Source organism: Hyphomicrobium sp. GJ21, assembly GCF_001006785.1.
Classification (GTDB): Bacteria; Pseudomonadota; Alphaproteobacteria; order Rhizobiales; family Hyphomicrobiaceae; genus Hyphomicrobium_B.
Map to the genome: position 1 here is coordinate 1245111 of NZ_CDHO01000003.1, position 56107 is coordinate 1301217.

The 56107-nt window shown below is 60.4% G+C and carries 56 protein-coding genes and 1 riboswitch (2 of these 57 only partly in view); of the genes, 41 read left to right on the forward strand and 15 right to left on the reverse strand.

Going from position 1 to position 56107, the window contains the following annotated elements:
- From HYPGJ_RS14215 to HYPGJ_RS14290, 16 genes are all read left to right on the forward strand, one after another.
- Positions 1-6, forward strand: the 3' portion of a protein-coding gene (locus HYPGJ_RS14215) for a transporter substrate-binding domain-containing protein (protein ID WP_244466162.1). It extends 1212 nt beyond the left edge of the window; 6 of the gene's 1218 nt are visible here — the last part of the coding sequence; its start codon lies off the left edge, out of view; the stop codon is at positions 4-6.
- Positions 7-57: 51 nt separating this feature from the next.
- The gene (urtB, locus tag HYPGJ_RS14220) at positions 58-948 is read left to right on the forward strand and encodes an urea ABC transporter permease subunit UrtB (protein ID WP_046847724.1); all 891 of its coding nucleotides are present in this window, start codon (positions 58-60) and stop codon (positions 946-948) included.
- Between the two features lie 14 nt (positions 949-962).
- The gene (urtC, locus tag HYPGJ_RS14225; RefSeq protein ID WP_046847725.1) at positions 963-2054 is read left to right on the forward strand and encodes an urea ABC transporter permease subunit UrtC; all 1092 of its coding nucleotides are present in this window, start codon (positions 963-965) and stop codon (positions 2052-2054) included.
- Entirely contained in the window at positions 2051-2848 is a 798-nt protein-coding gene (gene urtD, locus HYPGJ_RS14230; protein WP_101536137.1) for an urea ABC transporter ATP-binding protein UrtD, read from the forward strand. Before urtC ends, urtD begins: the two co-directional genes overlap by 4 nt.
- Entirely contained in the window at positions 2841-3536 is a 696-nt protein-coding gene (gene urtE, locus HYPGJ_RS14235) for an urea ABC transporter ATP-binding subunit UrtE (RefSeq protein WP_046847726.1), read from the forward strand. Before urtD ends, urtE begins: the two co-directional genes overlap by 8 nt.
- A gap of 5 nt (positions 3537-3541) precedes the next feature.
- On the forward strand, positions 3542-3994 hold the full coding sequence (ureE, locus tag HYPGJ_RS14240; protein WP_046848431.1) for an urease accessory protein UreE: 453 nt from the start codon (positions 3542-3544) through the stop codon (positions 3992-3994).
- The gene (locus HYPGJ_RS14245) at positions 3991-4671 is read left to right on the forward strand and encodes an urease accessory UreF family protein (protein ID WP_046847727.1); all 681 of its coding nucleotides are present in this window, start codon (positions 3991-3993) and stop codon (positions 4669-4671) included. Before ureE ends, HYPGJ_RS14245 begins: the two co-directional genes overlap by 4 nt.
- Positions 4672-4695: 24 nt before the next feature.
- Positions 4696-5394, forward strand: a complete 699-nt coding sequence (locus HYPGJ_RS14250) for an urease subunit gamma (RefSeq protein WP_046847728.1) — start codon at positions 4696-4698, stop codon at positions 5392-5394.
- 15 nt (positions 5395-5409) lie between these two features.
- Positions 5410-7122: an urease subunit alpha gene (ureC, locus tag HYPGJ_RS14255; protein ID WP_083984138.1), complete on the forward strand. Its 1713-nt coding sequence runs from the start codon at positions 5410-5412 to the stop codon at positions 7120-7122.
- Positions 7123-7161: 39 nt separating this feature from the next.
- Positions 7162-7773, forward strand: coding sequence for an urease accessory protein UreG (gene ureG / locus HYPGJ_RS14260; RefSeq protein WP_046847730.1), 612 nt, complete (start codon positions 7162-7164; stop codon positions 7771-7773).
- Entirely contained in the window at positions 7770-8642 is an 873-nt protein-coding gene (locus tag HYPGJ_RS14265; protein ID WP_052750913.1) for an urease accessory protein UreD, read from the forward strand. Before ureG ends, HYPGJ_RS14265 begins: the two co-directional genes overlap by 4 nt.
- A 22-nt stretch (positions 8643-8664) precedes the next feature.
- Positions 8665-9264, forward strand: coding sequence for a HupE/UreJ family protein (locus HYPGJ_RS14270; protein WP_046847731.1), 600 nt, complete (start codon positions 8665-8667; stop codon positions 9262-9264).
- A gap of 96 nt (positions 9265-9360) precedes the next feature.
- A complete protein-coding gene (locus HYPGJ_RS14275) occupies positions 9361-10422 on the forward strand; it encodes a porin (protein WP_052750914.1) in 1062 nt (353 codons plus the stop codon).
- Positions 10422-11081 (forward strand): isochorismatase family protein, encoded by a 660-nt coding sequence (locus HYPGJ_RS14280; RefSeq protein WP_083984139.1) that lies wholly within the window; start codon positions 10422-10424, stop codon positions 11079-11081. Before HYPGJ_RS14275 ends, HYPGJ_RS14280 begins: the two co-directional genes overlap by 1 nt.
- Before the next feature lie 357 nt (positions 11082-11438).
- Entirely contained in the window at positions 11439-12413 is a 975-nt protein-coding gene (locus HYPGJ_RS14285; protein ID WP_159108305.1) for a sugar-transfer associated ATP-grasp domain-containing protein, read from the forward strand.
- A 206-nt stretch (positions 12414-12619) separates the two neighbouring features.
- Positions 12620-13081, forward strand: a complete 462-nt coding sequence (locus tag HYPGJ_RS14290) for a hypothetical protein (RefSeq protein WP_143440532.1) — start codon at positions 12620-12622, stop codon at positions 13079-13081.
- 87 nt (positions 13082-13168) lie between these two features.
- Here the strand turns inward: HYPGJ_RS14290 and HYPGJ_RS14295 are convergent, their stop codons facing one another.
- Entirely contained in the window at positions 13169-13447 is a 279-nt protein-coding gene (locus HYPGJ_RS14295; protein WP_046847734.1) for a PepSY domain-containing protein, read from the reverse strand.
- 135 nt (positions 13448-13582) lie between these two features.
- Here HYPGJ_RS14295 and HYPGJ_RS14300 point away from each other — a divergent pair, with 135 nt between their 5' ends.
- From HYPGJ_RS14300 to HYPGJ_RS14315, 4 genes are all read left to right on the forward strand, one after another.
- The gene (locus tag HYPGJ_RS14300; protein ID WP_046847735.1) at positions 13583-13909 is read left to right on the forward strand and encodes a PepSY domain-containing protein; all 327 of its coding nucleotides are present in this window, start codon (positions 13583-13585) and stop codon (positions 13907-13909) included.
- On the forward strand, positions 13909-14574 hold the full coding sequence (locus HYPGJ_RS14305) for a response regulator transcription factor (protein WP_046847736.1): 666 nt from the start codon (positions 13909-13911) through the stop codon (positions 14572-14574). The genes HYPGJ_RS14300 and HYPGJ_RS14305 overlap by 1 nt, the downstream gene beginning before the upstream one ends.
- Positions 14571-15920, forward strand: a complete 1350-nt coding sequence (locus HYPGJ_RS14310; RefSeq protein ID WP_046847737.1) for a HAMP domain-containing sensor histidine kinase — start codon at positions 14571-14573, stop codon at positions 15918-15920. Before HYPGJ_RS14305 ends, HYPGJ_RS14310 begins: the two co-directional genes overlap by 4 nt.
- 297 nt (positions 15921-16217) lie before the next feature.
- Positions 16218-18584: a methyl-accepting chemotaxis protein gene (locus HYPGJ_RS14315; RefSeq protein ID WP_046848435.1), complete on the forward strand. Its 2367-nt coding sequence runs from the start codon at positions 16218-16220 to the stop codon at positions 18582-18584.
- Between the two features lie 153 nt (positions 18585-18737).
- Here the strand turns inward: HYPGJ_RS14315 and HYPGJ_RS14320 are convergent, their stop codons facing one another.
- Complete coding sequence (locus HYPGJ_RS14320) at positions 18738-19352, reverse strand: biliverdin-producing heme oxygenase (protein WP_046847738.1); 615 nt, start codon at positions 19350-19352, stop codon at positions 18738-18740.
- A 315-nt stretch (positions 19353-19667) separates the two neighbouring features.
- On the opposite strand from HYPGJ_RS14320, the gene HYPGJ_RS14325 reads away from it, so the two are divergent.
- The 4 genes from HYPGJ_RS14325 (at position 19668) to gcvP (ending at position 24798) form a co-directional block, all read left to right on the forward strand.
- Positions 19668-20054 carry an SET domain-containing protein-lysine N-methyltransferase gene (locus HYPGJ_RS14325; protein ID WP_244466166.1) on the forward strand — a complete coding sequence of 129 codons (387 nt, stop codon included), beginning with the start codon at positions 19668-19670 and terminating at the stop codon, positions 20052-20054.
- An 88-nt stretch (positions 20055-20142) separates the two neighbouring features.
- Positions 20143-20241: riboswitch (glycine riboswitch) on the forward strand.
- Positions 20242-20385: 144 nt separating this feature from the next.
- Entirely contained in the window at positions 20386-21537 is a 1152-nt protein-coding gene (gcvT, locus tag HYPGJ_RS14330; RefSeq protein WP_046847740.1) for a glycine cleavage system aminomethyltransferase GcvT, read from the forward strand.
- 35 nt (positions 21538-21572) lie between these two features.
- Positions 21573-21935: a glycine cleavage system protein GcvH gene (gene gcvH, locus HYPGJ_RS14335; RefSeq protein WP_046847741.1), complete on the forward strand. Its 363-nt coding sequence runs from the start codon at positions 21573-21575 to the stop codon at positions 21933-21935.
- 13 nt (positions 21936-21948) lie between these two features.
- Complete coding sequence (gcvP, locus tag HYPGJ_RS14340) at positions 21949-24798, forward strand: aminomethyl-transferring glycine dehydrogenase (protein ID WP_046847742.1); 2850 nt, start codon at positions 21949-21951, stop codon at positions 24796-24798.
- Between the two features lie 48 nt (positions 24799-24846).
- On the opposite strand, the gene HYPGJ_RS14345 is transcribed toward gcvP, so the two are convergent.
- Positions 24847-25620, reverse strand: coding sequence for an SDR family oxidoreductase (locus tag HYPGJ_RS14345; RefSeq protein WP_046847743.1), 774 nt, complete (start codon positions 25618-25620; stop codon positions 24847-24849).
- A 134-nt stretch (positions 25621-25754) separates the two neighbouring features.
- Here HYPGJ_RS14345 and HYPGJ_RS14350 point away from each other — a divergent pair, with 134 nt between their 5' ends.
- Positions 25755-26696, forward strand: a complete 942-nt coding sequence (locus HYPGJ_RS14350; protein ID WP_046848436.1) for a LysR family transcriptional regulator — start codon at positions 25755-25757, stop codon at positions 26694-26696.
- A 32-nt stretch (positions 26697-26728) separates the two neighbouring features.
- Here the strand turns inward: HYPGJ_RS14350 and HYPGJ_RS14355 are convergent, their stop codons facing one another.
- The 4 genes from HYPGJ_RS14355 to HYPGJ_RS19360 form a co-directional block, all read right to left on the reverse strand.
- The gene (locus HYPGJ_RS14355) at positions 26729-27082 is read right to left on the reverse strand and encodes a polymer-forming cytoskeletal protein (protein WP_013216744.1); all 354 of its coding nucleotides are present in this window, start codon (positions 27080-27082) and stop codon (positions 26729-26731) included.
- 105 nt (positions 27083-27187) lie between these two features.
- Positions 27188-27385 (reverse strand): hypothetical protein, encoded by a 198-nt coding sequence (locus HYPGJ_RS14360; RefSeq protein ID WP_046847744.1) that lies wholly within the window; start codon positions 27383-27385, stop codon positions 27188-27190.
- A 45-nt stretch (positions 27386-27430) separates the two neighbouring features.
- The gene (locus HYPGJ_RS14365; RefSeq protein ID WP_046848437.1) at positions 27431-28321 is read right to left on the reverse strand and encodes a dienelactone hydrolase family protein; all 891 of its coding nucleotides are present in this window, start codon (positions 28319-28321) and stop codon (positions 27431-27433) included.
- Between the two features lie 181 nt (positions 28322-28502).
- Positions 28503-28667, reverse strand: coding sequence for a hypothetical protein (locus HYPGJ_RS19360; protein WP_013216741.1), 165 nt, complete (start codon positions 28665-28667; stop codon positions 28503-28505).
- Between the two features lie 405 nt (positions 28668-29072).
- Here HYPGJ_RS19360 and HYPGJ_RS14370 point away from each other — a divergent pair, with 405 nt between their 5' ends.
- Entirely contained in the window at positions 29073-29921 is an 849-nt protein-coding gene (locus HYPGJ_RS14370) for a fumarylacetoacetate hydrolase family protein (protein ID WP_046847745.1), read from the forward strand.
- A gap of 13 nt (positions 29922-29934) precedes the next feature.
- Here HYPGJ_RS14370 and HYPGJ_RS14375 read toward each other — a convergent pair whose 3' ends face one another.
- Positions 29935-33270 carry a hypothetical protein gene (locus HYPGJ_RS14375; protein WP_046847746.1) on the reverse strand — a complete coding sequence of 1112 codons (3336 nt, stop codon included), beginning with the start codon at positions 33268-33270 and terminating at the stop codon, positions 29935-29937.
- A gap of 318 nt (positions 33271-33588) precedes the next feature.
- Here HYPGJ_RS14375 and HYPGJ_RS14380 point away from each other — a divergent pair, with 318 nt between their 5' ends.
- From HYPGJ_RS14380 to HYPGJ_RS14405, 6 genes are all read left to right on the forward strand, one after another.
- Positions 33589-34080, forward strand: a complete 492-nt coding sequence (locus HYPGJ_RS14380) for a Fur family transcriptional regulator (RefSeq protein WP_013216738.1) — start codon at positions 33589-33591, stop codon at positions 34078-34080.
- A 29-nt stretch (positions 34081-34109) separates the two neighbouring features.
- The gene (locus HYPGJ_RS14385) at positions 34110-34982 is read left to right on the forward strand and encodes a metal ABC transporter ATP-binding protein (protein WP_244466168.1); all 873 of its coding nucleotides are present in this window, start codon (positions 34110-34112) and stop codon (positions 34980-34982) included.
- Positions 34983-35786, forward strand: coding sequence for a metal ABC transporter permease (locus HYPGJ_RS14390; RefSeq protein WP_046847748.1), 804 nt, complete (start codon positions 34983-34985; stop codon positions 35784-35786).
- A 33-nt stretch (positions 35787-35819) separates the two neighbouring features.
- Positions 35820-37085 carry a flavodoxin-dependent (E)-4-hydroxy-3-methylbut-2-enyl-diphosphate synthase gene (gene ispG, locus HYPGJ_RS14395; protein ID WP_046847749.1) on the forward strand — a complete coding sequence of 422 codons (1266 nt, stop codon included), beginning with the start codon at positions 35820-35822 and terminating at the stop codon, positions 37083-37085.
- A 227-nt stretch (positions 37086-37312) separates the two neighbouring features.
- Entirely contained in the window at positions 37313-38635 is a 1323-nt protein-coding gene (locus tag HYPGJ_RS14400) for an NAD(P)/FAD-dependent oxidoreductase (protein WP_046847750.1), read from the forward strand.
- A 182-nt stretch (positions 38636-38817) separates the two neighbouring features.
- Positions 38818-39489, forward strand: coding sequence for an outer membrane protein (locus tag HYPGJ_RS14405; protein ID WP_052750915.1), 672 nt, complete (start codon positions 38818-38820; stop codon positions 39487-39489).
- 26 nt (positions 39490-39515) lie between these two features.
- On the opposite strand, the gene HYPGJ_RS14410 is transcribed toward HYPGJ_RS14405, so the two are convergent.
- Positions 39516-40421 carry a polyprenyl synthetase family protein gene (locus HYPGJ_RS14410; RefSeq protein WP_046847751.1) on the reverse strand — a complete coding sequence of 302 codons (906 nt, stop codon included), beginning with the start codon at positions 40419-40421 and terminating at the stop codon, positions 39516-39518.
- Positions 40422-40523: 102 nt separating this feature from the next.
- On the opposite strand from HYPGJ_RS14410, the gene mtgA reads away from it, so the two are divergent.
- From mtgA to HYPGJ_RS14430, 4 genes are all read left to right on the forward strand, one after another.
- Positions 40524-41834 carry a monofunctional biosynthetic peptidoglycan transglycosylase gene (gene mtgA, locus HYPGJ_RS14415; RefSeq protein WP_244466169.1) on the forward strand — a complete coding sequence of 437 codons (1311 nt, stop codon included), beginning with the start codon at positions 40524-40526 and terminating at the stop codon, positions 41832-41834.
- Between the two features lie 203 nt (positions 41835-42037).
- Positions 42038-42223 (forward strand): 50S ribosomal protein L32, encoded by a 186-nt coding sequence (gene rpmF, locus HYPGJ_RS14420; RefSeq protein WP_013216730.1) that lies wholly within the window; start codon positions 42038-42040, stop codon positions 42221-42223.
- A 147-nt stretch (positions 42224-42370) separates the two neighbouring features.
- The gene (locus HYPGJ_RS14425; protein WP_046847753.1) at positions 42371-42775 is read left to right on the forward strand and encodes a hypothetical protein; all 405 of its coding nucleotides are present in this window, start codon (positions 42371-42373) and stop codon (positions 42773-42775) included.
- 218 nt (positions 42776-42993) lie between these two features.
- Entirely contained in the window at positions 42994-44715 is a 1722-nt protein-coding gene (locus HYPGJ_RS14430; RefSeq protein WP_052750916.1) for a bifunctional diguanylate cyclase/phosphodiesterase, read from the forward strand.
- 31 nt (positions 44716-44746) lie between these two features.
- Here HYPGJ_RS14430 and phaR read toward each other — a convergent pair whose 3' ends face one another.
- Entirely contained in the window at positions 44747-45403 is a 657-nt protein-coding gene (phaR, locus tag HYPGJ_RS14435; protein WP_046847754.1) for a polyhydroxyalkanoate synthesis repressor PhaR, read from the reverse strand.
- A gap of 271 nt (positions 45404-45674) precedes the next feature.
- Here phaR and HYPGJ_RS14440 point away from each other — a divergent pair, with 271 nt between their 5' ends.
- Both HYPGJ_RS14440 and phbB read left to right on the forward strand, forming a co-directional pair.
- Positions 45675-46865, forward strand: a complete 1191-nt coding sequence (locus tag HYPGJ_RS14440) for an acetyl-CoA C-acetyltransferase (RefSeq protein WP_046847755.1) — start codon at positions 45675-45677, stop codon at positions 46863-46865.
- A gap of 89 nt (positions 46866-46954) precedes the next feature.
- Positions 46955-47680: an acetoacetyl-CoA reductase gene (gene phbB / locus HYPGJ_RS14445; RefSeq protein WP_013216725.1), complete on the forward strand. Its 726-nt coding sequence runs from the start codon at positions 46955-46957 to the stop codon at positions 47678-47680.
- Positions 47681-47779: 99 nt separating this feature from the next.
- Here phbB and HYPGJ_RS14450 read toward each other — a convergent pair whose 3' ends face one another.
- The 3 genes from HYPGJ_RS14450 to gloB form a co-directional block, all read right to left on the reverse strand.
- Positions 47780-49738 (reverse strand): NYN domain-containing protein, encoded by a 1959-nt coding sequence (locus HYPGJ_RS14450; protein WP_046847756.1) that lies wholly within the window; start codon positions 49736-49738, stop codon positions 47780-47782.
- A 210-nt stretch (positions 49739-49948) separates the two neighbouring features.
- Positions 49949-50383 carry a cupin domain-containing protein gene (locus HYPGJ_RS14455; protein ID WP_046847757.1) on the reverse strand — a complete coding sequence of 145 codons (435 nt, stop codon included), beginning with the start codon at positions 50381-50383 and terminating at the stop codon, positions 49949-49951.
- A 20-nt stretch (positions 50384-50403) separates the two neighbouring features.
- A complete protein-coding gene (gene gloB, locus HYPGJ_RS14460) occupies positions 50404-51174 on the reverse strand; it encodes a hydroxyacylglutathione hydrolase (protein ID WP_046847758.1) in 771 nt (256 codons plus the stop codon).
- 153 nt (positions 51175-51327) lie between these two features.
- Between gloB and HYPGJ_RS14465 the strand changes: the two genes are divergently transcribed.
- Positions 51328-52065, forward strand: coding sequence for a methyltransferase domain-containing protein (locus HYPGJ_RS14465; protein WP_244466171.1), 738 nt, complete (start codon positions 51328-51330; stop codon positions 52063-52065).
- A 66-nt stretch (positions 52066-52131) separates the two neighbouring features.
- Here HYPGJ_RS14465 and metW read toward each other — a convergent pair whose 3' ends face one another.
- Entirely contained in the window at positions 52132-52785 is a 654-nt protein-coding gene (gene metW / locus HYPGJ_RS14470; RefSeq protein WP_046847760.1) for a methionine biosynthesis protein MetW, read from the reverse strand.
- The gene (locus HYPGJ_RS14475; protein ID WP_101536140.1) at positions 52782-53984 is read right to left on the reverse strand and encodes a homoserine O-acetyltransferase; all 1203 of its coding nucleotides are present in this window, start codon (positions 53982-53984) and stop codon (positions 52782-52784) included. Before HYPGJ_RS14475 ends, metW begins: the two co-directional genes overlap by 4 nt.
- Before the next feature lie 146 nt (positions 53985-54130).
- Between HYPGJ_RS14475 and hisC the strand changes: the two genes are divergently transcribed.
- Entirely contained in the window at positions 54131-55234 is a 1104-nt protein-coding gene (gene hisC, locus HYPGJ_RS14480; RefSeq protein ID WP_046847761.1) for a histidinol-phosphate transaminase, read from the forward strand.
- Between the two features lie 32 nt (positions 55235-55266).
- Positions 55267-56107 carry the 5' portion of a prephenate/arogenate dehydrogenase family protein gene (locus HYPGJ_RS14485; protein WP_083984192.1) on the forward strand. It continues 89 nt past the right edge of the window, so only the first 841 of its 930 coding nucleotides appear in the window; its start codon is at positions 55267-55269; the stop codon falls past the right edge of the window.

Here is a 56107-nt window from a genome sequence, read left to right on the forward strand (position 1 = left end):
CTTTGAGCGCACCACCCATCTTCGTTTGCGCGGTAATTCCTTTGTCTGAGAACTCGCATGGAAACTTTTGTAATTGGGCTGAGCATAGCGTCCATTCTATTCATCGTTGCTCTCGGCCTGGCCATCGTCTACGGCACAATGAAAGTCATCAATCTCGCTCACGGTGAGATGGTGATGATCGGTGCTTACGTCACGGTTCTTGCGTCAAAGCATTTGGGATTGGGCATCTATAGCTGCCTGCCGCTTGCTTTTCTCGTTGCCGCGCTTTTCGGTCTCGCAATCGAACGTCTCGTAGTGCGCCCACTCTATGGGCGCCTACTTGACACGCTGCTTGCGACCTGGGGCATCGCGCTCATTCTACAGCAGCTGATCCGAATCCATTTTGGGTTTGGACTCTTCGGAATCCATATCGACGGTCTCGGTTCGGATCTGCAAAACGTGCCGGTTCCAGCCGAACTTCAGCAAACGCTGCATATCCTGGGAACGAACATCCCGGTGTATCGAGCCTTTGTTTTTGGGGTCGCTGCCGTCCTCGGAATCGTGAGCTGGTGGCTGATCTACAAGACGCGATTTGGCAGTCAATTGAGAGCCGTTTCGGCGGCTCGTGACATCACCGCGGCATGCGGCGTGAACGATAAGCGCATCAACGCACTGGCGTTCGCATACGGGTCTGGCCTTGCAGGCGTAGCGGGAGTCCTCGTCTCCGGCTTCAAGACAGTCTCGCCGGACATGGGCGCGCCTTACGTCATCGACGCGTTCATGGTCGTCGTCGCAGGCGGAGTGGGGCATTTGCTCGGCACGGTTTTGTCGGCAGGTATCCTCGGCGAAGTTCAGAGCTTCGTTGCGACGTGGTCGAACGATGTCTACGGCCGCACCGTCCTGTTCGCATTCGTCATTCTCATTCTGCTGTTCAAGCCGCAGGGGCTTTTTGTGAGCCGCAATCGCTGACGTTTGGAAACATTATGAAAGAGCGAACTATTACACTTGCGGCCTATTTTCTGTTCTTTGCCGTTGTTTTCGCATTGCCATTTGCGTTGAACAGCTTCTGGACAAATAGGATCGCCGTCTATCTCGTCTATGCCATATGCGCGGTCGGCATCAGCCTATCGTGGGGCTACGCGGGAATTTTGAGCCTCGGGCAAGGCCTGTTCTTCGGAATTGGCGCCTACATGATCGCAATGTCTCTGACATTGGCGCTTCCGGACAACAATCCCGTACCGCAATTCATGGTGCTCAACATGGAGCCGAATGCGCCGCGGGATCTCTGCTGCGCGACGCCAGGCTCGTTCCTCTGGCAACCGTTTAAGTATCTTCCGATAGGTGTGCTCGCGGGAATCTTGGTCCCTTGTGTCATCGCCGCCGTGCTTGGATACGTCATGTTCAAGCGCCGCACGTCGGGCGTCTATGTGAGCATCATCACGCTGGCGTTGGCCCTGATCGGCCAGATGCTCATCATCAACAACCAGCCGCTTACCGGCGGCTTCAATGGACTTGCCGATCTTGCACCATTGAGCGTCGGCGGTATCGAATTCGATCCCTATGGAAAGAGCGTCTATTATCTCGTGGCGGCGGCGTTGCTCGTTGTCGTGCTCCTGTCGCGGCTCATCGTGTCTACGCGGATGGGGCACGTTCTAAAAGCGGTCCGAGAAGACGACGCCCGCGTTCGATATCTTGGCTACAACGTCGAGAATTATAAGCTCTTCATCTACTGCTTTTCAGCCGCTATCGCCGGAATTGCGGGACTGCTATTCGCGGTGACGTCCGAGTTCGCCTCGCCATCGCTCATGTCGACGTCGTTCAGCATCTCGATGGTGATCTGGGCGGCCTTGGGCGGAAGAAGTTCGCTTCTCGGCGCATGCATCGGTGCTCTTATCGTCAATTTCATCGGATCAGTTGCGAGCGAGAATGTCATGCTCCAGCCGGTGTGGCCGATCGTGCTCGGCTTGATGTTCGTGCTCGTCGTGCTGGTCATGCCGGAAGGAATCGCCGGAATCGCAAAGGGGTGGATTGCTAAACTGAGGCAGCCTCGTTCTCTGAAAGAGGTCGTCCAATGAACGCAATCCTCAATATCTCCGAAAGCGACAGCATTCCGTGCACGGAGACTGTGCTGCGCACGAAAGACCTCACCGTTAAATTCGACGGCTTTGCCGCGGTGAACAAAGTCAATCTCGCCGTCTCTCGTGGAGAGTTGCGCGTCATCATCGGCGCGAACGGCGCCGGAAAGTCGACGTTGCTCGATCTGCTTTGCGGCAAGACGCTTCCAACCGAAGGCGAGGTTTGGCTGCGGGATCGAAACATCACCGGCATCGGAGAAGCCGCGATCGCCCGGAGCGGCGTTGGACGCAAATTTCAAACGCCGAGCGTCTTTAAGGAGATGACGGTGCTTGAAAATCTTCAGGTTGCAAGCAACCGCCGAACCGGAGTGTTCGCCAACTTGTTTTCGTGGCGGTCGCCAAGGCCAACGGACGTGGAGGCCGAAGTTGCCGCCCGGACAGGCTTAAGCGACGTGCTTGGCCGCAGAGCATCGGAGCTTTCGCACGGACAGCTGCAGTGGCTGGAGCTTGCGATGGTGCTGAGCCAAGACCCGAAGATCATCCTTCTGGATGAGCCCGCTGCGGGAATGACGGCGGCCGAGACCGACAAGACCGCACAGCTTCTTCTCGATCTCGCAGGCTCTCATACGGTTTTGGTGATCGAACACGACATGGCGTTCGTCAAACGCATCTGTCGAAAAATCACCGTGATGCACCAGGGTGCCGTTCTCGCCGAAGGCACCGCTTCTGAAATTGAGCGGAACCAGGCGGTAGTTGAGGCCTATCTCGGATCGGCGACGCTCAGCCATGCTTAAATTGAATCATCTCAATGCCTATTACGGCACCAGCCACATCATTCACGATCTCGATTTGGAGATACGTGAGGGCGAGATCTTTTGTCTTCTCGGTCGAAACGGCGTCGGAAAGACAACGCTCCTTCGCAGTCTTGTCGGCATCACCGTCAATACAACGGGACGGATAGAGTTCGAGGGCAGGGACATCTCAACTCTGCCGACGCATGCGCGGGCGCGCCTTGGGCTGGGTTACGTTCCGCAAGGTCGCGAAATTGTTCCAGGCTTGACGGTTCTGGAAAACATCTTGCTCGGATGTAACGCACGCAAGGACGGACGCAAGTCCGTGCCGCAGCTCGTGTGGGATACATTCCCGATGCTGAAGGATCACCTTCACCGGAGGGGCACAAATCTATCCGGCGGACAGCAGCAGCAGCTGGCAATTGCGCGTGCTCTCGCGACCGATCCGAGCGTCCTGCTTCTCGATGAACCGACGGAAGGCATTCAGCCGAATGTCGTCGAGGACATCGAAAAATCCATCACGACGCTCAACCGCGTGCATGGCCTGACGATCATCCTGATCGAACAGAAAATCCGCTTTGCGCGCAGTGCTGCGCATCGCTTCGCAATTCTGGAGAAGGGCCGCGTGCGCGTTTCGGGTGCTTCGAACGAGCTCACCAATGATCTCATTCATCGGCATATGGGTTTGTGAACGCCATGTTGCTCATTGATCGAATTGTCGGAGATCGAAACGATCCCGATCTCCATCACAAGCTTCACGAATACGAGCATCGCGGCATTGCCGTCGATACGGTGCGTGTCGCACCGAGCGATCTCGATCGCCGGCGCTTGCGCGTTCGCACGGAGCAAGGTGAAGATCTGGCGATCGCACTATCGCGGCAAGAGCGTCTGTTCGACGGCGCAATTCTCTATCTCACGGATGACAAGGCGATCGTCCTCCGCGCGCAAGAACAGCGCTGGCTTCGGATCGTTCCCAATACGAAGCGCGATGCGGTGGAGCTTGGCTATCTCGTCGGCAATCTGCATTGGCGCGTGCGGTTCGAGGACGAACACATTCTCGTCTCCCTCGATGGGCCGGTCGAAACTTATATCGCCCGCATCGAACCGATGTTGCACGACGGTCGTGTAACCGCCGAGGAAGTCCAATGAGAGCGCGCGATGAAATTCTGCGGACCTTTCAGCATGCGGACACGCAGTTCCCGTCTGGCGCTTTCGCGTTTTCCCAGGGGCTCGAGGCGTTATCGCAACAACAGGATCGGCTGGGAAAGTTCGACCTGTGGAATTTTCTCTACGCACAGATCGTGCATCGTTGGGCGTCAAGCGAACGCGTTGTGATTGCGAGAGCCTATAGGCTCGGAAGCGATCTCAACGCACTGGCAGAGCTCGACGCGGAAGTTGAGGCGTCGACGATAAGCGAGCCGCTCAGGATCGGATCGCGCCGGAATGGAATGGGGCTGCTCACCTCCCACGAAAGAATCGGGACGCCTCACGCAAGCGCGTACAGGAGCATGGTTCGTAATGGCAAAGCGCTCGGCCATGTCGCGGTCGCGCAGGGCCTGCTCTGGAATGCACTCGAAATCGAAGAAGACGATGCAGTCCTGATGAGCGGCTACCAGTCGGCGGCATCACTGACGACGGCCGCCATTCGTCTCGGCCTGATCGGCGCAATCGATGCGCAGGCCTACCTCGCAAAAATTCTGCCGGTCATCACGGAGGAGTCGTGCTCGCCGATATCGGACAACGAGCCGTTACGGGCATTCATTCCGCTTTCGGAAATCGCGATCTCACTGCATGGCGCGACCGGGCAGCGCTTGTTTTCGAACTGAAGGGCGAGAAATAGGTCACAACATATGCTGCTTACTCCTACCGAACTCGAACGCTTAACGATTTTTACGGCGGCGGAGCTTGCAAGAAAGCGCCGGAGCCGGGGATTGAAACTGAACTATCCGGAAGCTGTTGCGCTCATTTCCGATGAAATCCTGGAAGGCGCTCGCGACGGCAAGTCCGTTGCAGACATGATGTCGATCGGTTCGCAGATTCTCACGCAAGACGACGTGATGCCCGGCGTGGCTGCGATGCTGCCGATGCTGCAAGTGGAAGCGACATTCAGGGACGGCACAAAGCTCGTCACGGTCCACGATCCGCTGCGGCCGAAGCCCGGCGCGTCGGCCGAGCCGGCCGTCACGCCAGGTGAAATCCTGGCGATTGATGGCGAGATCGAGCTCAACGCCGGTCGTCGCAAGACCAGCATGAAGGTCACGAACATGGGTGACCGGCCGGTGCAGATCGGTTCGCACTATCATTTCTTTGAAGTGAACCGCGCGCTTGATTTCGACCGGGAGGCCGCATTTGGCATGCGCCTCGATATCCCCGCCGGAACCGCAGTCCGGTTCGAGCCGGGACAAGAGAAGGTCGTTGAACTCACCGAATTCGGCGGCGACCGGCACCTTTCTGGGCTGAACGGACTCACCAACGGATCCGCGCGAGACCCTGCTGTGAAAGCGGCGGCGATCGCACGCGCGCGCGAGCGCGGCTTCCGGACGAGCTGATAAGGAGACGTAACTTTGGCTGTACTTTCACGTCGCGACTACGCCGCTATGTACGGTCCCACGGTCGGGGATGGCGTGCGTTTGGGAGACACCTCGCTCATTGCGGTGGTCGAGAAAGATTTCGCGAGCTACGGCGACGAATGCCTTCACGGCGGCGGCAAAACGCTTCGCGACGGAGCGGGGCTTGCGGCTGGCGTAACAAGCACTGAGGGAGCGCTGGATTTCCTGCTTTGCAATGTGACCGTCATCGATGCTGTCGTTGGGATCGTCAAAGGCGATCTCGGCATCAAGGACGGCAAAATTGTCGGTATCGGCAAAGCAGGAAATCCGGCCATCATGGATGGCGTCGATCCGAGACTGATCGTTTCAGCCGCGACCGCCGTGCGCGACTGCGAGGGATTGATCGCCACGGCCGGCGGCATCGACGTGCACGTTCATTTCGACAGCGCGCAGCTGTGTGACCACGCGATTGCGTCGGGCGTTACAACCCTGCTCGGTGGCTCTCTCGGCCCCATCACAGTCGGCATCGACTGCGGTGGCGCATTCAACGTTGGGAAAATGCTGCAGGCGGCCGAGCAGTGGCCGGTCAATTTCGGATTTCTAGGTCGCGGTAATTCGCACAAGCCGGCTTCTCTCGTCGAGCAGATCGAAGCCGGATGCCTGGGGCTGAAACTTCACGAAGACTGGGGGTCGATGCCGTCAGCGATCGATACCTGTCTCGCACTTGCCAATGACATGGACTTCCCAGTCCAAATTCATACCGACACGCTGAATGAGTCAGGGTTTGTCGAGGATACGCTAGCGGCGATCGCAGAGCGTACCATTCACATGTACCACACAGAAGGTGCCGGAGGCGGGCACGCGCCCGACATCATTCGCGTCGCGGGCCTTCCCTGGTGTCTGCCGTCTTCAACAAATCCCACCAATCCGTACACGATCAATACGTTCGACGAACATCTCGATATGACGATGGTTTGTCACCATTTGAATCCGGCAATTCCGGAAGACGTGGCGTTCGCGGAAAGCCGTATCCGCGCTCAGACAATCGCGGCGGAGGATATTCTTCACGATATCGGCGCGATCTCGATGCTCGGCTCGGACAGTCAGGGCATGGGCCGGATCAACGAGGTCATCTGTAGAACGTGGCAGCTCGCCGACAAGATGAAAAATCAGCGGGGGCGTCTGCCGGAGGAATCGACGCCGTTCGGCGATAACGAGCGTATCAAGCGGTACGTTGCTAAATACACGATCAATCCGGCGCGCACTTTCGGTATCGCCGATCACATCGGCTCGCTGGAGGACGGCAAGCTCGCGGATATCGTTGTCTGGAGTCCGGCGTTTTTTGGCATCAAGCCGGAGCTGATCCTCAAGGGCGGCTTCATCGCGTGGGGCGCGATGGGAGACAGCGCGGCGTCTCTCATGACGTGCGAGCCAAGGGCGTTGCGTCCGCAATGGGGTGCGTTCGGCCGCGCCAGCCCGGCGTTGTCGGCATGCTTCGTCAACCCGGCCGCAATAGATCGCGGCATCGCGAAGACGTTGGACCTGAAAAAGAACCTGCTGCCCGCACGCGGAACGCGACGCCTGTCGAAAAAGGACATGCTGCACAACGACGCTTGTCCGAACATTCGCGTCGATCCGCAGACATTCGATGTTTTCGTCGACGGCGAGCTGGCGACGTGTGAGCCCGCACATGAGCTGCCGTTATCGCAGCGATATATGTTGAGGTGATCCGTGAACGTGTCTGCACAACACTCGCGCACGGAAAATATGAGGATCGGCGCAGCCCGGGTGGGCATCGGTGGTCCCGTGGGTTCGGGAAAAACGGCGCTCATCGAGCGTCTCATTCCCGCGTTTGCGCGCCGCAATGTTTCACTCGCGATCGTGACCAACGATCTCGTGACGGCGGAGGACGCGAACCGCATTCGACGATCAGGTTTGATCGATCCGAAGCGGGTCGCTGCCGTCGAGGCCGGGGCCTGTCCGCACACTGTCATTCGCGAAGATCCGACCTTGAACATCGCAGCAGCCGATGATCTCGAGACGCAGTTTCCGGATGTGGAACTGATCTTGATCGAAAGTGGCGGCGATAACCTCGCATCGACGTTCTCGCTGGATCTCGTCGATTGGTGGATGTTCGTGATCGACGTCGCCGGCGGAGACGACATCCCGCGTAAAAACGGGCCGGGGCTCATCAAGTGCGATCTTCTGGTCATCAACAAAACCGATCTCGCGCCGCACGTCGGCGTTGATCTCGAACTCATGAATCGCGAGGCAACGGCGGCGCGCGGAGGAAAGCCTCTCGCATTCACAAACTGCCGTCAGCAGCAAGGCATTGATGACGTCGCCGACAGACTGATGTCGGAGGTATTGTTCCGATGAACGTCTATTGGAACGGACAATTCGACCGGCGACCTGAAGCCGAAGTGCAAGATCGTAGATCTCGCTTCGATCTTTCGTTCGGGCGCCATGGCGAACGCACGATCATCGAACGCCAGTACGTGTCGTATCCGTTTCATCTGACCCGGCCGTTTGCGCTCGATCCCGACATCCCGGCGCTGACAACCGTGTATCAGCAGTCGTCGTCGGGTGGTGTCTACCGCTCGGACCGCCTCACATCCCAAATCAAGATGGGGACGGGAACGGCAGCGCATATCACAACGCAGGCGGCAACAATCGTTCACGATTGTTACGGCTGTGAGGCTAGCCAATGCACGCAGATCGACATGGAAGAAGACGCGTTTCTAGGTCTCGTTCCAGAAGCACTGGTGTTTTTCCCTGGCGCTGAATACGCGACGTCATTGGACATTACGTTGCACCCGACGTCGGCGCTGATGATTGGCGAGTCGTTCACGGAGCATGACTTCGCGAACAATCTGCGCACGTTTGGGAGATTTTGTTCGGAGACCGTTGTCCGGGACACGTCTGGCCGATTGCTCGTACGGGAATGCTTTCAAATCGGAGGGCAGGACTTCGCAGCGGCTACGACGCCAATCGGCCCTTTCTCGATTGTTGCGAATTTTCTCATGCTTGGAAAGCGTGCGCGATTGCCCACGACTGATGCGATCGCAACGAAAGTTTTGCGCCGAGAGGACTGCGTGGCGGGCGTCAGCGAACTGCCCAACAACGCCGGTTTGAGCATCAAAGTTCTGGCTTCAAGCGCTGCCGCTGTGCGCGCGGTTACGGACGATCTGTTCTCCATCGCGGTCCAGTCGGCATTGGGGAAAGTCCCGCACAAACGCAGAAAATAGACATCACTGAAAGGAATTACCAATGCATGCATTGATGGGAAGACTTGTCCTAGCTGCTGGTTTCATGTTTTTCGCGAACGCAGCGTCTGCACATGTCGGTTTCGGTCCGACCGTCGGATTTTCCAACGGTCTCGCGCACCCGCTGTTCGGTATCGACCATCTCCTTGCGATGGTGATGGTGGGCGCATTCGCATCTCAGCTCGGGGGCCGTGCGATCTACCTCGTGCCGGCGTCCTTCGTCGGTTCGATGATGATTGGCGCAGCGCTTGGCGTGCTCGGCTTCAATTTCGGACTGACGGAGTTTGGCATCGCCGCGTCGGTATTCACGCTCGGGGCGTTGGTCGCTTTCAGATCGCACTTGGGTTTGGTCTCGGCGATGGCGTTGGTCGCAGCGTTCGGACTTTGCCACGGCCATGCGCACGGAACGGAAATGCCCGAGAGCGTGAACGGTCTGGCTTACGCAGCCGGCTTCATGCTGATGACCGCCACGTTGCACGCGGCAGGTGTCAGCATCGGACTTCTCATTACAAGAATCACGAGCCGTTACGGCGATGTGGTGCTGCGCTCGCTGGGGGCGGGCGTGGCGTTGGTCGGAGCCGGTCTCATGGCGGGGGCCATGTGACGTCTTCCACTCAAGAAAATAGACATCTCAACAATGGGGGAATTTATGCTTACCGGCTATAGACTACGACTCTGCGTTTCGTCGACCATACTTGCATTGATTGGCGTAGGTTCGGCGCATGCAGGCGAGACCATCGACCTCGGAAATGGTGCAAGCGTCACGATCGGTGCGGCGGCTCGTGCGTCCATCAGATCGACGGACGGCGAAACCGACGGCTTCCTCGAAAGCGCACGTATCCTCACAAGTGGGCAATTGAATAAGGTCGTCGGATTCACCTTCAACACTGAAATTGAATCGAGCGGCGGCGTGTTCCCATATCTGCCCGGCAATCCGGATGGAATTCGCATTCTCGATGCCACCGCGCGCTTCGAATTCAACGATTACTTCAATGTTTGGGCAGGCCGAATGGTGTTGCCGCAGGACAGGTCAAACCTGGACGGTCCATACTATTTGGGAATTTGGGACTACCCCATCGTCTCCGCATTTCCGAACCGCTTTAACGGCCGCGACGATGGCGTGACGATCTGGGGCCAGACAGGCGGCGGCAAGTTCAAATATTGGGCAGGTGCTTACGAGGGCTGTAGAGGCGACAGTCCTTGTGCAACTGGCGCGGCTGGAGGCGGAGATCTTCTCTACGTCGGCCGCGCCAGTTATGACTTCTGGGATCCGGAGCCCGGCTACTATGTGGCGAGCGACTACTACGGAAAGAAGGAAATCTTGTCCGTCGGATTCTCGACGTCATTTCAAGACCGCGCGACTGGAACTGCGCTGGATCCAGGGCACTATTTTGGATGGAACGTCGACGGCCTGATGCAGAAGAAGGTATTCGGCGACAACGTCCTTACGCTTGAAGGCGCGTACTACCATTATGACACCGATGACAAAGCGACACCGTTGGCAAATGGCGACAGCTATTTCGTTCTCGCCAGCTTCCTCATCGATCATAACTTCGGACCTGGAAAACTGCAGCCCGTCATTCGTTATGAAGAGTTCCTGACGAAGAATGCCTATGATATTTCACGCCTGCAAACAGGGGTGAACTATATCATCCGCGGCAGTGACGCACGCGTTTCGCTTCTCTATTCGAAAACGGATTTCGAGGATCCGACTCTGGCATCGGTCGATCAATTCATCGCCGGTCTGCAACTGCAATACTAATGCGTCTCCCGTCGAGACCACGGCCGAGCGGGGTCCGCCAAAAAGCGGTTGGGTCCCGCTCGTTCGATAAACGAGATGACCTTCTTTGCGCGCAAACGTCGATACTTCTTTTTATCGATCACCAAACCCGGCTCTTGCCGTCTATTGATGATTGCGATCGCGTTTTGTCGGACGCGGCGTGGCTCGGAGAAGCAGCCCGCGTGCTGGGCGTCCCGGTCATCGGGACAGAACAGATGCCCGAAAAAATCGGTCCACTCCATTCGGATGTCCGGAAATTTTGCAGCACCGTTTTATCCAAGGTGCACTTCGATGCCTGCGCCGATGGCCTTGTGAATGCCATCAGGGATCATCCAAAGCGCACGCAGATCGTAATCTCAGGCTGTGAGGCGCACGTTTGCGTTTTGCAAACCGCCGTAACTCTGTTGCGCGCTGGCTTCAGTGTCTGGATTGTGAGTTCGTCTACGGGCTCGCATTCGCAGATCGATCGAGCACTCGCCTTAGAGCGGCTGCAAACACTCGGAGCTATCGTAGTCAGCCTGGAAATGGTGCTGTTCGAGTGGCTCGCCAGGGGCGATCACCCTCGATTTCGCGACGTGCTCCAGATGATTAAAGCTCACCGATCCTGCGGCAAACAGGCAAAAAACTATTTACGAAAGTGATTGCAGCCGCCGGGCGCTAGGTGCGGTAGAACCATTGTAGGTTTGGCGGCGATCCGCACCCCTATTGCCGGGGCGGACCCAGCCATTTGTCATTTCCATTAAGCTTCGTACACGGCCTTTATCGACGTGTCCTTGCTTCTCGCATTAGAGAGTTGATTTTCGACCTTATCGCGGCGGTATGAGAGCATGAATGCCTCGGTAGCTCGGCCATCTGTCATTGGACGCCTGAGAAAATTGGCGCGCCATGTCGGGGTTGCTGCAGACCAGTATGGATTGAGCCGGGGTGCGGTCGGCGGAAGGCTGCTTTCTCTGTATTGGCGGCGGGGGTTCCGGCCAGGCGAAGCGCTGCGTCTAGGATTGACCGACCCGAAGATTGTTCCGGCCTCGCTCGACGGATGTTTCACCAAGGAAGAGCTTTTCGCGCTTCAAAATCGATTGAACCCGGTGGAACTGACCTCCCTTACCGAGGACAAGAGCGTCTTTGATGCGTATTGCGCGGCCCGCGCCATTCCGGTGCCGAAGCATTTCGCAACGCTCGGCAGAGTCTCAGCCGGCTCACCCGAGGGCCATGCCATCGCAACGCGTGAAGCGTGGCTGCGTGATATCGCTCCTAACCTTCCGTCGCAGTTCATCACAAAGCCGGCGCTCGGCGTCTACGGAGCAGGCGTCTCTCTCTGGACGAGAGAAGGCACATCCTTTCGCGATCACAAAGGACGTCTTCTGTCGGCTGACGCGCTTTATGAGCAATGCTGTGGCGACCCTAAATTCGATCGGTACGTCGTCCAGCAGCGGCTGCTCAATCACCCGGCGCTGGTGGAACTCACGGGGTCGTCGACACTGCAAACCGTCCGTCTGGTCACTTTGATCGATACGGACGGCACAGCCCAATGCCTCTATGCCGAATGGAAACTCGCGATTGGTGAAAGTGTCACCGACAATTTTGCGGGCGGTGTCGGTGGAAACCTAGTCGCGAGCGTGCGGCTATCCGACGGAACCACCGGTGCCGCGCAAGCCCCCGCCCCGAGCGGGATTGGTTCCACCCAGGTTCACCGCCACCCAGTCACCGGAGCCGAGCTCGAAGGCTTTCGACTACCGGATTGGACATCGGTCACCGAACTTGCTCTTCGCGCCGCGCGTACGTTCCTGCCGCTTTGCACGATCGGCTGGGATATAGCTCTGACGCCCGATGGGCCCGTGATTGTCGAAGGCAATCGCTGGTGGGACCCGCCGAACGATGCCGTGATCGGTCCGCCCGCACCAGGGCTAGACCTTCATGAACTTGCGACGAATGGCCAAAAGTTGAGGACTGCTGCGCAGCAGGTTTCGCAATGAACCTGGGCTATCTGAGACAAGCCATCACACATCAGAGCCTTGGCCAAGTCGTCTCTCACTATGCCTATCGATCTATCCAGCGGCTGTTCGATGTCTCAATCTTTCGTTGCCTCTTGGTGCAAGACAGCACGGTCATTCGGAACCCGATGCCGAGTGGCACTGATTGCCGATTCGTCACTGCGGACCGTCTGCGCCAGGAAGCGGCGGTGACGGGCAGCGGACTCGATGCAGAGGAAGTCGAGCGCCTGTTGAAGTCAGGAGAAGAATGCTTCGGCGCGTTCGTTGACGGCGTACTGGCGAGCTATCTCTGGTTTTCGCCGGGCCCCGCTCACCTCGTCGATGACGTCTTCGTGCGCTTCGACCCGGCGTATGCGTACAGTCGCTGGGCGTTCACGAGATCGGAATACAGAGGCAAGCAACTTCACGCCATCTGCAAGCAAAGCGCGCTCGACGAATTCACGGCGCGGGGACGGCTCGGCATCATCTCCGTCGTCTATGCGTGGAATTCTCACTCGCTGAGCGCCGCCGCGAAATTGGGATGCGTGCGAGTTGGTTTGTTGGGAATTGTCTGGGGCAAGTTGTGGACCAGCAAAAATTGCCGGCGCGTCGGACTCAGCCTCGAGCGTTCGCCGAACGGGAAAATCCCGATGATGAAGTCGCGGCGCTAGGAGCAGGTGCTTCGCATGCGGCCGAGAAACGATGAGGGCCGGTCGCGGCTTGGCGCCGGATGACGCCAAGCCGGTGGGTGCTTATCTTTAGTCGTCGTAGCCAAGAAGGACCTGGCCCGTGGCCGGATGGGCATGTCCCTCGACGCGGACGCCATCGGCGTTGATCGCATCGAACTCGTAGGCACCATCATCGGCTTCGATCTCGGTGACGTTGTAGCCCTGCGCCTTCAACTTCTGGATGACTTCAGAGACCGACAGCCATTTGTCTGCAGGGACGTTGAGGCGCGGCCCGTCATGGCCGGCGTGCGCCGAGGTCGTGAGAGCGAACGCCATAGCGATGACCGGCAGCGTCAGATACTTTTGCATCGTGAAATCTCCATGTGGTTAACCTGCAACCGCTTGCCGGCTGCGAGCACGTGGCGATACTCGCGGATTGATGCTGATGCTGACCTGATGAGCGGCGTCAGGTTATTGTCAGGTAATTTTTGCGATGTCTGTACCATGTATCGATCGAAGCGCTGTCTTATCGTTTGTCTCTTCTTCACGCTGGCCGCGGCACCCATTGCGGCGCCAGCGATCGCGGACGACGACCTGGATCACGAGCTGGCCCGTCAGGCCTTGAGCGAGGGTCGCATCCGGCCACTGACCGAAATACTTGAGACTTTGAAGACAGAGTTTCCTGGCCAAATTCTCGGCGTGGAACTCGAATCCAAGGGCGTCAATAGCTTCATCTACGAATTCAAGGTTCTGACGCCGGACGGTAAGCTCAAGGAGGTCAAGGTCGACGCTGCGACGTCGAAAATCCTGACCATCCAGGATGACGACTGATGCGAATTCTCGTGGTCGAGGATGAGCCGAAGATTGCCCACAGCATTGTGACGGCGCTCAGCGCAGCGCATTTTCAGGTTGACGAGGCGCGCGACGGCGAGATGGCATGGTTCCGCGGAGATACTGAAAACTACGACCTTATCGTTCTCGATCTCGGATTGCCAAAGATCGATGGTTTGTCCGTTCTGAAGAAATGGCGAGCGGCAGGCCGGATGATGCCCGTCCTGATCCTCACCGCGCGCGGCGCTTGGCCAGAGCGCGTCGAAGGCATCGATGCCGGTGCCGACGATTATCTCGCCAAGCCGTTTCAGCTCGAGGAGCTGATGGCGCGCGTGCGTTCCCTCATCCGTCGATCCGTCGGCCACGGTTCGGCAATTCTGACGGCAGGCCCGCTCGCTCTCGATACCCGGCAGATGCGGGTCGTGCTCGATGGTGCGCCGGTCCCGGTAACGCCGCTGGAATATCGGCTGATCGGTTATCTCATGCATCACAAAGGTCGGGTCGTTTCTCCGACGGAACTCATCGAGCATCTTTATGGCGATGATGATGCGCGGGACGCGAACGCGCTCGAAGCAGTCGTGACGCGGTTACGCCGAAAGCTCGGGCAGGAAACGATCGAGACGCGGCGCGGCTTCGGTTACGTGGTGTCGGAACCTTCGACATGAGCTTTGGCTCGCTGCGTCTCAGGCTCCTTCTGGCTGGTGCGGTATCGATTTCGATCGCACTCGGCATCGCAGGGTTCGGGCTGACTGAGCTGTTCAGACGCCACGTCGAACGCCGGGTCGACTCTGAACTCAACGTCTATCTCAATCAGTTGGTATCAGGCATAGCGCGGACGCCGGCCGGTGGTCTCGCCGTCGCGCACCGCCCTCCCGATCCGCGATTCGAGGTGCCGCTTTCGGGGCTCTACTGGCAGATAGATGCGACGCCGGGCGGCAAAGTTCTTCGATCGCGATCGCTGTGGGACAATGTCCTCGACCTTCCTGCCGAGACGAGCATCGATGACGAAGTCCACCGTCGTGAGATCGTCGGCCCGCACCGCGCGAAGCTGTATCTGTTGCAACGCTATATTGAACTCCCCGCGGAACTCGGCGGCGAGCGCGTTCTCATAGCAGTTGCGTTGCAGGCCGAAGAGGTTCGCAATTCCATCCGAAACTTTGCGATCGATTTGTTGCCATTTCTTCTATTGATCGGCGCACTTCTCGCAGCCGCATTCTGGCTGCAGGTGAGCGTTGGTCTGCGGCCGCTTGCGGCAATCCGGGGCAAGCTCAGCTCCATTCGAACCGGCACGGCGCAGCGGCTCGGAAACGGATTTCCCGATGAAGTTCAGCCCCTCGCAGCGGAAATCGACGATCTTCTCGATGCCCGCGATCTGGCGATCGAAAAGGCGAAGGGACGGGCGGCGGATCTTGCGCACGGCCTTAAGACGCCGCTGCAGGTTCTCAACGTTGAGATCGACAGGCTGAAGTCCAAAGGCGAAACCGAGATCGCATCCGATATTGCCTCTCTCGCCGAGGCCATGCGGCGTCACGTCGATCATGAACTCGCACGTGCGCGTATCGCCTATGCAGCGAAAGATGCTTCGACAGACGTCACCTCGGTCATTGATCGTGTCGTGCGCGTCGCAGAGCGCACGCCGCAAGGACAGAAGGTTGTTTGGCAGAAGGATACGCCGCGGACTCTCATGGCATCTATTCACGGCGATGATCTCGCCGAAGTGCTCGGAAACCTGACCGAGAATGCCGCGCGTCACGCCCGCAAACAGGTTTCCATTTCAGCCCGTGCAGCCAATGGCGCCGTCGTCGTCACCGTTGCGGATGACGGCCCAGGCATCGCCGAAGAGCATCAGGCCGATGCAATGGTGCGCGGCCGCAGTCTGGACACGAGAAAAAATGGAACCGGTCTCGGCCTCGCGATCGTGACCGACATTCTCGAGGCCTGGCATGGAAGCCTGACGCTCGATAACGGCGCACCAGGACTTATAGCGACGGTCCGCCTGCGAGCCGCTTAAAGCAGACAGGCAATTCCGCGAGGGGCTATTTCCGAGTCTCGGCCGAACAGTGGTCGAGGACGCCAACGAGGCCGTCGCGGCGACTTGCACTTCCTTCGGTCGGATTGCTGAGCCGCATTACTACCGCGGTTGGCCCATCTGCTGCCCGCCTTCTCGGACGGCAGATGGCTTTGAACATCAGTATACGGAATCAATTCATTAAGGATAACAGCATAGCCTGTCGGGAAAGTTTTTTGGCTTCAAGGAATGATCGCGACGGATATTCACCCATCCGATCGCGGCGCTAGGGACATGGAAATGCTGCTGAATTCGGCTACCGGTCGTAATATTTTCGCAGTCGCGGCATGCGGCCTGATCGCGACGATCACGGCTTCGTCCGTGCTGTTCTACCGCTCGTATGAGGACGTCAAGAGCACGAGCCTTGACCGCATGCGGGAGATCGCAAAATCAGAAGCTCTGACCACTGAGAAACGGATCGGGCGGAACGCTCGCATCGCCGACGCGCTAGGCTCGGTTCTGGAGGTCATGAAGGCAAGTGGCGAGACCGATCGCGCCAGGGCCGACCGGACCATGCGTCATCTGCTGGAAAGCAACCCGGACATCCTCGGCATCTGGACGGGCTGGGAGCCGAACGCGTTCGATGGCAAGGACGCCGACTTCGTCAAAGCAGAGGGCCACGATGCAACGGGCCGTTATGTTCCCTATATCGTCCGCGGATCGAACGGAGAAATAACCCACACGCCGCTCGTCGATTATGCGGTGCCGGGCCCCGGCGACTACTATCAGTTGCCTTTCGCCCGTCAGAAGACGGTCGTTATCGAGCCCTATGCTTACGACATTGACGGGAAGCAGGTTCTGCTCACGTCGATCTCCAAGCCCGTAGTCGTGAACGGCAAGGCGCTCGGCGTTGCCGGCATTGATCTTTCGCTGGCCGATACCAGCAAGGCACTCGCGAGTCTTCACCCTATGAACACCGGCTACGTCAGCCTGGTCAGCAGCGGGGGAAAAATCGTTGGCCATCCGAACGAGGCTTTGGTCGGCAAGACACTGGCCGAAGCCGCGGAAACGGCCGGCTGGGATAAGCTCATTGCTCAACCGGGCGTCGAGCAGCAAATCGCGGCTAAGGACGGAACGGCATACTTGGCCGTCGCGTCGCCTGTCACGCTCACGCCGGAAATAACCTGGTACGCGATCGTCGCTGTTCCGAAGAGCACGGTGTTCGCGCAATTGAACGCGATGATGCGGGACGCAGCGTTGATTGTCATTACGGCCGCAGCGCTTCTTGCCCTCGCAGGTTGGTTCATTGCTCGCCGCTTCATCGGCCGCATCTCCAACATCATCGGAGAGACCGCGCAGATCGCCGAAGGCAATCTTCAGCTCGAATTGAAAGACAGCAAAAGCAAGGACGAGATCGGCGATCTTGCCCGCTCGCTCGAAGTTCTACTCGAAAACAACCGGCAAAAGGCGCGGCTCGAAAGCGAAGCCGAAGCCAACCGCAACCTGGCCGAACGAGAACGCATTGCCCGCCAGGAGCAGGAAGCCCGGGACGCAGCAAAGGTGGAGAAGGAACGGCTCGCCCGCCACGAACAGGAAGCGAAAGACGCCGCGAACGTGAAGTTTGCAGTCGATAGCCTTGCAGCCGGTCTGTCACATCTTTCCGATGGCGATATGTCTTTCCGTATCGCGACGCCGTTCACGGACACCCTTGATCAGGTGCGCCACGACTTCAACAATTCGGCGCAGAAGCTGGAAACGGCTCTGACGCAGGTGGCCGACAATGCCCGAGCCATCGAGTCGAACTCCGACGAAATCCGCTCTGCCGCCGACGATCTGGCGAAGCGCACCGAGCAGCAGGCCGCTGCCCTGGAGCAAACCGCTGCCGCGCTGGAAGAGATCACCACAACGGTCAAGAACTCCACCGAACGCGCGCAGGAAGCCGGTGAACTCGTCGGCCGTGCAAAGGCGGGCGCGGAACAGTCAGGCGTCGTGGTGCAACGTGCCGTATCGGCGATGGAAGCGATCAAGAAGTCGTCCTCGGAGATCACCAACATCATCGGCGTGATCGACGAGATCGCCTTCCAGACGAACTTGCTTGCGCTGAACGCAGGCGTAGAGGCAGCTCGTGCAGGTGAGGCTGGCAGAGGCTTTGCCGTGGTGGCGCAGGAAGTCCGCGAGCTTGCGCAACGGTCTGCCAATTCCGCCCGAGAGATAAAGGCGCTCATCGGCACGTCCAGCGATCAAGTTCGCGAAGGCGTCGAACTCGTTGGTGAAACGGGCCGCGCTCTGGAAACCATCGTCGCCGAAGTGCAGGAGATCAACCGCCATGTCGCCGCGATTGTCGAAGCGGCGCAGGAACAGTCCTCTGGCCTCGAGCAAATCAGCACGGCCATGAATCAAATGGACCAGGATACGCAGAGGAACGCGGCAATGGTCGAGGAAACGACCGCCGCCACGCACAGCCTGTCGCGGGAAGCTACCTCGCTGAATGAACTGCTGACCATGTTCAAGCTCTCTGGCGGCACGCATAAGGGATCAGTTGCCGTACGAGCGGTAACCGGCTCGGAAAAGCCTGCGGCGTCTCCGGTGCGCGCTCTAGGAAGAAAGATCGCCAGCGCTTTCTCCGGCAACGCCGCCGTCAAGAAGGACGAGTGGCAAGACTTCTGATTGCTGGCGCTTAACGAATAGCAATCGTGCACGAAGACTGACCCCATCCGCGAAATCGCGGGTGGGGTCAGTTATGTCCGCTACTCTGGAATGGTGACGCGCGGCGCGCGACGATTTCTGCCTTGAGGCGTCACGCGGCGGAATGCATCAGCGTCAACCGGCGGCTGAAAAGACCTCTCGCACCAATCCATGCACGCGATTGAAAGCAGCCTCCGCGCCGGCGATGACGCGCGCTTCGTTCTCATCCGACAGCGAAACATCGTCGAGGGCTGCTGTGAAAGTGCGCCAGTGCAGCCCGCGTCCTTCCGGAGCACCGGCAAGATGGGAAGCGCCAAACGTTTCCGTCAGTCCGAGCTTCAGCGCGTCCTTCAGCAGGAACGCGGCGCCGAGGTTCGATCCCTCTGCGACGTACAGCCAGCCGAGCGCCGTCGGCAGGTCTACCGGAGCGCCGGCCTTGAACACCGGCGGCGCAGCGATTGCCGGAGCTTGCGCTCCAAGATCGGCAAGATCCCGCTCGATGAGCGCGATCCTGCGCCGGCCCTTCAGATCAGGCAGCAGATCATCCAGCGTCGCGTCGTCGTACAGTGCCTCGATGTCCCGGTGAAAGCCGTGCTGCACCTTGACGAAAAGCGCATAGCGCTCGCGACTCGCAAACGGCTCGCCCGACATGATCGCCTTATCGAGCTTGTCATGGGTTGCCTGCGTCGCCGCTTTCAGCCGCTTTGAGCGCGTGGACGCCGGATTGTCCAGAACGGCAGTGTCTGTCATCGATGTGGTCTCATTAAAGCTAGAAAAGAAAACAAAGGAAGTTGAAGCCAGCGATGGCATGACCCGAGCGTAAGCGCATCCATATAGTATTCATCGGTCAAGTTATCTACCGCCGCAGAGATCTGGAACGTCTCTAACCTTATAGCTCGCGATAGGATCGAACAGCGGGTGAGCGTCCGTATTCAATTCGACGGCTGATGTCAGGCGAACGTCACCCGGAATATTTCTGCTTGATGCAGCTCGCGTGCTCACCGTATGCACGGCGGATTGTTCGACAATGAAGTTTGGTCACCTCGCCCAATGAAGCAACGCTTCATGCCTACACCCTTTCGTCTTTCCGTCCACCGGTCGCACAGCGGCAGGGGCCTTTTCGCTCAAGAGCGCATTCGGAAGGGCTCGTGCGTCATCGAATATATCGGACGTCCCGCCACGGCCAGACAGATGAAGTTGAACCGCGGCAAGTATCTCTTCTGGACGAGCGATACGACCATGATCGACGGCAACATCCCCGCGAACGTCGCCCGCTTCATCAATCATTCGTGCGCGCCGAATTGCGAGATCGAGATCCGTAGGCGTCGCATTTATGTAATCGCACTCCGTGCCATCGAGCCGGGCGAAGAGCTTTCCTATGACTACGGCAAGGAATATTTCGATATGCATCTCGTAGGACGCTGTCGCTGCGCGAAGTGTTCCGATATATAAGTCGATAACGTGCTGCTGCGCGGGACCCGCATCCCGCACCCAACTTTGGTCGGGTTGACCTTATTTGTGCGACGCGGTTACGTAACTGCATTGGAATGCGGAAGAGTCCGGACAGCTTAAAGCTTGAGCCGGCGCCGAAGGAGCAACCGCCCCGGAAACTCTCAGGCAAACAAACCGTATTCCGACGACACTCTGGAAAGAGGCTGAGCAGCTTTCACACTCAGCCCACCGACGGATGTAAGACGCAGGCCCATCGGCGGCCGTCGTCCATGATCTCAGGTCACAGGACAGAGGGGGCTCTTGAACGCGCTATCGAGCGCTTTGGAGCCGTATGATGTCCGCTGATGAACTGTCAAAACCCCTGCTGACAAGAACACCGCTCTACGACGCGCATGTCGAAGCCGGTGCGCGAATGGTGCCGTTCGCCGGCTACGAAATGCCGGTTCAGTATTCACCCGGTATCATTGCCGAGCATACCTGGACCCGCAATCATGCGAGCGTTTTCGATATCAGCCACATGGGGCAGGCCGTCGTTACGGCGGACGACGGCAAGCACGAGACCATCGCGCGTGCGCTCGAAGCGCTCGTTCCAGCTGATATCATTGAGCTCGCGCCCGGGCGGCAACGCTATTCCCAACTGCTCAATGCCTCTGGCGGCGTCATCGACGATCTGATGGTGACTCGGCCGCAAGAGCCAAACGAAAGCGGCCGGCTCATTCTCGTTCTGAACGCGTCTCGCAAAGACATCGATGTTGAGCACATCGCGCGCCTGCTTTGCGAAGGTACGCGGATTGAATCACGCACCGACCTCGCTCTGCTGGCTTTGCAAGGCCCGAAAAGCGGCGATGTCCTAGAGTCGATATGTCCCGACAGCAGAAAGCTCGCTTTCATGCAGGCGACGCGCACGCAGATCGCAGGTTGCGATTGTTTCATCAGCCGCTCGGGATACACGGGCGAGGATGGCTTCGAAATCTCGGTCGCCGCAAGCGATGCAGTGACGTTGTGGCGAGCACTTCTCGCAAACGACGAAGTGCGCCCGTGCGGATTGGGAGCGAGAGATTCGCTCCGTCTCGAAGCGGGTCTCTGCCTCTATGGCCATGAACTCGACGAAACGATTTCTCCCGTCGAGGCGGGGTTGACGTGGTCGATACCCAAACGTCGCCGAACGGGCGGATTCCCGGGCGCCGAACGCATCCTCGGCGAGATATCGGCATCGCCTGCGCGCACACGCGTCGGCCTTCATTTTGCTGGCCGAGCGCCTGCGCGCGAGGGCGCCAAAATACTATCAAAAATGGGCGATGAAATAGGCGTCGTAACTTCCGGCGGATACTCGCCGACGCTCAAGCGGCCAATCGCGCTTGCGTATGTTCCGCCGGAATACGCGAGCACGGACACGCTATTGACGGTCGTCGTGCGCGGCGAACCGCTGGACGCAAAAGTCGTGCCCTTGCCTTTCGTGCCGCACCGCTACCGGCGCGCGTAAGACATATCGATCATCTGCAAATCAAGGAGCGCTCTGTGCTGAAATATACCGAAGAGCATGAATGGCTGAATGTCGAAGGTGACATCGCAACCATCGGAATTACGCAACATGCGGCGACGCAGCTCGGCGATCTCGTATTCGTCGAGTTGCCGAAAGTCGGCGCGAACTTGAAGAAGGGCGCCGCCGCCGCCGTCGTTGAGTCCGTGAAAACGGCATCCGACGTCTATGCGCCGCTCGACGGCAGTGTCGTCGAGATCAATCAGCCCGTCGCCGACGATCCGACCATCATCTCGGCCGATCCTCTGGGGCGTGGCTGGCTCTACAAGCTTCGCGTCGCCAACCTGGCCGATCTCGATGGCTTCCTCGACGAAGCCGCCTACGCAAACCTCATTGCATAAGAGGCGATGCCGCATGTCTGCCGACAACTACGATCCCTACGACTTCGCGAACCGCCGCCACATCGGTCCGAGCGCGAAAGAAATCGCCGAGATGCTCGCGGTCGTGGGCGCGTCCGATCTGCATGCAATGATCGATGCAACTGTTCCGCAATCGATCCGTCAGGCGGAGCGGATCGACTTCGGGAAATCGTTGTCGGAAAGGCGTGCGCTCGATCGCTTGCGGGAAACGGCCAGCAAGAACCGCGTGCTGACGTCGTTGATCGGTCAGGGTTACTACGGCACGACGATGCCGCCTGCGATCCAGCGTAACATTTTCGAGAACCCGGCGTGGTACACGGCCTATTCGCCCTATCAGCCGGAAATCAGCCAAGGCCGCCTCGAGGCGTTGCTCAACTTTCAAACGCTCGTCGCGGATTTGACAGCTCTCGACATTGCAAACGCTTCGCTGCTCGACGAAGCGACTGCCGCGGCGGAAGCGATGGCTATGGCGCATCGCGTATCGAAATCCGAAAAATCGATCTTCTTCGTCGATCGCGACTGCTTTCCGCAGACGATCGCCGTCATCAAAACACGGGCCGAGCCGCTCGGCTGGCAGGTGAAGGTCGGCGACCCATTCGCCGATCTCGATCCCTCGGAAGTTTTCGGCGCGATCTTCCAATATCCCGGCGTGTGCGGCGATTGCCATGATTTCACACCGGTCATGGAGGCGCTTCACTCGGCCGGCGCGATCGGCATCGTGGCGGCCGATCCTCTCGCGCTCACGCTTCTGAAGCCACCCGGCGAAATGGGTGCCGACATTGCGGTAGGGTCCATGCAGCGCTACGGCGTGCCGATGGGCTACGGCGGTCCGCACGCCGCCTACATGGCGACGCGAGACGAATACAAGCGCAGCCTTCCCGGCCGCCTCGTTGGAGTCTCTGTCGATGCGCGGGGCAATCGGGCTTACCGCCTGGCGCTGCAGACGCGCGAACAGCACATTCGCCGCGAGCGCGCGACATCGAACATCTGCACGTCGCAGGTGCTGCTCGCCGTCATCGCGTCGATGTATGCGGTATTCCACGGGCCGGCGGGTCTCAAAGCGATCGCCCAGCGTGTCCATCGCGACGCCTGCCGGCTTGCCGATGGTTTGAGCGGTCTCGGATTCAAAATTCGCCCCGCGCGCTTCTTCGACACCATCACCGTCGAGGTCGGACCTTACCAAGGCCTGATCATGAAGAACGCGGTCGATAACGGCGTCAATCTGCGCAAGGTCGGCAAGGATCGCATCGGCATCTCCGTCGACGAGCGCACGCGGCCGGATACGCTGGAAGCCGTCTGGCGCGCGTTTGGCGCCTTCGATCTCCGTTACAAGGACGAATATCCGCCCAGCCATTTGCCTGAGAACCTGATCAGAACGTCGGCCTATCTCACGCATCCGATCTTCCACATGAACCGCGCCGAAAGCGAGATGACGCGCTACATGCGCCGCCTCGCCGACCGCGATCTAGCTCTCGATCGTTCTATGATTCCGCTCGGGTCGTGCACGATGAAGCTCAATGCAACGGCCGAGATGTTGCCGATCTCATGGCCGGAATTCGCCGAGATGCATCCGTTCGTACCGGCCGATCAGGCCGTTGGATACAAGGAGCTGATCGACGATCTATCGCACAAGCTTTGCGTCATCACAGGATATGACGCGATCTCGATGCAGCCGAATTCCGGCGCTCAAGGCGAATACGCAGGCCTGCTTGCAATCCGCGCCTATCATAGAAGCCGGGGCGAAGAAAAACGCACGGTCTGCCTCATACCGTCTTCGGCGCACGGCACCAATCCCGCGTCGGCGCAGATGTGCGGCATGTCCGTTGTCGTCGTCGGCACCGACAAGAACGGGAACATCGACGTAGAGGATTTTCGCGCCAAGGCCAATGCGCATCGCGACCAGCTCGCCGCGTGCATGATCACCTATCCGTCGACGCACGGCGTGTTCGAGGAGACCGTTCGCGAACTTTGCGATATCACGCACGAATGCGGCGGACAGGTTTATATGGACGGCGCCAACCTCAATGCGCTCGTCGGCTTGGCGAAGCCCGGAGAGATCGGCTCGGACGTCAGCCACCTCAATCTGCATAAGACATTCTGCATCCCGCATGGCGGCGGCGGCCCCGGCATGGGTCCGATTGGCGTCAAGTCGCACCTCATTCCGTTTCTTCCGGGTCATCCGGAAACGGATGGACGCGAGACCACCGTTTCGGCAGCTCCCTACGGTTCCGCATCGATCCTGCCGATTTCCTGGAGCTATACATTGCTGATGGGCGGCCGCGGGCTGACGCAGGCGACGCGCATCGCCATTCTCAATGCGAACTACATCGCGAAACGGCTCGAAAAGGCATACCCCATTCTTTATCGCGGTCGAAACGGCTACGTCGCGCACGAATGCATCGTCGATACGCGGCCGCTGCTCGAAACCTCGGGCGTGACGGTGGACGATATCGCGAAACGCTTGATCGATTCAGGCTTCCACGCGCCGACCATGAGCTGGCCGGTCGCCGGAACTTTAATGATCGAGCCGACAGAGTCGGAAACCAAAGCCGAGCTGGATCGCTTCTGCGACGCCATGCTGTCGATCCGCGAGGAAGCGCGCGCCATTGAAGAAGGGCGAAGCGATCGCAAGAACAATCCGCTCAAGAATGCGCCGCACACCGTCGAGGATCTGGTCGGCGAGTGGGATCGTCCCTATTCGCGTGAAGTCGCGTGCTTCCCGCCCGGCGCGTTCCGTGTCGACAAATACTGGGCGCCCGTCAACCGCGTCGACAACGCCTATGGCGACCGCAATCTCGCATGTTCGTGCCCACCGATCGAAACTTACGCGAACGCCGCGGAATGAAAGGGCCGCAGGCGTTCGCGCTGGCTCAGTGCAGGGTGGACGACTGCATTATTTCGTCGTGTAGCCGCCATTGACCAGAATCGTCTGGCCCGTCATCCACCATCCGTCCGAGACGAGGAATCTGATCCACGGAACGATGTCCTCGATATCCGTCAGTCCGACTTTCGAGAACGGAGACAGTGCCGCTGCGGTTTTATGATAAGCAACCGCATCGGCGCCCTCGGCAGGATAGAAGAACGGCGTATCCATCGGCCCCGGCCCGATGGCCGTGACCGAGATTCCACGATCTCCGAACTCTTTCGATGCGGCTCGCGTGAAGTGTTCAACCGGCGCCTTGGTTCCGGCGTAGGACGCATAGAAGGGGGTGTATGCGCCGAGCAGTGACGTGACGAGCGTGCAAATCTTGCCGTTGTCGTTGAGCGCCTTGCCTGCTTCCTTGATGAAAAAGAACGCAGTCTTCGCGTTCACTGCGCTCATTTCATCGTATTCCGCTTCGCTGATCTCAACCATCGGCTTCTTCAGCACCTTGCCGACGGTATTGATCGCGATGTCGGGTGTTCCGATCGCCGCAATGCTGTCAGCGAAGAGCTTCTCCATCGCGCCCGCTGTCGTGAGATCTGCCTGCAAAGCGATGCCCTCGGTCCCGGCCGCCTTGATGACCGCCAGCGTATCGTCCGCGTCGGCTTTGCTGCTGCTCGAATTGTAATGAATCGCAATCGCCCTCGCGCCATGCGCTGCGAGATCCTTGGCGATCAGCCCGCCGAGGTTTTTGGCGCCTCCCGCGATGATGACGGTTTTGCCTTTGATTTGGTGATCCGCCATGGCGTGCGCGTGCTCCTCTGATGTCGCCGGAAAATGGGCTATCCGATGGGCATCACCTTTCCAGTTTGCGATCCATGTATAAATATGCTGAGTTCGACATCACTGGTCAAAATTTGCAAACAATTGAAATCGTCATGGACAGGCTTGGGCGGCTGCGTGTGTTCGTTCGTGTTGTGGACTGCAAAAGTTTCACCAAGGCGGCAGAAACGCTCGCCATTCCGCGGTCCACGGTTTCAATCGCGATCAAGGAGCTGGAAAAGCTTGTCGGCGCGCGCCTGCTGAGCCGCACCACACGCAGTGTAATACCGACGCACGACGGCGTGGCGTTCTACGAACAGTGCAGCCGCCTCGTCGACGACTATGAGGAAGTCGAGGGCCTATTCCGAACCGCGCACGCCGAGTTGCGCGGACGGCTGAAGGTCAATGTTCCGGGGCGCATCGGGCGAATGATCATCGCGCCCGCCGTACCGGAATTCGTTTCGAAATACCCGAACATCGCGCTCGAAATCGGCATCACCGACCGCACGGTTGATTTGCAGCTCGAAGGCATCGATTGCGTGGTGCGCGTCGGAGATCTGGCCGATTCCAATCTCATCGCGCGACGTATCGGTGACCTCGACATCATCAATTGTGCAAGCCGGGATTATCTGGACCGCAATGGCGTGCCGGTCCGGCCGAGCGATCTTCGAAAGCATCGTACGATTGCTTATATGCCTCCCTCGGGTGGCAAGCCCGAGCCTTGGCAGTACGTCGATGGGAAGGGATTGCAATCGCTCAACGTCCCGCCGTCGATCGCGGTCGATAACGCAGAAATGCTGATCGCGTGCTGCCTGGCCGGACTCGGTCTGATCCAGGTGCCATCGTATGACGTGCGCGAGCATTTGCGGCGAGGCGAGCTTGTGGAGGTTTTGCCGAAGCACTGTTCGCCGCCCATGCCCATCCACATCGTCTATCCCCATCGCCGCCATCTGTCGGGCCGCCTTCAGGCATTCATAGAGTGGGCGACCGAGCTTTTGCGTGAGCACATCAATGCGCCGGCTCTCGCGGAGAAAACGCGAGCCTCGCGCAAACGCTAGAGTTCCTCGCAGCCGCAGAACGGGATGCTGGCTTAGGTCGCCAGCTGCAGCGGATCTGCGTGACGTCGCGACTTTCCTTCGAAATAGCAGCCGTCTTCGAGCGACAAATGCTTGTGAAATATGTTCGCGGCTACGGAGGAAGCTTTCTTCAGCGTCAGATGGTTCGCGAAGATTTCTCCGGTCACCTCTCCGAGCACCGTGACGGCATCGGCAACGACCGCGCCGTCGACAATCCCACGCTCGGCGATGGTCACGGACGTGCAGCGCACGTCGCCGAGCACCGTGCCCTCGATGATGAGCGGCCCGGGAAATTCGAGTGAACCTTCGATGGTCGCTTTGCGGGGAATAGTTAGAGCAGCGGGCAGCGAACGGCTTGCATCGCTCATTGGCATGCACTCAGACCTGATATGTGTCGTCCCGCTCGCCTGCGTTATCGCCGCACACCGTGGCGAGATTCAGGCCCGCCCGTCGTCATGAACGGCATCGTGACGTTATGCGCCGCCGGACAGTCTTTCGCGTTCCTTGATGAGAGCCGCAAGTTGCGCTTCCTGCTGTGCGATGCGCTCAGACGTCAAACCTTCATCGGCTGCTCCGGAATAGGCAGCGGCCTGCTCGACAAGCTCGCGAAGGTTATCGCGGATGACGCTTATCCGCTTGTTGATCTCGATAAGATCCGCTGAGTCAGCCATCGCATTTCCTCTTGCCGAATGGTTGGAGCACTAGAGACGGGCGGCTTATGTGAGGACTTTCCATCTCTTGAACCAGTTCGCCATTTGCTGCCACGCGTCCTCGGCCGCGTCCTTATTGTAGCTCGGGCGATAATCGGCGTGGAAGCCATGTCCCGCCGAGGGGTAAATTTTGAATTCAGCAGTTTTTCCCGCCGCCTCAAGCGCGGCTTTCATCTGCTCGACTTGCGCCGGCGGAATGCCCTGGTCTTCGGCCCCGTAAAGTCCGAGGACAGGCGCTTTCATCTCCGGCGCGATCTCGAGCGGGCTTTTCGGCCAAAGCTGTTTCTGCGTCGGGGGATCGATCAGAGATCCGTAAAACGCGACGCCCGCCTTCACGTCGTCGCTGGTGGCGCAATACTCCCAAACCGTTCGGCCACCGCGACAGAATCCGACGATGCCGATCCTGTCCTTGTCGCCGCCCTGCGCTTCGGCCCACCGAACCGTCGCGTCGAGATCGGCGAACAGTTCCGCATCGGGCTTCGCATTGACGAGCGGCATCAGGTCCCGAATTTCGCTGATGGCCGCCAGTTGTCCTTTGCGAAAATAATAGTCCGGCGCGACGGCAAGTGCGCCGAGATTGCCGATACGGCGCGTCACATCTTTGATGTACTCGTGCAATCCGAAAACCTCCATCGCGACGAGAATGATGGGAGGCTTCGCGGCATTGATGGGTCGCGCGAAATATAACGGCATCTCGCCGCCATCGACTTTGACGCTGCTCATGCCTGCGTCGAGTCCGTTCGGATCCGTTTTGATCGCCTCGGCGCGAACAGGTCCGGCAGCAAGCGTGTAGCCGGCGGCAATCGCCGCCGATGCGCTCATGAAATCGCGCCGCGATAGCGGCGGCTTCTTGGTAAGTCCGGAGATATCCGATGCCAGGCTGCGGCGCGCGGTCATGACGAACTCCATACTCGCTGCACGTCATCGAAAGATAGCAGCGCACCCGCATCGTGTCAGGTCGCCAAAGGAGTAAAAGCCGCAAGAAAAATAATGAGAAACACTTGGAACCGGATGCGCAAAACGAATGAGGCGACGAGCTTGCGCCCGTCGCCTCAATAGAATTCAAACCGAAGACGTCTTATTTCTTGACGCAGGTTTTTGTGGTTTTGTCCCACTTCATGTCTTTTGCTTTCTTGCAGTCGGCCTTCGTCATCGGCGCATCGGCAGCGTTGGCGACGATCGGAGCGGAAAAAGCAACAAGCACGCCGGTGAGAACCGCGCCGCGCACAAGCTTGGAAATCATTGTATCTCTCCTCAATCGGGTTTCCTGGGCGGTGCCCAGGCCTGAGCTTGATACTCCGGCGAGCCTGATCGGGTTCTTACGGCGCATATACTTTTCGGTAAGGTCAGCACGTCTGCATCGCGGAAATTTTTTCGTCGATCGTTCTTGCGCGGATCAGAGACCGACAAAATTTCGCCAATAATATTTTCTGGCGACGAGCACCCAATCACCCCGCGAATTGCGAAGATGTTCGCACTCGGCATGCGAATGAAATAACGCTCAGCCTGCGCCGATAAGTCCAAATGCGCGGCGTTCTCGGTCGGCTTTCAATGATTGTTGCCGCTTTGAGCATCGTTTATGACACCCGGCGGGCGTCATTGCCCTGACTATGCCAGCACCGCCGCAAGCCTAGGGGATAAAACAACAATGAAGCTCGTTCGATTTGGCGCGCATGGCGCGGAAAAACCCGGCATCGTGGACCGCGACGGAACCATCCGCGATCTCTCGGCGCATGTTCCCGATTTTTCCGGCGCCAACCTCGCGCCAGCCGCCCTCGCGAAGCTGGCCGCCATCGATCCGTCATCTCTGCCGAAGGCGCCGGACGGCGTTCGGCTCGGGCCTCCGGTCGCCGGCACGCACAACTTCATCGCCATTGGATTAAACTACGCCGACCACGCCAAGGAGACCGGCCAGGAAATTCCGAGCGAGCCCATCCTGTTCAACAAGGCTACGACGTCGATCTGCGGTCCGAACGACGATGTGATGATCCCGCGCAACTCCCGCCACACCGATTGGGAATGCGAAATCGCTTTCGTCATCGGCGCACGCGCCCGCTATGTCGAAGCGAAGGATTGGGCGAACTACATCGCCGGCTACTGCATTTGCAATGACGTTTCCGAGCGCAGCTTCCAGAGCAAGCGTGGCGGCCAGTGGGTGAAGGGAAAATCGGCGGAAACATTCGGTCCGATCGGCCCCTGGCTGGTGACGCCGGACGAAATCCCGAATGTCGACAATCTCGCCATGTCGCTCGACGTCAACGGCGTGCGCAAGCAGACCGGCTCGACCGCGACGATGATTTTCAACATTCCGTTCCTGCTTGCCTACGTCACGGAATTCATGGTTCTCGAACCCGGCGATATCATTTCGACCGGCACGCCGCCAGGCGTCGGCACCGCGCGCAATCCTCGCGAATTCCTGAAGGCGGGGGACGTGGTCGAGCTGAACATCGAGGGGCTGGGAACACAGCGCCAGAACGTCGTTCCGTTCGCCCTCTGATCAAAGCTTGAAATCACACGTCATCATTATCGGACGGCTCGTCACGGTCGTTTGATCTGTTGAAGAAATTCCGCAGATCAGGTCCAGACCGCACGGCGAGCCGCTTTCGTATTTCGTCCCACGATTGCGGATTGTCGAGGTTCAGCGTGTCGAGCGCCTCGTGCACGGATCTCAGCTGATCCTTGAGCTGTTGCTCTCCGTGGACGAGACCGTCGTCCGGTTGCGCAGCAGCCTCGAGTTCCTCGATCAAATAGCGGACAAGCCCCATTTCCGGGAACAGCATGTAAAGAAGAAGGTCGTCGCGCACGCGTCCGTCGATGCCATCGAGCACCGATAACTTGCGCTCGTCGCCATCGGTTTCCCTGCGCAGCCTCGAATAGACTTCGCTCAGAACCCGATCCTGCTCGTCTTGGAAGGCGCGCAGCAGAATGCCAAGGCTTTCGTTCTTCTTGCTCTGCGAATTGAGCATCTTCCAGGCTTCGAGGATCGCATCGCGCGATTGCGGCAGGCTCAGCCGTTTGTCAACGACATCGGAACTGAGATGGATCGCATCGAGCAGTGCCTCTCGGTAATGCGTGACGAGGCGCGCGCGCTCTTCGTCCGACAGCGGACTGATGCGCGGCAGAGCCGTTCTTGGCTTTTCGATCTCGCGCGGACGAGGCTCGAACTGAAGTTCGGGCTGAAGCGCATGCAGTTCTCCGCCTTCGATGGCCGGTTGATCCCTGAAGCCTTCGGCGCGTGCGCGCTCAATCCGGTATTGCGGCGAATCCGGTGCCGTCGCGCGGATCGTCAGCAGCGTTTCGTAGAGCGTCGGCCGGATGTAATAGCGATCGTCGATCTTGAGATCCGGCGCAACGGCCTTGACCGCCGACCCCGCATTCATCACGCGCCGCACGACGCGCGAGTCGTACTCGTTCGCGATTTCGGTCAGCGTCACCATCGACGTGAAGCCTTCCGTTTCGCGGATCGGCTCCAGCGTGTTGAGCACGATTTCGGAATGTTCTCGCGGATGGGGAGCCAGCGCCGCAGATACAAGCTGATCGAGGCGCGCCCGATCCTTCGCCGACGCATCCGTCTTGAATTGCTTGTCGACGACGCTCGAAAGATATTCGCGCAGCTCGCTGCGCACGCGGTAGCGCTCGGGATTGTGCGAGACGGTTTCGACCGCGCCGATATCCGCGCCGGCCGTCAGCACCATGCGCACGCGATCCGCCTGCGAGCGCTCCATCGCGCTTAAGTCCGCAAGTGCCGAAAAGCCGTCCTGGTTCGTGATCGGCCTGAACGACGTGAGCGTCAGCCACGCCGTCTCATAGGGATGCGCACCGAGCGCCGCGTTGATCGTCGCTTCCAGCTGCGATCCTGACCGCGACTTGTAGCTCGGGATATCCGACAGCGGCGAGCGCACCGCATTCGCGCCGAACAGACCGGACATGAAAATCAAGCCGTCGAGACCGATCGCAATGGCGAGCGCCAGATACGCGAGACGGTTGCCGTCCTGAAACGCGTTGAGCGTCACGACGAAGCGATGCGCCTTGTCATCGCGCGACAGCTCGATCTGATTGATCTTCGACCGCAGCGCCGCGGTATCCTCGCTCGGCAGCGCGCTGTCCGACAGGCACCGGCGTGCGAACGCATACAGATCGTCCGTCGACTTGTTCTCGACGAGATGCTCGCCGCCGACGCACGTCTCCTGGAAAACCTTGGTGCCGGACTGCAATGCGAAGAGCCCGGATGCGGCATCCGAAACGGTCTTGGGATCGCAGTCGATGCCATTGAGCAGCGGTTTCGTCTCTGGCGTTGCCGCCAACGCGCCGTAGATGTCGTTGCAGAACCGCTGCACGGTCGCGAGGCGCGCCGTATTCGGATCGGCGCGGAATTCTGAGCGCGCGCGGTCGAAGGCCGGCATGATTTTCGACGGATCGATCTTCGGCCCGCTGTCATCCTTCGCCGACGTATCGGAAAGCGCGATCCGCTGCTTCGCCGTGTCGGCTTCGCCTTTGTATTTCGCGAGGTCGCCGTCGAGCGTCGCCAACTCCGCATCGATCGCCGCAAGCCGCGTCTCGACCGTATTGAGACGCTTCTGCGCGTCTTTCATGCGCTCGCCCGCGATTTGCGCGGCGCCCTGCGCCATCGCAAGTTCGGCCATACGCTGCCGGTAGATCGGACCTCGGCCCGCTTTCAGCGTGCCTTCGACGCCCTTGTCTTCCGCAAGCGCTTCGACGCGTTTCGCATCGACGTCCTTGGTCTTCAGATCAAATTCGGATTTCTTCGTCGCGTAGTCGGCGGCAAGCTCCGGACGCTCTGCGGCGAGGCGAGACTTTTCATCTGTCAGCGATGTCTTGCGTCCCGCGAGCCCGGCCTGACCTGCCTCCGCCGACGCAATCCGCTCCTGCTGCTCCTTGACGGCCCGGCTGCGCGCCTCGATCTGCGCATTTACGTAACGCTCGATCGCGCCCTGAGACTGCGCCGCGGCTTCCGTGATCGCGCCGAGTTCCTGGTCGTAGGCTTTCCACGCGTCGGTCGTGAAGACTTCCGCAGCTAGACTGTTGGTGCGCGATGCGAGGGCATGCTCGATGTCGGTGACGATGCCCGAAACCTGGTTCTGCGCGCGAAGCTCCGCGGCGCGAACGCGCTCCGACTGCGGGAAGATCGAGGTAAAGAAGCTGTCGAACGAGAAGAACACGCTCGTCGCCATGCAGGCGAGAAACATCAGCCACAGCATTGAATTGCGGATGATGACTCGCGCGACTTGAAGATATGGCCGCACCAGATCGTTGGCCGCATAGAGCGCGAACAGCGCCACCATCAGCAGGCCCGCGCCGATCATCAGGAACTTGTCGCCTGCATTCGCCCAGCCGAGACCTTCCACGTTCGCATGCTTGACGTCGGTCTGCCCCGTCCATTGCAGGAACAGCACGAACCCGGTGATGAAAAGCAGAAGCCCGATCGCACTGCCGAGCCACGGCTGAACGGACGCGCTGACGAGCGAAGAGTCGGCGGGACGCGCACGGGTGTTCATGCCCGTCGCGAAGCTCTCGCCGATCAGCCACGCAACGATCAGCATGATGCCCTGGATGCCGAACGTCACCATGCCGGAGAGCAGCGGCTCGCCGGTGAAATTGTACATTCCTTCCCAGGTCCGCCATCCGGCCGCCGCCGAGAGGACGATGCCGGTCGTACCGAGCAGCGCCAGCCGCCAGTTCGTGAAAACGGTTTCCTCGATTGTGTCGCGCAAGCGCCGCGCGACGCGCGTTCTCAAGAGAAGTGCGATAGCCGCCGTCAGGAAAATCGCGGTGCCGATCGGCCGGGCGTTTTCACTTATGAGGTCAATCAGATGCTTGACGTCCATCGGGGGCAAAATCCCAGCTAGGGCACGGGCGAATCACTGGCCGCCATTTTGCGCAAATGACGCGGCTGATTGGCGGCAGACCATCCTTTAAATATCGCACCCGCGCGAAAGTTCTTGAAAGTGGGCAAATCCTCGGGGAAGGACATGCAACCGCATGTGGTCGATCCGCCGGTAACGTCAAGCTTCTAGAACCAAAAAAGGTTCGCAAGGCCCTGTCCGAGCGTTGAACCGAATAGCGGCCGGTCACGACATGTTATATTGTCCAGCCGCCCAATGCGGGCCATGATGACTGAACTTTCGCGGTCCAGAGGACTGTTCATGACAGCAGATACAGGTGAGGTGCAACGCTCACGGGATAAGGTCAAGCTGTCCGTCGACCAGGCCACCGCGATCTTCGCTGAGAAAAACCTCCGTTTTACCGACTTGCGGCGCAAGGTGTTCGAGGAGATCGCCTCGACGCAGGCGAGCGTCGGCGCCTACGAAGTCCTGGATCGCCTTGCGAAGAAGGGCACGCGGCTGGCCCCCATTTCAATTTACCGGGCGCTCGACGCCTTGCTCGAAGCCGGCGTCGTCCACCGCCTCGAAAGCAAGAACGCATACTTCGCGTGCCGCCAGCTCCACCGTCCGCGAACCGGCCGCCGCCCGATGTTCCTCAGCTGCGAGAAATGCGGCACCGTGCAGGAAGTCGACGGCGACGACATCTTTCGCGCGATCGACTCCGCCGCCCACACCGCGAAATTCGAGCCGCGTGTCCGGTTCGCTGAGGTATCCGGCACCTGCCATGAATGCGCCGGCCGTCGCAAAGCTTGAGCCCGCATTTGCCGATGGAGAGATCGAGTTTGTCGTTATCCCAGCAGACCGGACGCGCGTCTCCGCCAGCCACGGCGGGCTGTGGACACGACCACAATCACGCCCATGCACATAATCACGATGCGGCGCCGGTCGCCAACGCGCTCATCTCTGCGCGTGGTCTTTGGCTGCGCCGCGGCGGCCGTGATGTGATTGCCGGCGTCGATCTCGACGTGCTGCCTGGCGAGATCGTTACCCTGATCGGCCCGAATGGCGCGGGAAAAACGACGCTGGTGCGCCTCGTCCTCGGCATCGACAAGCCGGATCGCGGCGAGATCATTCGTCCGGTTTCGACGCGCATCGGCTACGTCCCGCAGCGCTTCGAAGTTGACGCCGCGATCCCCATGACGGTCGAAGGTTTTCTTGCACTTGGCTGGCCCGCGCCCGCAAAAGACATTGCAAAAGCCCTGGAAGACGTTGGTGCGCGCCGAACCGCGCACCAGCAATTGTCGAAGCTTTCGGGTGGCGAAACGCAAAGGGTTCTGATCGCGCGCGCCCTGTTGCGCCGCCCCAATCTGTTGATCCTCGACGAGCCCGCCAGTGGCGTCGATTTTGCGGGCGAGGCCGAACTCTATGAATTGGTCGGCAAGCTGCGCGACGAACGTCACCTCGGCATCCTGCTCGTTTCGCACGACCTCCACGTCGTGATGGCGAAAAGCGATCGGGTGATCTGCCTCAACGGTCATGTCTGCTGCTCGGGCGAGCCGGAGCATGTGTCCCAGCACACCGAATACGCGCGCATCTTCGGGCCAAAGGGGGCGTCGTCGTTGAGCGTCTATCGCCACCATCACGATCATGCCCACGATCTCGCCGGCGAACCGAAACCGCTCGCGCCCGACGATTCCGACGGACGAGGCTCCTGAGTGCTGTCCTGGCCTGAGCCGTTCGTCCTGCGCGCATTTTTAGCCGCCGTCGGCCTCGCGCTGATCGCGGCGCCGCTCGGCTGCATCGTGGTCTGGCGCCGAATGTCCTACGTCGGCGAAACGCTGGCGCAAGCCGGGCTTCTCGGCGTGGCGCTGGGACTAGCCCTCCACATCGATCTGACGCTGGCCGTCGTCATCGCGGCGGTCGCGGCCGTCGGGGTGCTGACCATGCTCGGCCGCCAGCGCGTCGTGCCGCTCGACTCGGCTCTCGGGCTCACCCACCACGCGACGCTAGCGCTCGGCATCGTCGCCATCGCGCTCGCCAAAGGCCCGGGCATCGATTTGATGAGCTACCTTTTCGGCGATGTCTTCGCCGTGACCTCGACCGACCTGATTTGGGTTTATGCCGGTGGCGCGGTGGTCCTGGCGGTGATTTTCTACCTTTGGGAGCCGCTCGTCCGGCTGTCCCTGCACGAGGATCTGGCGACGGCCGAGGGTCTCAATCCGCGTTTGACCCGCGCCGCGTTCGATCTTCTTCTCGCCGTCGTTATTGCGGTCGCCATGAAGATCGTGGGAATTTTGCTGGTCATGGCGTTTTTGGTTGTTCCAGCTGTGGCCGCGCGGCCGCTATCCGGAACACCGGCCCGCATGGTTTTTCTGGCTGCCGCAATCGCCGTCGCGAGCACGATTTTCGGGCTTTGGCTGTCTCTTTCCAGCGACTTGCCGGGCGGCCCCAGCATTGTCATCGCGATGTGCACTGTCGCGGCCATATCCCTTCTGGCGGGAAGCTTCAGACAAGGCTAGAACGTCGCCAATGGGGCATGGAGAGGTTGGCTGATGTCGCTCAGCGACAGCATCACGATGAAACCGCGTCATCAAACTATCGCGGTCAACGTTGGCGGCGTGATCGTTGGCGGGGGCGCGCCGGTCGTCGTCCAATCGATGACGAACACCGATACCGCTGACATCGCGTCGACGGTGAAGCAGGTGGCCGATCTGGCCCGCGCCGGCTCCGAGCTCGTGCGCATCACGGTCGATCGCGACGAAGCCGCTAAGGCCGTGCCGCATATTCGCGATCAGCTGCGCAAGCGCGGCGTGACCGTGCCGCTGATCGGCGATTTCCACTATATCGGCCACAAGCTGCTCGGCGAAAATCCCGACTGCGCCGAAGCACTCGACAAATATCGCATCAACCCCGGCAACGTCGGTTTCAAAGACAAGAAAGACAAGCAGTTCGGCGCCATCATCGATATGGCGATGAAGCACGGCAAGCCGGTGCGCATCGGCGTCAACTGGGGTTCGCTCGATGCTGAACTCCTCACGCATTTGATGGACGAGAACGCCAAGGCCGCGGAACCGCTGCCTGCGCGCGCCGTCATGCACGAAGCTATGGTGCAATCGGCGCTCCTGTCGGCCGAACGCGCCGAGGAAATGGGTCTCGGTGCCGACCGCATTGTCGTCTCCGGCAAGGTCTCGTCGGTCCAGGATCTGATCGCCGTTTATCACATGCTCGCGCAACGCGGCCGTTACGCGCTGCACCTCGGTTTGACCGAAGCGGGCATGGGTTCGAAGGGCATCGTCGCCTCGTCGGCCGCCATCGGTATTCTGCTGCAGAATGGCATCGGCGATACGATCCGATTTTCGCTGACGCCCGAGCCCGGCGGTGACCGCTCTCAAGAAGTCCGCACCGCGCAGGAACTGTTGCAGACGATGGGCCTTCGCTCATTCGTCCCGGTCGTTGCGGCGTGCCCCGGTTGCGGCCGTACGACGTCGACCGTGTTCCAGGAACTCGCGCGCGACATACAAGACATGATCCGCGATCGCATGCCGGACTGGAAGACACAGTATCCGGGCGTCGAAACGCTGAACTTCGCCGTCATGGGCTGCATCGTGAACGGCCCGGGCGAGAGCAAGCACGCCGACGTCGGCATTTCGCTTCCGGGCACCGGGGAGTCGCCTGCCGCCCCCGTCTTCATCGACGGCAAGAAGGCGATGACGCTGCGCGGCCCGAATATCGCGACCGAGTTCAAGGCGATCGTCGAGGATTACATCGCCCGCCGCTTCGCCGCGCCCGGCATCGCGAAAAGGGACGCTGCCGAATAGCTAGGCGGCGTCGATCCCGCGTAAATTAAGATTTATCGTTCAATCGCTTAAGCGGCTTTAACTTATGGCGCCGCCGCCATTTGCGACGATCCTTCGCTCGCACCGTTTGCCGGGCCGGGCTAAGTGTTATCCGGCGATTACCACTTCTGAAGATGAACCCACGCAGGCGCTTTCAGGTTTGCTAGACGGTTCGTCTTGTCAAACGGCCACGAAGGATTTCATCCGGAATGAGCGACAGAAGTAGCACCTCCGAACGCCACCTCGTCATCGGCGCCGGTCCGGTCGGGCTCGCGATGGGCGCCGCGCTGAAGCACCGGGGAATTCCTTTCGACATCGTCGACGCCGGCTCGGGCGTCGGAGGCAACTGGCTGCACGGCGTCTATCGCTCCGCACATATCGTATCGTCGAAGAAGGCGACCGAGTACGCCGACTATCCGATGCCGGAGGAGTTTCCGGATTTCCCTTCCGCCGACCAGATGCTGTCGTATCTCAACGCGTTCGCCCGGGATCGCGGACTGCTTCCGCAATGCGAATTCAATAAGGTCGTTGCGTCCGTCGTGCCGGAAGACGCGAGCCGCTGGACCGTGACATTCGCCGACGGCGAAACGCGAACGTACAAAGGCGTCGTCGTCTGCAACGGCCACCACTGGGATAAGCGATATCCGGAATTCCGCGGCACGTTTACCGGTGAAATTCTTCATTCGAAAGATTACCGCGACGTCTCGCAGGTTCAGGGCAAGCGCGTGCTCGTCATCGGCGGCGGCAATTCCGGCGTCGATATGGCGTGCGATGCTGGCCGCTTCGGAGAGAGCTGCGATATCAGTCTGAGATCCGGCTACTGGTATCTGCCGAAAACATTTCTCGGACGCCCCCTGACCGATGTTCCGATCTGGGGCCTGCCGATCTTCATGCAGCGCGCGCTCTTGAAGACGATGGTCAAGCTCACCATCGGCGATTATCGCCGCTACGGATTACAGCGGCCCAATCACAAACTGTTCGACCGCCACCCGGCATTCGGAACCGATCTCTTGAGCGCCATTCGCTTGGGACGCGTGAAGCCGCGCCCCGCGATCGATCACGTCGACGGCAACATCGTGACGTTCACTGACGGTTCGAGCGGCGCCTACGATCTGATTATCGCCGCAACGGGATTTCACGCATCGTATCCGTTTTTGCCCGACGGTCTGATCGAAGTGAAAGACAATGTCGTGCAGGTCTACGGCGGCGCGTTTCCGGCAGGAATTCGCGGGCTTTATATTGTCGGATGGGCGCAGGCGCGAAACGGCTTTGGCCGCCTCATCACGCCGCTCTCGGATTTATATGCGCGCATGATCGCGATGCAGGACGAGTTTGAGTTCCCGATTGGCACACTGATGGAGCATTCGTTTACACAACGTCTGCCCACGTCCCATCTCGTGGATCCTGAAAAATCGCGCCGCGAAATTCGCCTCGCGCATTTGGTTCTGCCGCTGCTCAAAATTCGCGACAGAAGAATGGCTCGCAAAGAGGCATTCGCCGCGGAAAAGGGACGCATACCGATTAGGGCTTAGTGCTGGAAAATGTAAAAGCCGCCATTAAAGGGCTGAGAATAATACTCACGGAATAGCAATTATTTTGCGGCATGACTGCTACTCGATTAGCGCATCCGTGCCGCCTAAATGGAACCCTATATTCTGTTAGGCGTTGTCGGGGGCAACAGGCCCACGAGGCTGTTCTTACGGGGTAAAAAACTATGAGAGCGTTGAATCTGAAGTCGATGCTGCTTGGCAGCGCGACGGCGCTGGTAGCTGCGAGCGGCAGCGCCATGGCCGCTGACCTTGGGCCGTATCAGCCCTACAATCCTCCGCCGGAGGCGGCGCCAATTTATCAGCCAGCGATTTGGGACGGCGCGTATATCGGTATCAACGGTGGCTACGGCTGGTCGGATGCGCGTCCGACGGAACCGGAAGGCGGATTTGGTGGCGGCCAGATCGGCTACAACTGGCAGCGTGATCGCATCGTCTTCGGTCTCGAAGGCGACTTCCAGGGCGCTGGCATCAGTGGCCGCGCCTACACCTTCGACGGTGATACCGCGCGCAGCGATATGAACTGGTTCTCGACCGTACGCGGCCGCCTCGGCTTCGCGAGCGGACCGTGGCTGCTCTACGCGACGGGCGGTCTCGCAGTCGCTGACGTCGATCATCGCGCCAACCTCGAAGGCCAGAGCTTCCGCGGCAGCGATACTCTGACGGGTTATGCCGTCGGCGGCGGTCTGGAATGGAAGTTCTCGCAGAATTGGAGCGCGAAGGCTGAGTACCTGTATCTCGGTCTCGGCGATTCCAAGCTGACGGCGGACAACGGCGACTTCGTACGCATCAACAACGACGTTCAGACCGTCCGCGTCGGTCTCAACTACCACTTCTGATCGATCGATCCCGGCTGAGCCCCTGATCAGCTGTCGCGTCGGCCCATGTGCCGCGCGGCGGCGATCAGGGGCTCTGCTTTTGTGCCGAACGGTTCGAGCGCTGCGACAGCCGCGTCGATCGTGCGATCGAGATGCCGTCGGGCTTCCTGAATTCCGAGCAGCCCGATGAGCGTCGCCTTGCCTGCGGCGGCATCCTTGCCGGTCGCTTTGCCGACATCCGCCGCGCTGCCTTCCGCATCGAGAAGATCGTCGCTGATCTGGAACGCGGTTCCGAGATGCTCGCCGTATGTCTTGAGCGCAGCCCTGTCGCTCGGACTGGCGCGCCCGAGGATCGCGCCCATCTCGCATCCGACCGTAATCAGGCACCCGGTTTTCATCGCCTGCAGCCGCACGATATCTGCAATCGTGGCCGCGGGCTGATCCGGCAAACGCCCGGCCTCGAGATCGAGCATCTGCCCGCCGACCATGCCGATGGCTCCGGACGCGATCGCAAGCGCGTGCGTCAGCTCTGCCCGAGCTTCGGCATCGTCATGACGCCGGGGATCGCTCGTGAGTTCGAACGCGATGGCCTGCAGCGCGTCGCCGACGAGGATGGCCGTCCACTCGTCGTAGGCTTTCCAGACCGTCGGCCGCCCACGCCGCAGTTCGTCGTTGTCCATGGCAGGGAGATCGTCATGGACGAGGGAATAGCAGTGGATGCATTCGAGCGCGGCGGCCGCCGGCAGCGCCGCATCGCGAGCCACGCCGAAAAGCCCGGCACTTTCGAAAACGAGGAACGGCCGAAACCGCTTGCCACCTGCGAGCACGGCGTGGCGAAGCGCGTCAGCCAGGCGAGGGGGCGTCCCATTGGCCTGTTGTTCCGCCAGGCATTCCGCGAGAAAACCCTCGACGGCCGTTGCGGCATTGCCAAGCTGGGCAAGAAATTGTGACACTACCCTCAACCTTCCTCGTATGGCCGCGCCGGCACTCAACATGGCCATTGTTCGATGTTACCGGCCGTCGCGGTATCGCACTGCAATCAGAATAAGCAAAGCATGGATCGGTCGCAGGAGACATCAGAGCGAACTGCCGCGCCGCCTGTCGAAACCTCGGCGGAGGATCGGCTGCTTGCGCCGGCGGTTGAGGTGCTCGCTCGGGTGCACACGGATGCTCGATGCGAACAGGTGCCGCTCGTGCCCCCGCGACCCTTGCCGCCTCTGGCATTTCGAACTCCGCCCCACCTCGACGCGCAAGCTGACATCGCCGTGCCGGTGCCGATGCCGGCACGTTTTTTTCAGCGTTCTGGCCCCGCGTTTGAGCCCGGGGAAAGCCCGCCGCCTTTGCCGCCGGTTCCGGATGCCGAGCAGAAGTTTCCTGTCGATACCCTGTTCTCTGACATCGACGCGGAAGCCGCCGCGCGTTCGCTGGCGGCTGTCGCGGCACCAGAACCAGAGCCCGAGGCAAGACCGGACGAACCTCCGCAACCGACGTCCGAAACCAGCGCCGCGCCGCCGCCGAACCTCGGGAGCCTCATTCCCGGCGCACCCAGGCTCGAAATGCCATCCCGTCGTCCGGACGCCGCCTTTACCGGGCTGCAAGCCGATTTTGCCGGCAGGGCTGACGGAAGCACAGGACATACGGGCTTTCCGGCGGCGACCGGAGAGTCTGCACCTCGCTCTCTATTTCGCAGACTGCTGAGGATTGTCGTGTGGGTCGTCGTTGGCTGGCTCGCCATCGTGCTGACGCTGATGGCCGCTTACCGCTTCATCAATCCGCCGGGTTCGATGCTGATGCTGCAGCAATGGCTCTCCGGCCAGCGGATCGAGAGCACATGGGTCCCGATCGAGGAAATCTCGCCCAACGTCATTCGTGCCGTCGTCGCAAGCGAGGACAGCCGCTTCTGCGATCACCACGGCATCGACTTCGAAGCGCTCGCCGGAGCGGTCTCGGACGTCGGGAGCGGCGCGGCGCGCGGCGCCAGCACGATCTCGATGCAGGTCGTGAAAAATCTCTTCCTCTGGTCGTCCAGAAGCTACATGCGCAAGGCCGTCGAGCTGCCGCTGACATTGCTCATGGAAACGCTTTGGCCGAAGCGGCGGATCATGGAGGTTTACCTCAACATCGCGGAGTGGGGCCCCGGCATCTTCGGGATCGAAGCGGCGGCGCAAGCCCGCTTTCGAAAGCCAGCGAGGAGCCTGAGCGCCGGGGAGGCCTCCCGCCTCGCCGTGGTGCTTCCAAACCCGCGTATGCGCAACCCCGCCAAACCCGGCCCTGGCATGCAGCGCCTCGCCCGCGTCATCCAGATGCGGATGCGCGCGGCGGCGAGCGTTCAGACGAGCTGCGTTCTGCCAAGACGCCGCATCTGACGCCGCTTTTGGGCCTTTCAGCCGGATTTTACGGGGGGACTGGCATTTCTCGTCTAATTTGCGTATAAGCCGCGCCCTGGGTTCTGAGCGTCGCCCAAGTCCGGCGTTGCCAGGCTAATCCACAATCAATATAGCGTTCGGCATCCCCGCCGCATGTCCGGCGGCTCCGCAGCTTTCGCGCGGGGGCAATTTGGAGCAATACAATGGCAGTTCCGCGCAAGAAGACGTCCCCGATGAAGCGGGGCCAGCGGCGTTCGCATGACGCCCTGAAGGCTCCGGCTTACGTCGAGGACAAGGACAGCGGTGAGCGTCGCCGCCCGCACCACATCGACCTCAAGTCGGGCAAGTACCGCGGCCGCCAGATCCTGCCGCCGGCTTCTGACGAATAAGCACTTCTCCGGTTGCCTTAAATTGGACTAGGCTGGCGTCCTTGATGCCGGCCTTATTGATTTTTGACGCGCGCGCTTGCTTGGCAAATCACAGCGCGCGTGCCAAAAAGCCGGGCGCGCTTGCGCATCATATGTCAGGAGAAACTTATGTCCGTTAGAGCCATTCCGCTCTTGGTCCTTGCTTTCGTCCTCTACAACGCCATCGTTTTGACGTTGGGACTGGAAGCCCTGACAAAAGAAATTTTCCATCTCCGGCTTTTGAGCGGCGGCGAGTGGGTTTTCACATGGGGTGATTTCATCCTGCTCGCGACGCTGATCCTGCTGTTCATCGAGATCGTCAAATCCACGTTCACGACCACATCGACGCTGATCGATCACGCGCTTTCGATGGTGGTGTTTGTTGCAGTCGGCGTCGAATTTCTGACCGTCCCGCAGGCGGCCACGTCCATTTTCTTCCTGATCTTGATCGCAACGATGATCGACGTCATCGGCGGTTACACCATCGGTATTCGTGTCGCTCGCCGTGATCTCAACATCGGCGCCGACCAATAATTGACGCGGCGCGGCCTCGAACGGCCGCGCATTCCGCGTGCGATATTCGATCTGTTTTCAAACAATGCTTCAGGCATTGTTAGGCCAGCCTGTTGCGAAACCAGATTTACGGCAGAGCATTCGTCGATATTGGACCACGCTTGCGTGCCGATCGCTGAAAGACGTGATTTGAGGTTGTAGAATTGACGTCCCGGACCCCCGTCCCTGGGAACGAGCAAGTGGCTGATCCGGACCCGGATCAGAAGCGCGACGCATTGGCAGAATCCGGCAATCTCGACCTGGTCGGCATCCTCTCGTCCATTGAGGAAACCGCTTACGCCTGGGACCTCGTCTCCGGCCGTATCGAATGGGGCAGCAACGCTGCCGCGATCCTCGGCGTCGGTGACCTCGCCAAAATCGCGACAGGCGCGGCCTACCATGCCCTCATCGCGCCCGAGAACTTAAAGGATCGGCTGCAGGTCTTCTCACGCGGCGTCGCAGCCGATCGCGTTCGCGGCGTACCCTACCGCGTCCAGTACCGCATCACGCCAGGCGGCCCGCGAAGCTGGAAGACGATCCGCGTCGAAGATCATGGCCGCTGGTGGCCCGGCGCCGATGGCCATCCCATTCACGCCCGCGGCGTGATCAGGATCATCGACGATCACTATCTCGAACAGCAACGCCAGCTCGTTCGCAACGACTTCGACGAGCTGACCGGACAGCTCAATCGCATCCGCCTCACTGAAGCACTGGGTTCCGTTCTCGGCCGTATCGAGCGCGAGCCGCAATCGTGCGGCTTCTTGATGGTGTCGGTGAACAACCTCGCCGTAATCAACGATACCTTCGGCATCGCGACCGGAGACGAAGCGATTTCGGAAGTTGCGCGCCGCATTCGCGGCAAGCTGCGCGGCGGCGACATCATCGGCCGTTATGCGTCGAATAAGTTCGGCATCATCATGATGAAATGCGGACCTGAAGCGCTGCGCGTTGCCGCCGAGCGCTTCCTGAAAGTGGTCCGCGACTCCACGATCAAGACATCGGCCGGCCAGCTGTCGGCGACGATTTCGATCGGCGCCGTCGTGATTCCGCATCAGGCGAATTCGGTCCAGGACGCGGTGAATTTTGCCCTTCGCGCGCTCGACGCGGCGCGTTCGCAGCGCATCGATTGCTTCGTACTTTACGAACCGCTGCCGGGCAGCGAAAGCGTCCGCGTCCGCAACAGGACGATCGCCAACAACGTCGTCGAAGCCCTCGACGACAACCGTATGCGATTGGTTCTGCAGCCGATGGTGTCCGCCAAGTCTGGCAAGGCCGAAATCTACGAGTGTCTGCTTCGCATGGAGAAGCCTGACGGTCAGATCGTACCGGCGGGCGAATTCGTCCCCGTCGCGGAGCAACTCGGATTATCGCGCTTGATCGACCGGCGAGCGCTGGAACTGACGATCGCGCTTCTGAAAAAGCATCACGATCTGGTGCTCTCGCTCAACGTGTCAGGATTGACCTGCTCCGATAAGGAATGGATCGCGGCGCTGCTTCGCCTCAGCGATGGCCGCAAGGATATTCTGAGCCGGTTGATCGTGGAAATCACGGAAACAGTCGCGATCGAGGACCTCGATCAGACGATTAACTTCGTCGACACACTGAAGGAATTCGGCTGCCGCGTCGCGATCGACGATTTCGGCGCCGGCTACACATCATTCAAGAACTTGAAGCTGCTTAACGTCGACATCGTCAAGATCGACGGCGTTTTCGTGAAGAATCTCGCCAACGACAGCAGCGACCGCATCTTCATCAAAACGATGATCGATCTGGCGCGCATATTCGGCATGGAGACGGTCGCCGAATGGGTCGGCGACGAGCACTCGGTCAAGCACCTGACCGATGCCGGCATCGACTTCATGCAGGGGTTCTACTACGGCCTCCCGATCGACGCCGCCGACTACGTGTCGAAGAAACCTTAAACGATCTTCCGCTCGGTCGACGGCCCTGAAACTAGGGCCGTGACTGAGACAGTTTCTCGATCTTTTGCTGCATGGCCGAAAGCTGCGACTTCAGCTCGCTGAGTTCGTCGCGACCACCGGCAGAAGCATCGCTTTGCGCCGGTGCCTGCGGCTGTACGGCCTCGGGCGACTTGCCTTCGCCGCGTTGTCCGCTCGCCGCCGAACCGAAGGAGGCCCACATCGACATCGCCTGCTCGAACATCGCCATGTTCTGCCGCGCCTGCTGCTGATAGAACTCGAACGCGGCTGCGGGATTTGAGAACGCCGAAGCGAACTGCTCGCGGAAGCGCACCTGTTCTTTCGCCAGATGCTCGAGGCTGAACTGTAGGTAGCTCGGCACCATCCGCGCAATGCTGTCATCGTAAAAACGAATGAGCTGGCGGAGGAAGGGAATTGGCAGTAGCGCCTGTCCGCCCTCGCGGCTTTCCTGCTCGACGATGATCTGGGTAAGAACCGCGTGGGTCAGGTCGTCGCCGTTCTTGGCATCGTAAACGACGAAGTCACGATCTCCGCGCACCATCTTTGCGAGATCCTCGAGCGTGACGTATGTACTCGTCTCGGTGTTATATAGACGCCGGTTTGCGTACTTCTTGATGACGACGGCTTCGCGTTTGGGAGCCTGGGCTTGAGGTTCTGGGTTGCTCAGCATCGCGTTAGCGTTCTCTTCTCGTATGTTTGGGCGCTTGTTGCTGCACTGCGGCAGCGTACCACACCGAGGGGGGCGCCCGCCAGCCGATTCTGTCACTCTTTTGGGCGGGCTCGGAGCACTACGATTGGGCAGTCTAGCCAAGAGGTCGCAATTGCTGAAAATATCTCCGCACTGCAAAGTGTCCTCGCCTTTTGCCTGATGCCAAGAACGCTCCGGCGTCGCGCGAGACATTCGACAAATTAAAGAAGTTTGCCCAGGGAGGGGCCGCCTTATGAGCGAAGATTCTTCGACGATTGTGATTGCAAGCGCAGCCCGCACGCCGGTCGGTTCATTCAACGGCGCGCTCGCATCGTTGCCGGCTTCCAAGCTCGGCGAAATCGCGATTAAGGCCGCTCTCAAGCGCGCCAATGTTCAGCCGGGCGACGTTTCCGAGGTCATCCTCGGTCAGGTTCTGACGGCCGCTCAGGGTCAAGGCCCCGCGCGTCAGGCATCTGTCGGCGCGGGCGTGCCGGTGGATTCTCCCGCCTGGAGCGTCAATCAGATTTGCGGTTCGGGCTTGCGCGCCGTCGCGCTCGGCATGCAGCAGATCAAGACCGGAGACGCGAAGATCGTCGTCGCCGGCGGCCAGGAAAGCATGAGCCAGTCGGCACACGCCGGACACATGCGCGATGGCACCAAGATGGGCGACTTCAAGCTCATCGACACGATGGTGAAAGACGGCCTCTGGGACGCCTTCAACAACTACCACATGGGCACGACGGCCGAGAACGTCGCGCGCCAGTGGCAGATCACGCGCGAAGATCAGGACAAGTTCGCCGTCGCTTCGCAGAACAAAGCCGAAGCCGCACGCAAGGCTGGCAAGTTCAAGGACGAGATCACGCCCGTCACGATCAAGACGAAGAAGGGCGAGACCGTCGTCGACCAGGACGAATACATCAAGGAAGGCGTGACCATCGATAGCGTCGCAAAGCTGCGCCCCGCTTTCGATCCGAAGGAAGGCACGGTCACGGCCGCGAACGCATCGGGCATCAATGACGGTGCAGCCGTCGTCGTCCTGATGACCGCCGAAGAAGCCAAGAAGCGCGGTATCAAGCCGCTTGCCCGCATCGTGTCGTGGGCCACGACCGGCGTCGATCCGTCGATCATGGGCACGGGCCCGATCTCGGCTTCTAAGAAGGCGCTCGAAAAAGCCGGTTGGACGGTCGCCGATCTCGATCTCATCGAAGCCAACGAAGCGTTCGCCGCACAGGCGCTCGCCGTCAACAAAGGCCTCGGCTGGGATACGGAGAAGGTCAACGTCAACGGCGGCGCGATTGCTATCGGTCACCCGATCGGTGCTTCCGGCGCGCGCATCCTCAATACGCTTCTGTTCGAAATGCAGCGCCGCGATGCGAAGAAGGGCCTCGCCACGCTTTGCATCGGTGGCGGCATGGGCGTCGCTCTGTGCGTCGCTCGCGACTGATTAACGTCTCATGCGCGGCCGGATCGCTATAATCCCGGCCGCGTCTTCTCATCCAGTTTTCCGATACAAAAAATCCAGGGAGAAAAAGTATGGCAAGGGTCGCCCTCGTCACCGGAGGCACGCGCGGCATTGGGCACGCGATCTCAATCGCCTTGAAGAATAGCGGCTATCGGGTCGCGGCAAGCTACGCAGGAAACGACGCTGCAGCTCAGGCTTTCCAGGCCGAGACCGGCATCCCCGTCTACAAGTTCGACGTCGGCAACTACGAAACGACGGAAAAAGCGGTCAAGCAGATCGAAAAGGATCTCGGACCCATCGAGGTGCTCGTCAATAACGCCGGCATCACGCGCGATACGATGTTCCACAAGATGACCAAGCAGCAGTGGGACGAAGTCATCGGCACGAACCTCAACGGCCTGTTCAACGTCACGCGCCAGGTCTGGGAAGGCATGCGTTCGCGCAAGTTCGGCCGCGTCATCAACATTTCGTCCATCAACGGCCAGAAGGGCCAGATGGGCCAGGTCAACTATTCCGCATCGAAGGCGGGCGACATTGGCTTCACGAAGGCGCTGGCTCAGGAAGGCGCACGCGCCGGCATCACCGTCAACGTGATCTGCCCTGGCTACATCGCAACCGAGATGGTCAAGGCGATCCCGCAGGATGTGCTCGACAAGGCGATCCTTCCGCAGATCCCCGTCGGCCGCCTCGGTGAGCCGAACGAAATCGCACGCGCCGTCGTGTTCCTCGCGTCGGACGAAGCGGGCTTCATCACCGGTTCGACGCTCTCGGCCAACGGCGGTCAGTACTTCGCCTGATCGTCCTCGTCACTGAGCACCAAATTAAAATGGCCGCCTTTTGAGGCGGCCATTTTTTTATGTCTGAATTTCACCGGGCGAGTTGAGCGAAACTCTCCCCTAGCCCCGGAAGCGCGATCTCACGATGCGCGGAAATTCTTCTTCGTTCTGGTTCTGCGTGTAGGGGTTGAGCCCCTTCTGCTCCGCATCCCGCTGCTCGACGATGTGCTGGCGGCCCTCTTCGAGGCTCCACCACTGCTCGCCGGAGGTCTGTGCCGGAGCATGCGGTTTCGGCGCTGGAGCGGACGGAGCCTGCGGTTGTGCTCCGCCACGGCCGCCGTACGGCAACGCGCGAGACGCGGCCGGCGGCTGCGGTGCCGAGAACCACGCCTCGACGAGATCGAGTTCGTCAGCCGAAAGGCTCAAGCCTTGGCTCCGGCAGCGTGCAACCACGAAATTGCGGAAGCGGCTCGCGAACAACGTCGCGCTCGTTCCCTGCTCGAACCACGGATCGCTCTCGCTGACGACGTCGTAGATGAAGCGCAAGTCGTCGCGCTTGACGTCGAGGCCGAACTCGCGCGCCCGCTGGGTTATGTTGACGAGCGTTTGCGCGCCCTGAAGTCCGTTGGCCGTAACTTCCTGCGCCATGACGTCGAACAGCACGCGATATTCCGCCGGCGCCAGAGCCGGAGCCTGGCAAGCCTCGTGAATGCGTGCGATCGACTGCTGGATCTGCGTTGCCTGCTCGCCGCTGCGCGGCGCTGAGGACATCGGTGGCGGCGGTGTCTGCGATGCCGCTGGCCGTTGCGGTTCGCGGCCACGCTCGGGCTGATATCCGGAGGGCTGTCCCGGCGGCGGAGCGGACGGCCGCTGCTGGCCAAGCGGCTGGCGAGCCATCGGCGTCGTAGCCGGTGAAATTTCAGGACCGCGCGACGGCGGCAGCGGCGGTGCGGGCGGCACCGGAGCCGAGCTTGCCGGCGGTGCATAACGCTGCTGCGGAGCCGGCTGGAAAGCCGCCGGCTGCTGCGGCTGTTGCTGCAACGGCGTCGATTGCTGGATGGGCTTCGGAATGCTCGGCGTTGACGGGCGCGCAATCGCTTTCGCTTCTGCGGCCGAAATCTCTGCCGAGATTTCGCGGCTCCGAGGTTCGGGCGTCGGCGCTGCAAGCTGCGGCGCGATCAATCCGGCGGCGGAAATATGCCGGTTCGCATCGAACACGGTGTAGGGCGGCGTGTCGCTGAGATGAATGTCCTCGGGAAGATCCGCGAGCAACAGATCGCGGAACGAGCCGTATCCGCCCCAGTTCGTCCCGACAGTCTTGTCGCGCCCGATGACGCGCACCGAACGGTCGGCGAGCGTTTCGAGCGGAACCGCCTGCGGCGCGCTACGCACGAAGTCGACAACTTCCGCCAGGATCGCCTTGCGCGCCGCCTCGACGTCGATCACCGGCACGGCAGCCGTGATTTCACGCGGAGTTTCGCCCGTGATCGCGCGGCTGTTCGTCAAGAGCGCCAGCAGATCCGACTCCTTGATCTCGCCGTCGCTGATAGCCGTGTAAGGAAGCGCCGTATGATCGTTGGCATAAACGACGGTGCGGCGCGCATGCGCCCGAAGCCGGTGCAGCACCGGCGTGAAGTCGGCGTCGCCCGACAGAATGATGAATTCATCGAAGAAGGTCGGATGGTTCAGGATATCGCTGACATCCATGACGATGCGGATATCCGCCGAGTTCTTCAATTGCTGCGTCAGCGGCGGGCAGTCGATGACCTCGAAGCCCGAGCGCTGGAAATGGTGCCGGATGAACGGAAACGAACACATGTCCGTCGAATTGTCGTGCGCGTTCCGGCGCGGCTGCGAATTTCCGTAGCATCGGCTCATGACGATGCGCCGTTCCGTCGGCACGGGCAGCGAAGTCTTGGATGTAATCAGCTCTCCCGACGCGATGCCCTGCAGCCAGATGCTGCTGTCCTTCGCGAAGCGCTTCGCGGCATCTTCGTTTTTGCGCTTCAGAGAAAGATAGACGTTGTCGTAATCGACAAACACCGTTGTTAGAACGGGTCCTGAGGACTCGCGTTTCATGGACTACAACCCCCGTGTGAATCCGAACGTGATTCGAGGCTCACTGTTGACGAGTCTGGGGCCGCCAGCAAGAAGCGCCAGCTAAGCCGCTATCCAAAGAGACAAATAAGCCGTGGATGGACTGAGGATACGCCACGCCCTCGTCAAACGACTCTGGGGACGACGTGTGGATGGCCATCGAAAGGCTTTGATCTGTTGCAGCTTCGCCGCTCAATCGAGCGGGGAGAAGTCCGCCGCCGCCAATTTGAAACCGGCGAAATCGAATCCCGGCGCAACCGTGCACCCGACCAGCGTCCAGGCGCCGAGACTGCGCGCCCGCTGCCAGAAATCCTTCGGAACCACGGCTTGCGGACGCTCCCCGGCCGCGAGATCCGATCCGAGCCGAACGGCGGTGATCGGCCCTCCGGCGGGTGAAAGCTCCAGCAGCAGCGGCGCGCCGGCGTGGTAGTGCCACCCCTCGGCGGCATCGACGGCGTGCCAATGCGACTGTTCGCCCGCTTTCAGCAGGAAATAGATCGCAGTCGAGGCCGAACGCTCGTCAGCCTGCACATCGTCGCGGAACGTCTCTCGAAAATGGCCACCCTCCGGATGCGGAGTAAGCCCCAGTAGCTTGATGACCTCGTCGGCGGAAAGATCGCGCTGCATCCGGCTTCTCGATTTCGCTGCTACGCTTTGTTCTTCAGCTGCCGCAGCCGCGCGAAGACCTCCCAATCGGGGGCGCCATCCAGACCGAGCCGCGCACGGATCATGCGCGATCCCGGCCGCAGAAATGGGTTCGTCGCTTTTTCCAGATCGATCGTCGTCGGGATCGTCGCTTCTCCGGCCGTGCGCGCCGCTTCCACATCCGCGACACGGGCCTGCAGCGCGGCGTTCTCCGGCTCGACATTCATCGCGAAACGGGCGTTGCCGAGCGTATATTCGTGGCCGCAATAAATGCGCGTATCGCCCGGAAGAGCGGCGATCTTCGAGACCGAATTCCACATCATCTGCGGGTCGCCTTCGAAGATGCGGCCGCATCCGAGCGAAAACAGCGTGTCGCCCGTAAAGACCAATCCGTCGTCGGGCAGATGGAAGGTGACGTGGCCGAGCGTGTGGCCGGGCGTCTCGAGCACGCGGATGGGATGTCCCGCAAATTCCAGCTGCGTCGCCTCGGTGACGCCGCGCGTCAGCCCGGGAATCCGTTCTGCTTCGGCTTCCGGTCCTGTGACGCTTGCGCCATAATGGCCCTTGAGTTCAGCAATTCCCGCCGTGTGATCGGTATGATGATGCGTGATGAACAGATGATTGAGCCGCCAATTGCGCGCGTCGAGAGCCGATTTGATAGTCGCGGCCTGCGGCGCGTCGATCGCTGCCGTCTCGCCGGAAACCGGATCGTGCAGCAGCACGCAATAGTTATCCGCGAGGCAAGGTAAAAGGACGATTTCGAAGGTTGCCATGCTGAGAGTCTGGTAGGGCTCAACGCTCATGTCAAACGAAACGGAACAATGCAGCGCTTCTCCCTAAGTAGGTCTTCCGACGCCCGACATCGCAGAACCGATTGGTTCGACGTGGGCAGCATTGGATAAGCGCGGCCGTTAAGACGTATGCCGATGGATGCGACAAACCTGAGAGATTTTTATCGCTCGCCGCTCGGCAGGCTGGCACGCCGCCAGCTGTCGCTCGTCATCCGGCAGCGCTGGAAGAATCTCGACGGTTTGAGCGTTGCGGGTGCGGGCTTTGCGTCGCCGTTTCTCGGAGCCTTCCGGACCGAAGCGGCGCGGCTCGCGTGTCTGATGCCGGAACGGCAGGGCGCGCTCGTCTGGCCGCATTCGGGCCAGTGTCATTCCGTTCTCGTCAACGAAGCGCAATGGCCGTTGCCCGACAATTCCATCGACCGTCTGCTGGCGATCCATTGTCTTGAACAGGCCGAGCGCACCGGTCCGCTGCTACGCGAGATGTGGCGCGTGCTGAAGCCGAGCGGGAGCATGCTCATCGTCGTTCCCAATCGTCGCGGGCTTTGGTCGCGCATCGACGCGACGCCATTCGGATACGGGCTCCCGTTCAGCCGCGGCCAGCTCGAAACGCAATTGACCGACGCGCTGTTCGCGCCCGATCGTTGGGGCGAAGCGCTTTATTTTCCGCCTCTCAGCAATCGTCTGATGCTGCGCATGGCGCCGACGCTCGAACGCATGGGATCGAGCATGTCGGTCGGCGTTGCGGGTGTCATCATCGTCGAAGCGCATAAGGAAGTCATGGCGCCGATCAGCGGCAGCGTGAAAGCGATTCCTGCGCAGCCGGTCTTGAAGCCCGTCAACACAACCAGGCCAGCCGGCGTCCGCCGCCACTAGAAACCTTCTGCAAAAGTCGGCTTACGTCATGGCCGCCCTTGAGGCGAGCCATCCAGGGCAGCACGATCAGGTTTTCGATCGTTTCGGGCCGTGCAGCAGGAACACGGCTTTCTCACCGAACAGATTTTGCATCGACAGCGACCACTTGATCGGCAGCCGCCGGTCATGATCGTTGAATGCGACTGCGCGCTCGACCGTGGCGTCGACGCGTTCGCAAAGGTCAGCGAAATCGCGGATCGTGCACAGATGCGCGTTCGGCGTCAGATACCAGAGGTCCGGCAGGTTGTCCGTCACCGGCATCCGGCCGCCGATCAACAAGCCGGTGCGCACGCGCCAGTGCCCGAAGTTCGGAAACGACACGATCGCACGCCGCCCGATGCGCAGCAGATTTTCGAGCACGGTCATCGGCTGCCGCGTCGCCTGAATCGTGAGTGAAAGAATGGCGTAGTCGAACGCCTGATCGGGATAATTGTCGAGGTCGCGGTCGGCGTCGCCCTGGATGACCGACAGCCCGCGCGCAACGGCCTGGTTGACCTTGTCTCGCTGCAATTCGACACCACGCCCGTCGACGCCCCGGCGCTCCGCCAGAAGCTGAAGCAGCTCGCCATCGCCGCAGCCGACGTCGAGAACGCGTGCCCCGGCTTCGACCATCTCGGCGATCAGCACATGATCGACGCGCGGAGATTTTGCCTTGGCGAGCGAGCGGTCCGGTGCGTTCATGCCCCATTCCCCGCCGTTCCAAGACCGCGCTTGAGCGCCGCCGCATTGAGAAAACCGCGAACCGTCGCATGAAACGTCGGCTCGTCCAGAAGGAACGCGTCGTGGCCCTTGTCGCTTTCGATTTCGACAAACGATACGTTCGCCGCAACCGCGTTCAGCGCCTGCACGATGCGACGGCTTTCGCGCGTCGGATAAAGCCAGTCCGACGTAAACGACACGACGCAGAATCGCGTCTGCGTCCCGCGAAACGCGTCGGCAAGCACACTGCCGCGTCCCTCGCGCAAATCGAAGTAATCCATCGCGCGCGTGATGTAGAGATAGCTGTTCGCGTCGAAGCGATCGACGAACGACGATCCCTGATGGCGTAGGTAGCTTTCAACTTGGAAGTCCGCGTTGAACGAGAACGTCTTCTCCGACCTGTCCTGCAGGCTGCGGCCGAACTTCCGATGCAGCGCCTCTTCCGAAAGGTACGTGATGTGCGCCGCCATGCGCGCCACCGCGAGGCCGTTCCTCGGGACTTTGTCGGTCGCGTAATAGTTGCCGCTCTGCCAGTTGGGATCGGCCATCACGGCCTGTCGCCCGACTTCGTGGAACGCGATGTTCTGCGAGGAATGCCACGCCGTCGTCGCGATCGGCACCGCCGCGAAGACGCGATCCTTGAACCGCGACGCCCACTCGACGACCTGCATGCCGCCCATCGATCCGCCGACGACCGCAAAGAGCTGGTCGATGCCGAGATAGTCGATCAGGCGCGCCTGGGCTTCGACCATGTCTCCGACGGTGATGACCGGAAAATCGAGCCCATACGGCGCACCCGTCTTCGGATTGATCGAAGCCGGCCCGGTCGATCCCATGCAGCCGCCGAGCACGTTGGAGCAGATGACGAAAAACCGCTCGGTGTCGATCGGCTTGCCGGGGCCGACCATGATGTCCCACCACCCGGGCTTGCCGGTGATCGGGTGCTGCGTCGCGACGTACTGATCCGCGGTTAGCGCATGGCAGATGAGAATGGCGTTCGATTTCGCCGCATTCAAAGTTCCATACGTCTGATAGGCGACCGAAAACGGCGCCAGATCCTGCTGGCAGGCCAGATGCAGCGGCGCGCTGACGTCGAAATGCGCGATCTGGCTCGACGGTGCGTCAATCTCCGACTGTCGCCGCGCAACGGAGGCAATAATGTCAGACTGGGCAGCGGTCATCGAGTCGGCCGGAATCCGGGATTAAGGGTGTGGCGGCTTGCTAGGCCTGCTGCCATTAAAGTCAACTTTAAACTTTGATTTCAACTGGTGAAGACCCTATCAATGCGCCCGCTAATGGCAAATCCCTACAATAGCTTGAGAAGAATATGGTAACGACGGCGCCCATTGCACGCCCAGGCATTCTGAGCATTGAGGCCTATGTCCCTGGCGAGAGCAAGGCGCTGGGCAACGTCAAGCCCGCGAAGCTGTCGTCGAATGAGACGCCGCTCGGTCCGAGCCCGCACGCCATCGCGGCCTTCCAGGCGGCCGCCTCCGAGCTTGAACGATATCCGGACGGTCAGGCGACGCTGTTGCGCAATGCCTTGGCCCGCCGCTACGGGCTCGACGCCGCGCGCATCGTCTGCGGGTCGGGTTCCGACGAGCTGCTGGGTTTGCTCGCGCGCGGCTACCTCGGCCCGGGCGATGAAGCGATCTACACCGAGCATGGCTTCCTCGTTTACCGCATCGCCATCCTGACCAACGGCGCGACGCCCATCGTCGCTCCCGAGCACGGCCTCAAGACCGACGTCGATGCGATCCTCGAGCGCGTCACGCCAAGGACGCGCGTCGTGTTCGTCGCCAATCCGAACAACCCGACCGGAACGTACATTCCGATCGACGAGGTCCGACGCCTGCGCGCCGGGCTTCGCGACGACATCCTGCTCGTCCTCGACGCCGCCTATGCCGAATACGTCAGCCGCAACGACTACGAGGCGGGCCTCGAGCTTGTCGCCACCACGACGAACACGGTGATGACGCGCACGTTCTCGAAAATTCACGGCCTCGCGGCGTTGCGCATCGGCTGGGCCTATTGTCCGGCGAACGTCGCCGACGTGCTCAATCGCATCCGCGGACCGTTCAATCTGTCGGCGCCGGCCATCGCCAGCGGCGCGGCGGCGATTGAAGATATCGAGCACATGGAGCGCGCCAAGCACCACAATGACGAATGGCTGCCCTGGGTCGTGGACGAGCTGACAAAGCTCGGCTTCGACGTGACGCCGAGCGTTACCAACTTCGTGCTGTTCCATTTCAAGGACGATGCCGTCAAAACCGCCTCGGCGGCCGACGAATACCTGAAATCGCAGGGCGTCATCGTTCGCAAGGTCGGCGCTTACGGCTTCCCCAATGCGTTGCGTATGACCATCGGCTCGGAGGCCGACAACAAGCGAGCCATCGCAGCCTTGGCGCAATTTCTGAAGGGCGCGGCGTGATGGAAAATGCTGTGAGGAGCGAGCGCGCGCCGATGTTCAAGCGCCTGGCGCTGATCGGCGTCGGCTTGATCGGCTCATCGATCAGTCATGCCGCGCGCCGTGCCGGATTGGTCGGCGAGATCGTCGGCGCGTCGCCGACACCTGCCACACGCGAGCGCGCCGAAGAGCTTGGCCTCGTCGCTAAAATGTATGCCGACCCGGCCGACGCCGTGCGCGGCGCCGATCTCGTTATTTTATGTTCTCCGGTCGGCACGTATGAAGCCGTCGCGAAAGCCATTGGCCCGCACCTCGAACAGGGCGCGATCGTGACGGACGTCGGCTCGGTGAAATGCGCCGTCGTGCGCGATGTCGCGCCGCATGTCCCTGAAGGCGTGCACTTCATCGCAGGGCATCCGATCGCGGGCACCGAGCAATCGGGGCCAGACGCCGGCTTCGCCGAACTCTTCGACGGGCGCTGGTGCATTCTGACCCCCGGCGACACCGTCGATAAAGACGCGCTCGCGAAGCTGCAGGAGTTCTGGCGTAAGCTCGGCTCCGAAGTCGAGGTCATGGCGCCGGAGCATCACGACATGGTGCTCGCGATCACCAGCCACTTGCCGCATCTCATCGCCTACAACATCGTCAACACCGCCGCGCACCTTGAGCGCGTGACGGATACGGAAGTCATCAAATTCTCGGCAGGCGGCTTCCGCGATTTCACGCGCATCGCCGCGTCCGATCCTGTGATGTGGCGCGACGTCTTTCTGAACAACAAGGACGCGGTGCTCGAAATGCTCGGCCGCTTCTCGGAGGACTTGTCCGCGCTTCAGCGCGCCATCCGTTTCGGAGATGGCGAGACGCTGGAGAAGCTGTTCACCGAAGCGCGCGCAATCC

Coding starts and splice junctions, on each gene's coding strand:
- mtgA (WP_244466169.1), top strand. CDS start 40,524: ATGGATCGGTCGCAGGAGACATCAGAGCGAACTGCCGCGCCGCCTGTC.
- HYPGJ_RS14355 (WP_013216744.1), bottom strand. CDS start 27,082: ATGAGCGATGCAAGCCGTTCGCTGCCCGCTGCTCTAACTATTCCCCGC.
- HYPGJ_RS14400 (WP_046847750.1), top strand. CDS start 37,313: ATGAGCGACAGAAGTAGCACCTCCGAACGCCACCTCGTCATCGGCGCC.
- urtC (WP_046847725.1), top strand. CDS start 963: ATGAAAGAGCGAACTATTACACTTGCGGCCTATTTTCTGTTCTTTGCC.
- HYPGJ_RS14250 (WP_046847728.1), top strand. CDS start 4,696: ATGCTGCTTACTCCTACCGAACTCGAACGCTTAACGATTTTTACGGCG.
- HYPGJ_RS14475 (WP_101536140.1), bottom strand. CDS start 53,984: ATGACCGCTGCCCAGTCTGACATTATTGCCTCCGTTGCGCGGCGACAG.
- HYPGJ_RS14440 (WP_046847755.1), top strand. CDS start 45,675: ATGAGCGAAGATTCTTCGACGATTGTGATTGCAAGCGCAGCCCGCACG.
- hisC (WP_046847761.1), top strand. CDS start 54,131: ATGGTAACGACGGCGCCCATTGCACGCCCAGGCATTCTGAGCATTGAG.
- HYPGJ_RS14325 (WP_244466166.1), top strand. CDS start 19,668: ATGCCTACACCCTTTCGTCTTTCCGTCCACCGGTCGCACAGCGGCAGG.
- HYPGJ_RS14375 (WP_046847746.1), bottom strand. CDS start 33,270: ATGGACGTCAAGCATCTGATTGACCTCATAAGTGAAAACGCCCGGCCG.
- HYPGJ_RS14425 (WP_046847753.1), top strand. CDS start 42,371: ATGTCCGTTAGAGCCATTCCGCTCTTGGTCCTTGCTTTCGTCCTCTAC.
- rpmF (WP_013216730.1), top strand. CDS start 42,038: ATGGCAGTTCCGCGCAAGAAGACGTCCCCGATGAAGCGGGGCCAGCGG.
- HYPGJ_RS14365 (WP_046848437.1), bottom strand. CDS start 28,321: ATGACCGCGCGCCGCAGCCTGGCATCGGATATCTCCGGACTTACCAAG.
- HYPGJ_RS14245 (WP_046847727.1), top strand. CDS start 3,991: ATGAGAGCGCGCGATGAAATTCTGCGGACCTTTCAGCATGCGGACACG.
- urtD (WP_101536137.1), top strand. CDS start 2,051: ATGAACGCAATCCTCAATATCTCCGAAAGCGACAGCATTCCGTGCACG.
- HYPGJ_RS14265 (WP_052750913.1), top strand. CDS start 7,770: ATGAACGTCTATTGGAACGGACAATTCGACCGGCGACCTGAAGCCGAA.
- HYPGJ_RS14310 (WP_046847737.1), top strand. CDS start 14,571: ATGAGCTTTGGCTCGCTGCGTCTCAGGCTCCTTCTGGCTGGTGCGGTA.
- HYPGJ_RS14370 (WP_046847745.1), top strand. CDS start 29,073: ATGAAGCTCGTTCGATTTGGCGCGCATGGCGCGGAAAAACCCGGCATC.
- gcvP (WP_046847742.1), top strand. CDS start 21,949: ATGTCTGCCGACAACTACGATCCCTACGACTTCGCGAACCGCCGCCAC.
- phbB (WP_013216725.1), top strand. CDS start 46,955: ATGGCAAGGGTCGCCCTCGTCACCGGAGGCACGCGCGGCATTGGGCAC.
- HYPGJ_RS14350 (WP_046848436.1), top strand. CDS start 25,755: ATGGACAGGCTTGGGCGGCTGCGTGTGTTCGTTCGTGTTGTGGACTGC.
- HYPGJ_RS14295 (WP_046847734.1), bottom strand. CDS start 13,447: ATGCAAAAGTATCTGACGCTGCCGGTCATCGCTATGGCGTTCGCTCTC.
- HYPGJ_RS14380 (WP_013216738.1), top strand. CDS start 33,589: ATGACAGCAGATACAGGTGAGGTGCAACGCTCACGGGATAAGGTCAAG.
- gcvT (WP_046847740.1), top strand. CDS start 20,386: ATGATGTCCGCTGATGAACTGTCAAAACCCCTGCTGACAAGAACACCG.
- urtE (WP_046847726.1), top strand. CDS start 2,841: ATGCTTAAATTGAATCATCTCAATGCCTATTACGGCACCAGCCACATC.
- HYPGJ_RS14455 (WP_046847757.1), bottom strand. CDS start 50,383: ATGCAGCGCGATCTTTCCGCCGACGAGGTCATCAAGCTACTGGGGCTT.
- HYPGJ_RS14405 (WP_052750915.1), top strand. CDS start 38,818: ATGAGAGCGTTGAATCTGAAGTCGATGCTGCTTGGCAGCGCGACGGCG.
- gloB (WP_046847758.1), bottom strand. CDS start 51,174: ATGGCAACCTTCGAAATCGTCCTTTTACCTTGCCTCGCGGATAACTAT.
- HYPGJ_RS14345 (WP_046847743.1), bottom strand. CDS start 25,620: ATGGCGGATCACCAAATCAAAGGCAAAACCGTCATCATCGCGGGAGGC.
- HYPGJ_RS14320 (WP_046847738.1), bottom strand. CDS start 19,352: ATGACAGACACTGCCGTTCTGGACAATCCGGCGTCCACGCGCTCAAAG.
- ispG (WP_046847749.1), top strand. CDS start 35,820: ATGTCGCTCAGCGACAGCATCACGATGAAACCGCGTCATCAAACTATC.
- HYPGJ_RS14280 (WP_083984139.1), top strand. CDS start 10,422: ATGCGTCTCCCGTCGAGACCACGGCCGAGCGGGGTCCGCCAAAAAGCG.
- HYPGJ_RS14270 (WP_046847731.1), top strand. CDS start 8,665: ATGCATGCATTGATGGGAAGACTTGTCCTAGCTGCTGGTTTCATGTTT.
- HYPGJ_RS14360 (WP_046847744.1), bottom strand. CDS start 27,385: ATGGCTGACTCAGCGGATCTTATCGAGATCAACAAGCGGATAAGCGTC.
- HYPGJ_RS14315 (WP_046848435.1), top strand. CDS start 16,218: ATGCTGCTGAATTCGGCTACCGGTCGTAATATTTTCGCAGTCGCGGCA.
- HYPGJ_RS14465 (WP_244466171.1), top strand. CDS start 51,328: ATGGATGCGACAAACCTGAGAGATTTTTATCGCTCGCCGCTCGGCAGG.
- urtB (WP_046847724.1), top strand. CDS start 58: ATGGAAACTTTTGTAATTGGGCTGAGCATAGCGTCCATTCTATTCATC.
- HYPGJ_RS14450 (WP_046847756.1), bottom strand. CDS start 49,738: ATGAAACGCGAGTCCTCAGGACCCGTTCTAACAACGGTGTTTGTCGAT.
- HYPGJ_RS14305 (WP_046847736.1), top strand. CDS start 13,909: ATGCGAATTCTCGTGGTCGAGGATGAGCCGAAGATTGCCCACAGCATT.
- ureG (WP_046847730.1), top strand. CDS start 7,162: ATGAGGATCGGCGCAGCCCGGGTGGGCATCGGTGGTCCCGTGGGTTCG.
- metW (WP_046847760.1), bottom strand. CDS start 52,785: ATGAACGCACCGGACCGCTCGCTCGCCAAGGCAAAATCTCCGCGCGTC.
- ureE (WP_046848431.1), top strand. CDS start 3,542: ATGTTGCTCATTGATCGAATTGTCGGAGATCGAAACGATCCCGATCTC.
- HYPGJ_RS14300 (WP_046847735.1), top strand. CDS start 13,583: ATGTATCGATCGAAGCGCTGTCTTATCGTTTGTCTCTTCTTCACGCTG.
- HYPGJ_RS19360 (WP_013216741.1), bottom strand. CDS start 28,667: ATGATTTCCAAGCTTGTGCGCGGCGCGGTTCTCACCGGCGTGCTTGTT.
- phaR (WP_046847754.1), bottom strand. CDS start 45,403: ATGCTGAGCAACCCAGAACCTCAAGCCCAGGCTCCCAAACGCGAAGCC.